Below are 57,671 nucleotides of genomic sequence, written 5' to 3'. Positions count from 1 at the left end.
GCCTTTTTTCTTTATAGGGTTTCTGCTAGATTCCGCGGCAAATGAAACTCGTCATACTTCAGGTTGCATGTGCGTTGACTTCCTGCAACTCGAATTATTTAGAGTATATACTGACTAAAACAGCCAAAGACGAATCACTATGAAATCAACTTCTACACCACGCGGTAAAGGTCCCGCAAAAGCGCGTCGTAAAACACGCGAAGAGCTGAATCAGGAAGCGCGCGACCGTAAGCGTCAGAAAAAACACCGTGGTCATGCGGCGGGGAGCCGTGCGACAGGTGACAACGCGGCTTCAGGCGGTAAAAACCAGAACAAGCAGAAAGATCCACGAATTGGCAGTAAAACCCCCATTCCCCTGGGTGTGACTGAAAAAGTCACCAAACAGCACAAACCGAAGAGTGAGAAACCTATGCTTTCACCGCAGGCTGAGTTGGATTTACTGGAAACGGATGAGCGCCTGGATGCGCTGCTGGAACGTCTGGAAGCAGGCGAAACCCTGAGTGCGGAAGACCAAACCTGGGTAGATGCCAAACTGGATCGTATTGATGAGCTGATGCAGAAGTTGGGCCTCTCTTATGATGACGACGAAGAAGAGGAAGAGGACGAAAAGCAGGAAGATATGATGCGCCTGCTCCGGGGCGGCAACTAACGGGTTTACACCGTGGGCCTTCCCGTCCTGCTTATAACCCTTCCGGTTGTATGTTATCTGGTGTGGTTATTCGTTAAACTACAGCGGTTGTCGCGGCGACAGAAGTGGCTGCGCAACCGGTTTATTACCCGTAGTGGGGTAAAGCCGGTACGCCGTACCCGCCAGCGACGCCATCGGAAGGAGTGAGCATGTCTGAACAGTTGATAGACTGGGATCTGGCCCTGATCCAGAAATATAACTATTCCGGGCCACGATATACCTCGTATCCCACAGCGCTGGAGTTTTCGGAAGACTACGGCGAAGAGGCATTTCAGCACGCTGTGGCGCGTTACCCTGAACGTCCGCTGTCTCTGTACGTTCATATCCCGTTTTGCCATAAATTGTGCTACTTCTGTGGTTGCAACAAGATTGTGACCCGCCAGCAGCATAAGGCCGACCAATATCTCGATGCGCTTGAACAAGAAATTATTCATCGCGCGCCGCTGTTTGCCGGACGTCGCGTTAGTCAACTGCACTGGGGCGGCGGAACGCCAACGTACCTGAATAAAGCGCAAATCAGTCGGTTAATGACGCTTCTGCGTGGAAACTTTCATTTTAACGACGACGTCGAAATCTCGATCGAAGTCGATCCCCGTGAAATTGAGCTGGATGTGCTCGATCATTTACGCGCGCAAGGGTTTAACCGCCTGAGTATGGGGGTGCAGGACTTCAATAAAGACGTTCAGCGTCTGGTTAACCGCGAGCAGGATGAAGAGTTTATCTTCTCGCTGCTCAATCATGCGCGCGAGATAGGCTTCACCTCGACGAATATCGATCTGATTTACGGGCTGCCAAAGCAAACGCCGGAAAGCTTCGCCTTTACGCTCAGACGCGTGGCAGAGCTGAGCCCCGATCGCCTGAGTGTCTTTAACTACGCTCATTTGCCCACGTTATTCGCCGCTCAGCGCAAAATCAAAGAGGCCGACCTGCCCAGCGCGCAGCAAAAACTCGATATCCTGCAAGAGACCATCTCGTCGCTGACGGAGACGGGCTATCAGTTCATCGGGATGGATCACTTTGCCCGCCCGGATGACGAGCTGGCCGTTGCCCAGCGTGAAGGTGTTCTGCATCGTAACTTCCAGGGCTATACCACTCAGGGCGATACGGACCTGCTGGGGATGGGCGTTTCCGCCATCAGTATGATTGGCGACAGCTACGCGCAGAACCAGAAAGAGCTGAAGCGCTACTATCAGCAGGTGGATGAGCTGGGGAATGCGTTATGGCGCGGCATTGTGCTGACCCGCGATGACTGCATTCGTCGGGATATTATTAAGTCGCTGATCTGCAACTTCCGTCTCGATTACGCAGCGGTTGAACAGCAGTGGGATCTCAACTTCGCGGCGTACTTTGCGGAAGATTTAGCGCTGCTGGCGCCGCTGGCGAAAGATGGGCTTGTGGATGTGGATGATAAGGGGATTCAGGTTACGCCGAAAGGCCGTCTGCTGATCCGTAACATCTGTATGTGCTTTGATGCTTATCTGCGCCAGAAAGCGCGGATGCAGCAGTTCTCACGGGTGATTTAGTGGCGTTGCCCGGTGGCGCTACCGCTTACCGGGCCTACAAGTTAACATCAACCGTAGGTCGGATAAGCGTTAGCGCCATCCGGCACGCATTTAGCTAAACAGCCCAACCAGCGCTGCACACAGCACTGCGGCAACCGCAGTTTGTGGCGTGTGGCTGTCGACCGCTCCGCTCGATACCAGATTGATTAATGATTCCAGCATGATGATTCCCCCTGTTTGCCGGGCATGATCATACTCAACTCATCGGAACAGTAAAGCGCAAAATAACGGCAATTTGCGCTTAAATATTAATCTTTACACAACGACGAATCGTCACTCCATACCCAGCTCTTTTAGCTTGCGAGTCAGGGTGTTACGACCCCATCCCAGCAGCCGTGCCGCTTCCTGTTTGTGCCCCTGGGTATGACGCAGCGCGGTGGTTAACAGCGTACGCTCCAGCTCAGGCTGCGCTTCAGAAAGCAGGTTTTGATGACCGGAACGCAACGCGCGATCCGCCCACTGTGCCAGCAATGTGGCCCAACTGTCTGGCTGTATGTGCGACTGGCTGTCTGGCACCGTGGCTTCAAACAGCTCGCCGGGTAAGTCCTGAATCAGAACCTCCTGTCCGGCGGCCATCACCGTTAACCAACGGCAGGTATTCTCCAGTTGACGCACGTTGCCAGGCCAGGCCAGACGCGTCAGCGCCGCTTCGGTTTCCGGGTGGAGCAATTTGGCTTCGACGCCCAGCTCGCGGGCAGCCACTTGCAGGAAATGCCGCGCCAGGCGTGGAATATCTTCCCGGCGCTCGCGCAGCGGCGGTAAATGTACGCGAATCACGTTCAGGCGGTGGAACAGATCTTCACGGAACTTACCTTCCTGTACGCGTAATTCCAGGTTCTGATGGGTGGCGGCGATAATCCGCACATCAACCTTCACCGGCGCATAGCCACCAACGCGGTAAAACTGCCCATCGGCTAAGACGCGTAGCAAACGCGTCTGCACATCCAGCGGCATATCGCCGATCTCATCGAGAAACAGCGTGCCGCCGTCGGCCTGCTCAAAGCGCCCCTGACGAATGGTATTCGCCCCGGTGAACGCCCCTTTTTCATGACCAAACAGTTCGGACTCGATCAAATCCTTCGGAATAGCCGCCATATTCAGGGCGATAAAGGGAGCTTTTACGCGTGGGCTATGGCGATGCAGCGCATGGGCGACCAGCTCTTTACCGGTCCCGGACTCGCCGTTGATCAGCACGCTGATAGACGAGCGTGAGAGGCGGCCAATAATGCGAAAGACATCCTGCATCGCGGGCGCTTCGCCGATGATATCGGTTGTCGGGCCGTTGATCTGGACATTGCGCGGCTGTTGCTGCTCCTGATAATGGCTGATCGCGCGTTCAACCAGCGCGACCGCTTCGTCAATATCAAAAGGCTTTGGCAGATAATCAAACGCGCCTTGTTGATAAGCGCTGACGGCGGCATCGAGATCGGAATGCGCCGTCATTATGATGACCGGAAGCATGGGGTGACGCTGTTTGATCTGTTTTAACAGCGCCAGTCCGTCCATTCCCGGCATACGGATATCCGACAGCAGGACATCCGGCGTTTTACTCGCCAGCGCATCCAGCACTTCGTTGCCGCTTTCAAATGTGGTGCAATGTAATCCCGCCCCGGCGAGCGCACGTTCAAGCACCCAACGGATGGAACTATCGTCATCGACTACCCAGACTATCCCTCGTTGCATAAACGTCACCTTTATTTCCTGATAGGCAGGTAAACCGAGAACTCGGTATGACCCGGCCAACTGGTAAATTCAATTTTGCCGGAATGCTGATCAATCAAATTACGGGCAATGGATAAGCCCAGCCCGGTGCCGCCTTCGCGACCGCTGACCATCGGGTAAAACAGCGTGTCCTGTAAATGGGACGGAATACCCGGCCCGTTGTCCTCAACGTCGATGCGCGCCGCCAGGCGATAACGCACGCCATGCAGCGTCAGCTGGAATGCGGTACGGGTACGCAGAATGATTTCACCGCCTTCCGGCCCTAACGCCTGTAAAGCGTTACGCACGATGTTCAGCAGGACCTGTTCAATCTGGTCCGGGTCGTGAGGCAGTTCCGGCAGACTGGGGTCGTAATCACGAATCAGCGTGACGTTCTCCGGCAGCTCCATCGACACCAGTGCGACGACGCGTTCTGCGACTTTGTGGATACTCTCCGTGACGTGCATACCCGGCTGTTGCGGCCCCAGCAGTCGGTCAACCAGATTACGCAGCCTGTCGGCCTGCTCAATAATGACTTTGGTGTACTCCAGCAACGCCGGGTCAGGCAGGGCTTTACTGAGCAGCTGGGCCGCGCCGCGTAAACCACCAAGCGGGTTTTTGATCTCATGCGCCAGACCGCGCACCAGGTCGCGGGCGGCGATTTGCTGGGCATGCTGAAGCTGTTCCTGGCTCAGGCGACGCTGGTTATCCATCGGCGCCATTTCCAGCAGGATGAAGTTATCCGGCAGGCGCTGGGCGGTTAGCGAGAGAATATGAGAGCGTCCGTCGATCACCAGCGTGACTTCGTTGTCCGTAAATCCCTGACCCGCTTCCAGGCTTTCGCGCATCAGCCCAATATTTAATGAAAAATAGCTCAACAGCTCAGGCAGCGGAGTACCAAACAGCTTGCGGGCGCTTTGGGCGAGCAGCTGTTGTGCGGCCGGGTTGGCGTAATGCACCGCCAGCTCGTCGTCAACCAGTAAAATGCTGTTGATTAAAGAATTGAGGATCTGCCCAGCATCGGGCTGCGTGCCTGTTGCCATTTAGCAGTCTCCTGGAATAGTTTGCACCAATTTAGTGCATTATAGCTTTTTACGTGTAAAAAGCGCGTGGGATCAGAACGTTGGTGGAGAAAAAAGCCCATCGTGTGATGGGCTACAGATGAGTGGCAAACGTTGTGCCGGATGGCGGCTTTGCCTTATCCGGCCTACAAGGTGATGTTACCGGTAGGCCTGATAAGCTTGCGCCATCAGGCGTCTTATCATTCGCCATCAATCTCAAACCTGCCTGAACAGGCTAAAAGTTCCACGGCAACTCAACGATTAAACGCTGTAGTACAGCTCAAACTCTACCGGGTGCGGCGTCATGCGCACGCGGTCATTTTCTTCAATGCGCAGGGCGATGTACGCGTCGATCGCTTCATCAGTGAACACGCCGCCTGCTTTCAGGAATTCGCGGTCAATATCCAGCTCGTTGAGCGCTTCTTCCAGAGAGCCTGCAACCTGTGGGATCTCTTTCGCTTCTTCCGGCGGCAGGTCATACAGGTTTTTGTCCATCGCTTCGCCTGGGTGGATCTTGTTCTTAATACCGTCAAGACCCGCCATCAGCAGAGCGGCAAAGCACAGGTACGGGTTCGCAGCCGGGTCCGGGAAGCGCACTTCGATACGACGCGCTTTCGGAGAGGCAACAACCGGAATACGGATAGAGGCAGAACGGTTACGGGCGGAGTAGGCCAGCATGACCGGTGCTTCATAACCCGGAACCAGACGTTTGTAGGAGTTAGTGGTCGGGTTCGCCAGGGCGTTGATCGCTTTCGCGTGTTTGATTACGCCGCCGATGTAGTACAGCGCCTGCTCAGACAGACCCGCATATTTGTCGCCGGAGAACAGGTTAGTCCCGTTTTTGGACAGGGACATGTGGCAGTGCATACCGGAACCGTTATCGCCGAACATCGGTTTTGGCATAAAGGTCGCAGTTTTACCGAAACGGTGAGCGACGTTGTGCACAACGTATTTGTAGATCTGAATTTCGTCCGCTTTTTTGGTCATGGTGTTGAAGCGGGTTGCCACTTCGTTCTGACCTGCGGTTGCCACTTCGTGGTGGTGTGCTTCTACAACCAGACCCATTTGCTCCATAACGGAACACATTTCAGAACGGATGTCCTGAGAAGAGTCTACCGGCGGAACCGGGAAGTAACCGCCTTTTACTGCCGGACGGTGACCTTTGTTGCCACCTTCGTACTGGGTGGAGGAGTTCCATGCGCCTTCGATATCGTCGATAGCGACGTGGGAACCGGAGATAGAAGAACCGAAGCGGATATCGTCAAACAGGAAGAACTCTGGCTCTGGCCCGAACAGAACGGTGTCTGCGATGCCGGTAGAGCGCAGGTACTCTTCCGCGCGCTTGGCGATGGAACGCGGGTCGCGATCGTAACCTTGCAGGGTGCCTGGCTCCAGGATGTCGCAACGAATAATCAGCGTAGAATCAGCGTAGAACGGGTCAATGACCGCAGTGGATGCGTCCGGCATCAGAACCATGTCGGATTCGTTGATACCTTTCCAGCCACCGATCGAGGAGCCGTCAAACATTTTGCCTTCTTCAAAGAATTCGGCATTCACCTGATGAGCAGGAATCGTGACGTGCTGTTCTTTACCTTTGGTATCGGTGAAGCGCAAATCAACAAACTTCACTTCATGCTCATTCAGCATCGTCAAAACGTGTTCAGCGGACATACTTAACTCTCCCGGATTGGTCATTGTCGTCGTGGTAACGAAGTCTTCAATTCTGCAAAAATTGGCCGTGTCGCCGTAAAAAATACAAAGCGAAATCTGTGCCAACTTTTAAATTGCCCCTAAAAGGCGTTATCATGCGCACCATCGTGCAAAAGGGCCGCACCATAGTGGATATGTTGCACCAATATAGTGCTTTAATGTGAACATTAAGCACTATATTGGTGCAATGGACAGTGAGTGACCCTTTTAACGCTCCGTGAAAGCGATCACAAAGAAACTCTGCAATACTTGTTTGCGGAGGATCTCTGTGATCCTGTTTTGTAGTGCGATTAATCCGTGTACAATAACGCGCTATTTCTAATGCCTGAGGCAAAGTTGTGATCGAAAATTTGCGTAACATCGCCATCATCGCGCACGTTGACCACGGTAAAACTACCCTGGTCGATAAGCTGCTACAGCAATCCGGTACGTTTGATGCGCGTGCCGAAACTCAAGAGCGTGTGATGGACTCCAACGATTTGGAGAAAGAGCGTGGGATTACCATCCTCGCTAAAAACACTGCTATCAAATGGAATGATTACCGTATCAACATCGTTGATACCCCAGGACACGCCGACTTCGGTGGTGAAGTTGAACGTGTAATGTCCATGGTAGACTCCGTGCTGCTGGTGGTTGACGCATTTGACGGCCCGATGCCGCAGACGCGCTTCGTGACCAAAAAAGCCTTTGCTCATGGCCTGAAGCCGATTGTTGTTATCAACAAAGTTGACCGTCCTGGCGCGCGCCCTGACTGGGTTGTAGACCAGGTATTCGACCTGTTCGTTAACCTCGACGCGACCGACGAACAGCTGGACTTCCCGATCATCTACGCTTCGGCGCTGAACGGTATCGCAGGTCTGGATCACGAAGATATGGCGGAAGACATGACCCCGCTGTATCAGGCGATCGTTGACCACGTACCGGCACCGGACGTTGACCTGGACGGCCCGCTCCAGATGCAGATCTCTCAGCTGGACTACAACAACTATGTTGGCGTTATCGGCATTGGTCGTATCAAGCGCGGTAAAGTGAAGCCGAACCAGCAGATCACTATCATCGATAGCGAAGGCAAAACCCGTAACGGTAAAGTGGGCAAAGTGCTGACTCACCTGGGTCTGGAACGTATTGATAGCGACCTGGCGGAAGCGGGCGATATCATTGCAATCACCGGTCTGGGCGAGCTGAACATCTCCGACACCATCTGCGATCCGCAGAATGTTGAAGCGCTGCCAGCGCTGTCTGTTGATGAGCCGACCGTTTCTATGTTCTTCTGCGTAAACACTTCTCCGTTCTGCGGTAAAGAAGGTAAATACGTGACCTCTCGTCAGATCCTTGAGCGTCTGAACAAAGAACTGGTACACAACGTTGCGCTGCGCGTTGAAGAAACCGAAGATGCGGACGCGTTCCGTGTATCCGGTCGTGGTGAACTGCACCTGTCCGTTCTGATTGAAAACATGCGTCGTGAAGGTTTCGAGATGGCGGTTTCCCGTCCGAAAGTTATCTTCCGCGAAATCGACGGCCGTAAACAAGAGCCGTACGAAAACGTCACGCTGGACGTCGAAGAGCAGCACCAGGGTTCTGTGATGCAGGCGCTGGGCGAGCGTAAAGGCGACCTGAAAAACATGAATCCAGATGGCAAAGGCCGCGTACGTCTTGACTACGTGATCCCAAGCCGAGGTCTGATCGGTTTCCGTTCAGAGTTCATGACCATGACCTCCGGTACGGGTCTGCTGTACTCCACCTTCAGCCACTACGACGATATCCGTCCGGGCGAAGTGGGCCAGCGTCAGAACGGCGTACTGATCTCCAACGGTCAGGGTAAAGCGGTTGCGTTCGCACTGTTCGGTTTGCAGGATCGCGGTAAGCTGTTCCTGGGTCACGGCGCGGAAGTTTACGAAGGCCAGATCATCGGTATTCACAGCCGTTCTAACGACCTGACCGTAAACTGCCTGACCGGTAAGAAACTGACCAACATGCGTGCGTCTGGTACTGACGAAGCAACGGTTCTGGTTCCGCCGATCAAGATGACCCTGGAGCAGGCTCTGGAGTTCATCGATGACGACGAACTGGTAGAAGTGACTCCAACCTCTATCCGTATTCGTAAACGTCACCTGACGGAAAACGATCGTCGTCGTGCAATGCGCGGCGCGAAAGAAGAGTAATACGGGCTTACAAAATCGGCCTGATAACTCCGATTCGTAGGCCGGATAAGGCGTTAGCCGCCATCCGGCAACAAAAAGCCGCTGATTTCAGCGGCTTTTTTATTATCCTGTTCAGAAGAAATATTTTACCCCGACACGAATCTGGTTTTGCTCTCGATGGTAGGGCTCCACATTGCGATCCAACCAACGTAACTCTAAGTACGGCAGCCAGTTCTGGTTAATCCGGTATCTGAAAGTATTGGTAATTTCCCAGTGGTGTTTGGTTCCGTTGCTGCTGTTAAAATCATTCACATTATAAAAATAGTGTGGCTCAAAGGTATAAGAAAATTTATCAGTAATGATGAAATTCCAGTAGTTGCCGATTTCATAGCTATCGTTATTATCTAATTCACCATTTAAATCAGTAGAACTGTAGTTATTATGGTTGTAACGATTACGAACCGTCAGGTTAAACCACGGCGTGAATTTATAATTGACGTCCAGATAAACAGCGCCGCCAGAACCGATGCTTTTATCGTTTATCAGACCACCGGGTTGAATGGTTAACCGGTCCGTCGGTTTAAATAACGGATACCAACCCTCAATTTCATTATAGCCATGCTTTAATTCATCATCACGCTGTAGCGTATAGGTGTTGGTCAACATAATTCCAGCCCCCATATCGGAGTTGTAGCCAACGCGCAGCATGAATTCCATTTGATCGGATGCCAGATTATAGGCCTCGCGGTTTTCCACATAAGCGCCCGCAAAAACAGAAGTGGAGATAACAGAGGATAACAGCATTATTGTGTTCAACGTTTTCATAGTAAATCCATTTTTTAAGCGTAGGGAGCCGCTATCCATCGAAATGGATAGAGCGGCAATTATTTTATTTAATTAGAACAGAGGTTTTTTAATGGCTTACAACGCCGGTTTGTATCGATTGTTTCTTTCGTTGGCTAATTTCCTCAATAATAAAAGCAAAACGTTTTTCATTGAGCTTATAAAAAAAGCCCATTGTGAGTGCGGCGATAATCGCCAGGCCGCATGGCCAGAGAAATATCAACTGACGTAGGCCAAGTAACGTCTCCGCGCTTTGCGCTATGTTCGGCACGTAGCCAATTTGCGTCAGCATAATGCCGGGCAAGAAACCCGCCAGCGCCGCAGAAATTTTTCGTGAGAAGGTATAACCGGTATAGACCGACCCTTCCGCACGAATACCTGTTTTCCATTCGCCGTAATCGACCGTATCGGGAACCAGCGCCCAGTTCAGGCTGTTAACGAACGCGGTGCCGAAAAACGCCATGCAGGAGAAGATCACGAACAGGAAAGAGGTTCCACCCCAGAGAAAGTTCAGCACATCGCCGATAGCCCACAGCGTCAGGCCGCCGAGATAGACCTGCTTTTTCCCAAACCGTTTTACGGTTACGGGCACCAGCAGTACGCCGACCAGAATGCACCCCATACTGAAAAATCCCATCCATGACAGCAAATGGATGTCGTTCAGCACGTACTGGGTGTAATAGACCTGAATCGCCAGTTTGATGTTAAACGCGGCCAGCGTACATAAGTTGGCCACGCAGAGCACCAGCAGCGGCGGATTGCGGAAAATCGCACAGAAGGATTTAAGAATGCTGGGCTTATGGTGGGCCGGAACGATATCGATATACCGTTCTTTCACCCCACTGAAACACCACCACATACTGAACAGGCCGCAAACGGAGAAAATCAGCGCGGCTACCAGATAACCCAGAGAAGATGACTGGGTAAAGAGCGCCTGAATCGGCATAAAGCCAACGGTACACAGCAACAGACCGAGCGTTGCGCCGCCCTGACGCCATGCTGCGAGTTGGGCGCGCTCATGCGGGTTTCTGGTGATAGCGGGCACCATCGCCCCGTATGAGCAATTCATCAGGCTGTAAAACAGGCCAAACAGCATGAACAGTACGGTTGCCAGCGCTGTTTTGACCGTCAGTGTAAAATCGGTGGCGAGAAACTGCGCGCTGGCAACCAGCGCGACAGGAAATGATGCATACAGAATGAAAGGGCGAAACTTACCTTTAGCGCCAATATGACGACGGGAATCCAGCAGCACTCCCGTCAACATATCGGTGAACGCGGTAAAGAATTTCGCCACCAGAAAGATAATCCCACCGTAATATGCGGGCATTCCCAGTTCATCGGTATAAAACTTAAGCAGATACAGCGTACCGATACACAGCATCAAATTTGAGCCGAAGTCACCCATGCCATAGGCATATTTTTCCCGTAGGCTCAGTTTTAGCGTCAGCGGATCATGGTCAGACATAATCGCTCCTCAATAACGCCCCGAAGGGCGCCTTTATTATCGTTGTTAAGCCGTTTGTTTACGGGCTTCTATCTCTTCAACGATGCGGACATACATCTTCTCGTTGAGGTTGTAGAAACATCCCATTGCGATGATGGTTATCACCGCCAGCGCGCACGGATAAATAAAGATCAGCTGCCGCAAACCTTCGACAGTGCCTGCCGATTGCACCACATTGGGCACGTAGCCGATTTGGGTCAGCATCCAGCCGGGGAAGAAGCCCGCCAGCGCCTGAGACACCTTACGGAAGAAGGTAAAACCGGTGTATACCGTTCCTTCTGAACGCACGCCGGTGCGCCATTCACCGTATTCCACCGTGTCGGAGACCAGCGCCCAGTTCAGGCTGTTCACAAACGCTGAACCGAAAAACGCCAGGCAGGAAAACGCGACAAAACTGACCGAGCCGCCGCCAAAGAAGTAGTTGAGAAGATCGCCGATAACCCAAACCAGCAGGCCGCCGATGTAGACCTTTTTCTTGCCGAAGCGTCTTACCGCGCCGGGCATTAAAAAGACGCCGATGAAAATGCAGCCCATGCTGAAAAAGCCCATCCAGGAGAGGAGGATCGGGTCATTCAGTACGTACTGGGTGTAATACACCTGGATCGCCAGCTTAACGTTGAAAGCGCCCAGGGTGCAGAGATTCGCGATACATAAAATGAACAGCGGACGGTTCCCGGCAATGGCGCGAAACGACTGAAGCAGCCCCGGTTTTTCGGTCGCTTCAACCGGTTTTACCTCCACATAACGCTCTTTGACGCCTGCGTAGCAGAGCCACATAAACAGCAGGCCAAACAGTGAGAACAGCGTGGCGGCGAAAATATAGCTTAGCTGTGCGTTCCCTTCGATCAGATTCATCACCGGAACAAAACCGACGGTGCACAGCAGCAGGCCGAGCGTGGCACCGCCCTGACGCCAGGCGGCAAGCGAGGCGCGCTCATCCGGGTTTTTGGTAATGGCGGGCACCATCGCGCCATACGAACAGTTCATCATGCTGAAGAACAGGCCGTACAGCATAAACAGCACCGTCGCCATCACCGTCTTACCGGTGATTTCAAACGGCGTGCCAACAAAGTTGGCGATGGCCAGCAGGGTCACAGGAAACGCGGCATAGAGCACGAACGGACGGAACTTGCCTTTCGGGCCGATTTTACGCCGCGAGTCGAGCATAATCCCGGTGCCCATATCGGTGAAGGCGGTAAAGAATTTGGCGATCAGGAAAATAATACCGCCATACGTGCCCGGTAGACCCAGCACATCGGTATAAAACTTAAGTAAATAAAGCGTACCAATATCCAGCAGGATATTGGAGCCTAAATCACCCATCCCATAGGCAAGTTTTTCTTTAAACGGCAAGCGTAGGGTCGCCGGATTTGATGACGTTTGACTCATTATTTTTCTCCATATGCCCGTGAGTTTCCCCACGGGCGAGCCGTATTAGATAGTGCGTAAAGAGGCAAACAGAGATGCCCACTCGCTCTCTGCACGGTAAAAGACCGGAGGCTTGCCGAGCGGCGCGTCCACGGTAATCTCGCCGCCGCGAAGCGTTTCGCCCGTCCACGCGTTGATCCAGTTATCCTCAGGCAGATATAGCGTCCAGTCGCGGCGTCCTTGTTCGTGGACCGGCGCAACCAGCAGGTCGCGACCCAGCAGATACTGATACTTCAGGGTGTAGGTCTGCGCATCGTCCTCGTAGTGCAGGAACAGCGGGCGCATGACCGGCAGACCGGTTCTGGCGTTCTGCGCCACCGCCTGTTTGAGATACGGTTTCAGGGTGGTAAAGACGGTTGTCATACGGGCAAAGTGGGCGATAGTTTCCGCGTCGCCATCAAACTGCCAGTTATCGCCGGGGCGGTTCCCTTCGTGGGTACGCATCATCGGGGTGAAGGCGCTGAAGTCACACCAGCGCAGCAGCAGCTCTTTACTGCGCTTCATGTCGAACAGGGTGGTATAACCGCCAATATCGCTGTGATGCAGACCGTGACCCGTCATCGCCAGCGACAATGCGGCAGGCACCACGGAGGCGAGACCGTCGTCCAGACTCCAGTCGACGTTCTGATCGCCCGCCCACATCATGGTGGAATATTTCTGGCTGCCGGTATAACCCGCACGCATAAAGAACAGGATCTCGCCCAGCTTGCCGGTCTCTTGTAGCGCTTCGTAGTTACATTTCGCCCACAGCGCCGGCCAGGCGTTATGCATAATTTCCGCGCTGACGCCGTTATGCAGGTAAGTGTCGGTTGGCAGGTATTCCCCGAAATCCGCCATCCAGCCGCCGCAACCCAGCTCAATCATGTTTTTCTTGATGACATTCTTGAACCAGTCATAGGCTTCAGGATTGGTCAAATCCACGACGCCGCCATAAAACTCGCCGAACTCAACCAGATAGTCATCGCCCGCAGCGTCTTTTGCCAGATAACCGTGTCTGGCCGCTTCGGCACAAAGATCTTTATCGCTGGCGACGTAAGGATTGATGTAGGAGAGGAACTGCACGCCTTCTTCTTGCCATTGTTTGATACGGGTATCCAGCTGCGGATAGTTGTCGCTGTTCCACTTCCAGTTCCACATCACGCGTTTGCCGAAAGAGGTCATGCGGATGCCGGACCAGTCCTGCGCCCAGATGCCATTCACCTTCACGCCTGCGTTGCGCATGGTGTCCAGCTTCTGCTGGCAGACGTCGGTGCCGCCCTGAATGCCGAGCGTCACGCCGTCGTAAACCCAGTCCGGCAACACCGGCTGGCGGCCTAACAGCGCCGTCAATTTTTCCAGCAGGGCGATGTAGCTGTCGGCGCATTCAAAACGCAGGGTGGCGTTGTCTTCCCATAGCGCCAGCTCATGGTATTCCGGCGCGCTAAAGTCGAAATTCATGTAGCAGCTGTTATCGACGTGGCAGTAGTACTTTTGCGTGCTGACAAAAGTGGGCTGTGGGAAAAAGGTCCAGTAGTAATCCCCGCCCGCGTTTTCTTTGCAGTCCGCCTGCCAGGTGACATAGCTGTTTTTGTTACGCCCGACGCCTTGTTCGCTGGTCCAGAGCGGGAAAGGCTTGCCGCGCAAATCGAAATAAGAGAACTGTTCGCCGCAGCCATAGATGTGATCTTCTGGCTGGGCGGCCAGGCGTAACCAGATGCGGTTATGGGTAAGAGCGCTGTTTTGCAGTTTCAGCGTCAAGCGGCCCGCCTCATCGGTGGCGATGTGTAACGCCGCGCTGATGGCATCGCCGCGATTGAAATGGATCAACCAGCCATCCGGGGACTGGCTTATCGTTGCGTCAGTCAGAGCGATTTTCTCATTCAGCTTATCTTTTATGCTGAAATTACCGCGAAACATGTCGATATCGGCGACGCCGGCGCCGATCCACAGGCAGGGATTTTCTGCGCTGTGGGATAGCAGCAGACAATCTTGCCAGCTCAGGGTGAAGCCGTCATCGGTTGTTGTCAGGGTGATATTGTGTAGGGTATGCATAAGTTTTCTATCCTCAATGTTGCCGGACGGCAGCGCTCTTGCCTACGGTTAGCACGGCGCTCGTCGGCCGGATAAGACGCCTTAACGTCGCCATCCGGCATGTCATATTGTTATTTCGCGTTGCTATCCAGCAGGCCCGCAGCAACGGCGGGTGCCAGCCCCGGCGCCAGCGGCAGGCGCGGGATCACCAGGCAGTGCAGCAGGTGGTAAATATCCTGCTTGCCGTCCCACACTTTGGTGGTCACCTGGTTATTGGTATCCAGCTCCTGCCACCACGAACCGTTCTCGTAGTCCATCAGATAAGTGATGCAGTAATCCCACCACTTCTGATACCAGGCTTCGTATTGGCTATCGCCGGTGAGGGTATACAGGGCGTAAGCGGTGCCCATTGCTTCCACAATCGGCCAGCGTACTCTTTCTCGTACAATCGGTTTGCCGTCCCAGTCCACGGAGTAGACGAAGCCGTCTGCGCCATCGGGCGCCCAGGCGTCGCGAAGGGTGGCGTGGAATAACCCTTTGGCATCTTCCAGCAGCCAGGCGGGCGGAGTTTCAAAACGCGCTTCCAGGGCCGCATGCAGGTGCAGCATCAGGCGACCCCACTCGATCCAATGCCCCGGCGTGCCGCCGTAAGCGCGGAAACGGTGGGCAGGGTTATCTTTGTTGTAATCGCGGATGGGGTTCCACTGCGCATCGAAGTGCTCGTTGACGCGGTAGTCGCCGTTGCGGGCCACATCGTGAATAATGACGGAGGCGATGCGCAGCGCGCGGTCGAGCCATTTACGATCGTGGGTCACGTCGTACACGATCAAAAAAGCCTCTACGGCATGCATGTTGGCGTTGCCGCCACGGTAATCTTCGGTCTGGCTGAAGGCTTCGTCCCAGGACTCCAGGCACATTTGCTCCTCTTCGCTCCAGAAGTATTTTTCGATGACCTCGATCGCGTCATCCAGCAGTTTTCTGGCCTGTGGATGGCCCGTGGTGACGGCGCTTGCCGCCCCTAACAGGACGAAGAAATGCTGATATCCCTGTTTGGAGGCGTCCATCACGCCTTCATCGTTTACACAGGCATACCAGCCGCCGTAGCGCCGATCGCGTAACGCGCCGTTCAGCGCGTTAATACCATGGTCGACTAACTGATATGCGCCCGGACGGCCCATCGATGCGGCAACGGAATAAACGTGCAGCATACGGGCGGTAATCCACAGGTGCGTACCCATCTCCGCTCTGATCTGTCCCTGGTTTCCCAGCCAGCCGAAACCGGTAGGTACTGCGGATTTTTTCCCAAAGTCAAAAATGCGATCGGTTTCTTGCTCCAGCCAGCGGTTGTGGCTCAACGTGTTAAACCATTTCATGCTTTCATCCTCACATTAACGACGGCGGGCCATCATTTCGTCGACGATCTCACCCAAACGCTGCAACTTAGGCACAGAAATATCACGCAGCATCAGTTCGGTATCCGGCAGGCCAATCACCGATGACCAGACGGCGCGACCCGCCAGAAAACCGGATGCGCCCGCGGTCATTGCGACTCTGACCGCCCGAGGGAACAATTTTTCATCAATACCGGAGGAGAGGATGACCCACGGCATATTGATATGCTCGTTCAGGCGCTGTGACGCGGCGAGAAGGTCGTGCTGCGCGCCTTTGCCGTACAGCGGCATTTCAACTTTGTAGAGATCCGCGCCGCTGTCGCCCAACTCTTTCGCGGCATCAATGATGGCCTGTTCACGGTCGAACTTATCGCCACGGCGAGGTGGGCGCACAACCGGTTCGATAATGCTCACCAGACCATTGCTGTGGCACATCTCATTAAATTCTTTGACCATATCAAGACGCTGTTGGGCATCTTCATCGCTGCGCCAGAGCACCAGCAGTTTTAGCGCTTTACCGCCGTCTTGCTTTATCGCTTGTGGATTGATCTTTTTATCAATGACGACGCTATCGACAGGAATGCCATTGCCGGGAATGAACGCATCGGCGGCGACGATCATGGCGCAGTTTTTTGCAATCGCGTTTTGCTCCACCACCTGGCGGTAACAGAACTGTTGGTCAATCAGAATGGCGGAGGCATAAGGAGACAGCGCTTTTGCGGCATTCACTTTGAAATCCGTCAGTACGCTGTCGGCAACAGGAGACTTCGCACCAGCAGCTGCAAACATTAAGCGCATCGCTTCACGCTGATCGACCGCCAGCATGGCAAAGCCGCCGGATGCGCGCGTAATGTCTTTGATGGTGTAGTTGTTCATTCAGTTTTCCTTTATTCAGTCGTTACATTTTGAATTTGTTCGGTAACCCGGCGCTGTTACGCACCTGTTCGAGAATGGCTGTCCAGTCTTCCCGGCCACGACCGGCGGCGCGAGCCTGGTTATAAACTTCACGGGATGCGGCGCCGAGCGGCATCGGCACATGCAGTTGGTTGGCAACATCCAGCGCAATCCCCAGGTCTTTGTGCGCCAGATCGATCATGAAGGAGGGAGAAAGGTCGCCTTTCAGCACTTTGTTGGGCCAGGAGGTGGTGAAGTGGCCTTTGCCTGCCGGGGTTCCGCTCATCACTTTTAACGCGACGTCGAAGGAGAGGCCCAGCGCTTCGCATAACGCGGCGGCTTCGGCAGAAAGCGCATTCAGCGCGATGCTCATATAGTTATTGATAAGCTTTACGCGAATCCCCATGCCGGGGCCGCCAGCGTTAATCAATTCATTGCCCATCGCCATCAGTACCGGCGTTGCGCGCTCCACCTGTTCTGCGCTGCCGCCTGCCAGTAATAGCAACGTCCCCGCAATGGCGTGATCGGACGTTCGACCGACCGGGACATCCATCATGCTGAACCCTCTGGCGCGCATATCTGCGATAAGTTTGTCCGTCTGTAGCGGATGGATGGTGGACATATCGATCACCAGCGCGTCCTGCGACAAGTCTTCGCAAACGCCTTGATCGCCGAATAACACGCTGCGAACGAGATCGCCATTAGGCAGCATTGTGATGACAAACTCGGCCTCTTTCGCCGCCTGCGCCGGGCTGCTGGCAGGACGAGCGCCTTTTTCCACCAGGGTCTGTATGGCGTCGGGGTTCACATCAAAGACGCTGAGCTGATGGCCCTGCTTGAGCAAATTACTCGCCATGGGCGAACCCATCTGGCCTAATCCGACAAATGCAATCACTGCCATATCGTTCTCCTGAAACGTGAATGTCATTTTTTGTCACTTGCGTGACGCTGATTTTGTCTGTTTTTGATCGTATTTGTAATTTATGGTCAAAAAATTGACAGCCGTCACTTTTTAAACATTTTGCGAAATTAAAATAATCGCATCCCGAAATGCTTAAGGAATGACCATGATTCGTGTTGCTTGTGTGGGTATCACCGTGATGGATCGCATCTATTACGTTGAAGGTTTACCGACTGAAGGGGGTAAATATGTGGCGAAACGTTATACGGAAGTGGGAGGCGGGCCTGCTGCAACTGCCGCAGTGGCTGCGGCGAAACTGGGGGCGCAGGTGGACTTTATTGGGCGTGTGGGAGATGACGACACCGGAAACAGCCTGCTGGCGGAGCTGGAATCCCTGGGGGTAAATACCCGCTATACCCGGCGTTACGCGGGGGCGAAGTCCTCACAGTCTGCGGTCATCGTCGATGCGAAAGGGGAGCGGATTATCGTCAATTATCCCAGCCCGGATTTATTGCATGACGCTGACTGGCTTAATGAGATCGACTTTTCTCAATGGGATGTGGTGCTGGCGGATGTTCGCTGGCATGAAGGGGCGAAACGGGCGTTCACGCTGGCGCGCCGGGCCGGAGTCATGACGGTTCTGGATGGCGATGTGACGCCACAGGACATCAGCGAGCTGGTGGCGTTAAGCGATCATGCCGCCTTCTCTGAACCGGGTCTGGCGCGCCTGACGGGAATACAGGATACCGTAAGCGCGTTAAAAAAATCACAAATGCTCACAAATGGACATGTCTATGTCACGCGCGGCGGTGAAGGATGCGACTGGTTAGACGATAATGTCTTCCGGCATCAACCCGGATTCCTGGTAGAGGTGGTCGACACCACCGGCGCGGGGGATGTTTTTCACGGTGCGCTCGCCTTTAGCCTGGCGGGCGGAACGCCAATCGAAGAGGCCGTCAGGTTTGCCAGCGGCGTGGCCGCACTGAAATGCACCCGACCAGGCGGGCGTGCCGGAATCCCTGACTGTGATCAAACCCGATCTTTTCTGTCACTTTTTGTATAAAATGTAAGGCAATGGTTTTTCGAGGAATTTGCATGAGTCTTACTGAACTGACCGGTAACCCACGGCATGATCAGTTGCTGGCGCTGATTGGCGAGCGCGGTTACATGAATATTGACGAACTGGCTGGCCTGCTGGATGTGTCCACGCAGACCGTGCGTCGCGATATCCGCAAACTGAGCGATCAGGGATTGATTACGCGTCATCACGGTGGCGCGGGACGGGCTTCCAGCGTTGTGAATACCGCCTTTGAGCAGCGAGAAGTCTCCTGGACGGAAGAGAAAAAAGCCATCGCGGAAGCGGTGGCGGACTATATTCCAGACGGCTCCACGGTCTTTATCACCATTGGTACGACCGTTGAACAGGTAGCACGGGCGCTGTTAAACCACAATCATCTGCGAATTATCACTAACAGCCTGCGTGTGGCGCATATTCTGTACAATAATCCGCGTTTTGAAGTGATGGTGCCCGGCGGAACGCTTCGCCCGCATAACAGCGGCATTATCGGCCCTTCTGCGACGGCGTTTGTGGCGGGGTTTCGTGCGGACTATCTTGTCACCAGCGTCGGCGCGATAGAAAGCGATGGCGCGTTGCTGGAGTTTGACGTCAATGAAGCCAGTGTGGTGAAAACCATGATGGCTCACTCCCGGCATATTCTCCTTGCTGCCGATCATACGAAATACCATGCTTCCGCAGCGGTAGAGATTGGCAACGTGTCGCAGGTAACGGCGCTGTTTACTGATGAGTATCCTGGCCCGGCATTGCATAACCTGCTTCAGTCACAGCAGGTTGAGATCGTTCAGGTTAGCCCAGGCCTGGATGACGCAACGTCAGTCTGAAGGGGTTATAAACAGAACCGTCTTTTTAGACGGTTCTTTTTCACCTTTTTGCTAAATATATAATCATCCTGGTGGTGATATAAAAATCTTAAAATAAAAGCCACCTGCTTATTGTTACCCTGATAGCTGTTGTTTTATAAGGCGTTTATTCTCCTGCCGGAGATGCTTTTATTTTATAAAAATAGTTATTAAGAATAATGCAAATAAATAAGGTGCATTTTATTTACTGTTATCTCATGAGCCCCTGCCGTACATTGACAGATTAAATGAATACTTGTATTTATTCTGCTAAGGTGACAATTCATTACGCCTTTGAACTCTGACTCTTTAATTATTTAAAGATGAGCGGATGGATTTCGCCTTTTATAAATATCTTATGCACGCGTCTTTGATGCTTTTATCCGAATAAAAAAGCCTTACGGAAAAGGTGGCTCTCATGAAATCTTCTCGTCTTATTCAAAAAACGCCGATCCCGGCAAAGCTTGCGCTCTGTATTGCCAGTGCGCTGGCGTTGAGCGGGCAGGCTGTAGCAGGATGTAGTTACACGTCTACCGCACAACTATTTTGTGACAATACAACTATATATCACTATGGTAATCCGCTCGGAGGAGCTGCAAGGGATTACAGTGGATTTGATGAAGTCCGTATTGATACTACCTCAGAAGGAACTACTTCAGGATTAACTGGCTGGGGTGTCTATATTGATAACATTGGCTATAAATTTAAAAATCTGGTTATCAATACAACAGGCACCGCAGCAGATGGAATACACTCTAAAAATGCAGGCGGTAAACTGGTCGCAGATAATATCTATATTACCGCAACAGGAAGTAGTGCTGATGGAATAAATATTGGTCGCGAATTACAGGCTGATTATTCAATTGTTGAAGTCAATGGTGATGTAACGGTTGATGCTGAAAATGGAATGGGGCTACGCGCCAACGCGTCTGCGAATAAAGACAACGCCCAGTCATCAATAATTATCCATGGTGATACTGATATTGTTACCCGTGGTCCTGGTGGCGCGAATACGGGATACGGGATCTATGCAGGTAGAGATCCCGCGCAATTTACAGGTACAGCAAAAGGCGATGCGAGTATTACGGTTAATGGCACCGCATCAGTCGCGACGTCAGGGCGTAGTGCTCATGCGGTATATGTGGCCCGTAAGGGGTTAATAAACCTTAATAATGTGGATTTGAAAACCTCCGGCGTGAGCGCACATGGCGTTTATGCGTATTCATCTACTGATTCTGCAACGGTGAACCTTAGCGGTGATAGTAAAATTCAGGTTACTGATAGCGGCGCTTATGCCATTTACGCCTATGGTTCACAGGCGTTGGTTCGCTCGTGGGATTATGCTACCGATAGTGCTGGCTCTGGCGTATACGACATTGAAGGAAATTTACGCGCATATTACGGCGGTACGATGGATCTGCGGATGGAAGAGGGGAGCCGTTTTGTGGGGCAAGCGGATTCTTCACAACAAAATAGTAACGCGAACTACCATGGTACGCTGGATCTGGATATAAACGGTGCAAACAGCGAATGGACGATGACCGGTAACTCTGTGGTCTCTACTCTGACGCTGAACCAGGCCGCATTGCGTTATAGCGCAGATGGCGTGTCCCGCGATGACGAAAGTACCTTTAAAACCCTGACCGTGAGGGGCAACTACACCGGCACAGATGCGTTACTGGTGTTGAACACCGTGCTTGAAGGCGATGACTCTTTTACCGATAAACTGATCGTCAAAGGGGATACCTCCGGCAATACCAACGTAGGCATCAATAACATCGGCGGTGTGGGCGATCTGACCCTTAACGGCATTGAGATTGTGGACGTTGAGGGCGTTTCCGACGGAACGTTCACCAAAGCCGGACGTATTGTGGCGGGCGGCTATGACTATGACGTGGTGAAAAATGCCAGTAACTGGTATCTCACCAGCCAGCTAAGCCCGGTGGAGCCAGAACCAGAACCTGAGCCGGAGCCGGAACCAGAAAACCCGGACCCGGTCGATCCACCAACACCGCCGGGACCGGTTGACCCGGTGGACCCGCCGGCACCACCAGGGCCGGTTGATCCCGTGGAACCACCAACGCCGCCAGGGCCGGTCGATCCTGTTGATCCCCCTGCGCCACCAGAGCCACCGCTGCCGCCAGCGCCTGAACCTGGTGAACATCAATACCGCCCTGAATTTGGTAGCTATCTGGCGAACAACTATGCCGCTAATACGCTGTTTATCACCCGTCTGCACGATCGCCTGGGTGAAACCCAGTACACCGACATATTAACGGGTGAGCAGAAAGTGACCAGCATGTGGATGCGTAACGTAGGTGGTCATATGCGCTTTACTGATGGCAGCAAGCAGCTGAAAACGCAGGCTAATCGCTATGTATTGCAGATTGGCGGCGACCTGGCGCAGTGGAGCAGCGATGGTCTCGACCGCTGGCATCTGGGGGTGATGGCGGGTTACGCCAATCAGAAAAGTAAAACGCATAACACCCATAATGGCTACGCTTCACGCGGTCATGTGAACGGCTACAGCGCGGGGGTGTATGCGACGTGGTATGCGAATGAAGCGGATAAAACCGGGACGTATCTGGATAGCTGGGTGCTCTATAACTGGTTTGATAACACCGTGCAGGGTGACCATCTTGCCAGTGAAAAATACAAATCTGACGGTATCACGGCATCCATCGAAGGGGGATACACCTTCCTGATAGGCGAAAGCGAGCGTACGAGTTACTGGCTCCAGCCAAAAGCCCAGGTGATCTGGATGGACGTGCAGGCTGACTCGCACCGTGAAAGCAACGGCACTCAGGTGAAAGACAAAACTGACGGCAACCTGATGACCCGACTCGGTGTGCGTGCATACCTGAAAGGCCATAACGCCATTGATGACGGCAAAGACCGCGAGTTTCAGCCGTTTGTTGAAGCAAACTGGCTCCACAATACCCATAACCAGAGCGTCCAGATGGGGGCGATCCGGGATGAAATCAGCGGCACCAAAAATATTGGTGAGCTAAAAGTTGGTGTGGAAGGGCAAATTAACCCGCGTTTGCAGGTGTGGGGGAATGTAGCTCAGCAGGTAGGCGACAACAGTTACAGCGATACCGCAGCGATGTTGGGGGTGAAATACAGCTTCTGAACCATAATGGTGGATAGCTTACCGGGCCTACGGACTATTTTGTAGGCCGGATAAGGCAAAGCCGCCATCCGGCAGGTCGCCCGGTGGCGCTACCGCTTACCGGGCCTACGGACTATTTTGTAGGCCGGATAAGGCACAGCCGCCATCCGGCAGGTGCCCGGTGGCGCTACCGCTTACCGGGCCTACGGGCTGTTTTGTAGGCCGGATAAGGCACAGCCGCCATCCGGCAGGCGCCCGGTGGCGCTACCGCTTACCGGGCCTACGGACTATTTTGTAGGCCGGATAAGGCAAAGCCGCCATCCGGCGAAAAGTGTTAAGGCGATGCATTGCATCGCCTTTTTTCCGTTTGCGTTAGTCGATTTTTTCCCTGTCCGGCGCATAGTCAAACTCCTGCTTTCCCGCTACAGTTATTCATCCACGGCTTGCAAGGAGAGGATCATGCTCTATATCTTTGATTTAGGTAATGTGATTGTCGATATCGACTTCAACCGCGTGTTAGGTGCATGGAGTGACCTGAGCCGTGTCCCGCTGGCTTCGTTGAAGCAAAGTTTTACGATGGGAGAGGCGTTTCATCAGCATGAGCGGGGGGAGATCACTGATGAAGCCTTCGCAGAAGCGCTGTGCCATGAGATGGCGTTGCCGCTGAGCTATGAGCAATTTTCCCACGGCTGGCAGGCGGTATTTGTCGCATTACGGCCCGAGGTTATCGACATCATGCATAAGCTTCGCGAGCAGGGGCATCGTGTCGTCGTATTGTCTAATACCAACCGTCTGCATACGACCTTCTGGCCGGATGAATACCCTGAAGTTCGCCAGGCTGCCGATCATATTTATCTGTCTCAGGAATTGGGCATGCGTAAACCTGAGGTGCGGATTTACCAGCATGTTTTGCAGACAGAAGGTTTTTCCGCCGCCGATACGGTCTTTTTTGACGACAACGCCGATAATATAGAAGGGGCTAACCAGTTGGGGATCACCAGTATTCTGGTGACGGATAAAACGACCATCCCGGATTATTTCGCGAAGTTGTTATGCTAAAAAACGTGCATCAAAAAGCCAGGCATCATACGCGTCCAGTCAGGGCCTGGCTTAAACTGTTGTGGCAGCGCATTGACGAGGACAATATGACCACCCTGGCGGGGAACCTGGCCTATGTCTCGTTGCTCTCGTTAGTGCCGTTGATCGCCGTCGTTTTTGCGCTTTTCGCCGCCTTTCCCATGTTTTCCGACGTCAGTCTCCAGTTACGTCATTTTATTTTTGCTAACTTCATCCCGGCGACGGGAGATGTTATTCAGCGTTATATTGAGCAGTTCGTCGCAAATTCCAACAAAATGACGGCGGTAGGCGCTTGTGGACTGATCGTCACGGCGCTGTTGCTGATGTATGCCATCGACAGCGCCCTGAACACCATCTGGCGTAGCAAACGCACGCGTCCAAAAGTGTATTCTTTCGCCGTTTACTGGATGATTCTGACCCTGGGGCCACTGCTGGCGGGCGCCAGCCTGGCGATCAGCTCCTATCTGCTTTCTCTGCGCTGGGCCAGCGAGCTCAACACGGTTATCGATAACGTCCTGAGGGTATTCCCTCTGATTCTCTCCTGGATTTCGTTCTGGCTGCTGTACAGCATTGTGCCGACCACGCGCGTACCAAACCGCGATGCCGTCGTCGGCGCTTTTGTCGCAGCGGTACTGTTCGAAGCAGGAAAGAAAGGATTCGCGCTTTATATCACCATGTTCCCGTCATATCAGTTGATTTACGGCGTGCTGGCGGTTATCCCCATTTTGTTTGTCTGGGTGTACTGGACATGGTGTATCGTCTTGCTTGGTGCCGAAATAACTGTCACTCTCGGGGAATACCGCAAACTCAAACAAGCCGCAGAACAAGAAGAAGCAGACCAATCATGATTGCATTAATTCAGCGCGTAACCCGTGCCAGCGTCACCGTGGAGGGCGAGGTGACGGGTGAAATCGGCCAGGGACTTTTAGTGTTATTAGGTGTCGAAAGGGATGATGACGAACAGAAAGCGAATCGCCTGTGCGAGCGCGTGCTCGGTTATCGAATTTTTAGCGATGCCGAAGGCAAAATGAATCTCAACGTGCAACAGGCGGGGGGAAGCGTGCTGGTGGTGTCGCAATTTACGCTGGCCGCCGATACTGAACGCGGTATGCGACCGGGCTTCTCAAGAGGCGCCGCGCCGGATCGCGCTGAAGCGCTGTATGAATACTTTGTTGAGCGCTGCCGCCAACAGGAAATGAACACGCAAACCGGACGTTTCGCTGCCGATATGCAGGTCTCGCTGGTCAATGATGGCCCCGTAACGTTCTGGCTACAGGTATGAGCCAGCTTCCGGCGTGGCCGCGGGTAACAAGAGAGAGTACAGCTATGTATCACCTTCGAGTACCGCAAACAGAAGAAGAATTAGCGCGTTACTACCAGTTTCGCTGGGAAATGCTGCGCAAACCGCTCCACCAGCCGAAAGGCTCCGAACGCGATGCCTGGGATGCGATGGCGCATCATCAAATGGTGGTGGATGAAGAGGGGAACCTGGTTGCGGTAGGGCGTTTGTATATCAATGCGGATAACGAAGCCTCTATTCGTTTCATGGCCGTTGAACCGTCTGTTCAGGATAAAGGGCTGGGAACGTTGATGGCGATGACCCTGGAGTCCGTGGCGCGCCAGGAAGGGGTAAAACGCGTCACCTGTAGCGCCCGTGAAGATGCGGTAGCGTTCTTCGCCAAACTTGGCTTTGTGAATCAAGGGGAAATCACGACCCCGCAAACCACGCCGGTTCGCCATTTTCTGATGATTAAACCGGTCGCGACGCTGGATGACATTCTGCACCGTGGCGACTGGTGTGGGCAGCTTCAGCAGGCCTGGTATGAGCACATCCCGTTAAGTGAAAAAATGGGGGTGCGCATTCAGCAGTACACTGGTCAGAAATTTATTACGACCATGCCTGAAACGGGCAATCAGAATCCGCACCACACGTTGTTTGCCGGGAGTTTGTTTTCACTGGCAACGCTTACCGGCTGGGGGCTGATCTGGCTCATGCTGCGCGAGCGTCATCTGGGCGGTACGATTATTCTCGCCGATGCGCATATTCGCTACAGCAGACCCATCAGCGGCAAACCCAGCGCAATCGCCGATCTGGGGTCGTTGAGCGGCGATCTGGACAGGCTGGCGCGAGGCCGTAAAGCACGCGTGCAACTGCAAGTGGAGTTGTTTGGCGACGAGACGTCAGGCGCAGTTTTTGAAGGTATTTATATCGTATTGCCGGCAAAACCGTTTGGCCCTTATGAAGAGGGCGGCAACGAGGAAGAGTAGGATAAAGGGGGTCATCCCCCTTTATTCGATATTTTGCGCCCGTGAAGAGGGGCGACCCGCAGCGATAAACGCCTCAACCAGCTGTGCAATACCGCTTTCCAGTGCCATTTTTACTCCCTTAATCTGTATGGATATACAGCGTTATAACCTGGTTTTTAGCGAAAAGAAACGGGGAGTGCTGACGAGGTTGCAATTCTGGAAAGCGGCTCGTAAAAGCAAAAATCGCGCTCATAGAGTCTTTTTTCTGGTCTTTCATCGGTGTATGTTGTTTGAAAATTAATCGCCAATGATATACTGGAGGTATATATGAGTATGATGGCTGGGATGGAAATGGGCAGAATATTACTTGATTTATCAGATGAAGTTATCAAGCGGCTTGATGACCTCAAACAACAGCGTAATCTTCCGCGAGCAGAGCTATTACGCGAAGCAGTTGAACAATACCTGGAAAGGCAGGGACAAGCCGAAACCACTATTTCCGATGCGCTGGGGCTCTGGCAAGGTTGCGAAGAAGATGGCGTTGAATACGAAAGGAAGCTCCGCGAGGAGTGGCAATGATTAAAGGTCCGGTGTTGTTTGACACCAATATTCTCATTGATTTATTTAGCGGGCGTGATGAAGCGAAGAAGGCTCTCGAAGCTTACTCACCCCAGAATGCCATTAGTCTCATTACCTGGATGGAAGTGATGGTAGGGGCAAAAAAGTACCATCAGGAATCCCGCACACGTATAGCATTGAGCGCTTTTAACGTTATTGGCGTTTCACAGGATATTGCCGAAAGAAGTGTCAGTCTCAGGCAGGAATATGGGATGAAGTTGCCGGATGCGGTTATTCTGGCTACAGCGCACATTCATCGTTTTGCGCTCGTGACGCGCAATACAAAGGACTTCGCGGGGATTCCGGGAGTCATTACGCCTTATCATTTATAAGCCGGGCGGCACGCGCCACCCGACCTGACGTCAGAATTACTCCCCTTCGCCCGGGAACAGGAACGGGTTGATGGAGCTGCGGGCAAAGCCCTCTTGCTCCATGCGCGCGTCCAGCACCAGTGAGGCGAGATCGTCGGCGACGGCTTCCACTTTCGGGTCTTTTTCCTGATACAGAATCTTCAGGTAAGTACCGCAGTCACCACAGCTTTCTGCTTTAATCGACGCCTGTTCGTTATCCAGCGACCAGTAGTGCAGATCGCGACTCTGCTCGCAGTTGCTGCATTTAACGCGCACCACATGCCACTCGGTTTCGCACAGGTTGCAGTGCAGGTAACGCAGACCCTGCGTGGTGCCGATTTGCACCATGCTGGAAACCGGCATTGAGCCGCACACCGGGCAATACTGACGCTGTTCGCCGTACTCCGCACGGGCTTTACCGGGGATCAGGCTGGCCATTTGCGCCCAATAGAGCGACAGCGCCGCCCAGATAAACGGGGCCTTATCACTGCTGACGGAGGCAAAATCGGATTCAAACAGCGCGCTCGCCATTTGCTCCAGTTCCTGTTCCGAAGCCTTCTCCAGATTTTCGATTACCGCCAGCGCGGGGCCGCTCATCTCCGGTTTCAGCTCAGCAATCAGCGAATGCAGCAGTTTCTGCCAGTGCTTATCGCGCGGTAAAACGTGAATGTCCAGCGGCGGTTTGCCCTGCGCGTTCGCTTCTTTGATGCGCGCGGTCAGATCCATCTCCAGCGGATGGTCGTACAGCACCACTTCCTGGGCATGTGCGATCAGCGCGGCAAAGCGCAGATAATCGCCCAGCGGGTTGTTTTCGGCCAGCTCGCGCAGACGCTCGGCGCGGCGGTTATACAAATTTTTGAGCCGGGGGAACAATAACGGCGGAATCATATCCGCCGTACGTTTCTCGCTCTTCGCCAGCTCATCTTGCGGGATTATGCGAATACTCATTCAGATGACTTTTCCTGTTTCTGGCGGACTTCACGGTACCAGCGCGGGTGATGTTTCTTCGCCCATGACCGGGTTACCCATCCCTCCACCATCGCGGTAATGGTGCCTTTCACCCAGAGGGCGGCGTAAATGTGCACCATGATAACCACAATTAACGCTACTGCGGCAAATGAATGCAGCATTAACGCGAATCGGATCACCGGGATTGAGAAAGCAGGCGCAAAATACGGACGCCAGATGATCACTCCACTGACCAGCAACAGGACCAGGAAAATAATCGCCGCCCAGAATACGCATTTCTGGCCGAAGTTATAACGTCCGGTGTCGCCGACTTCCTCGTTGACGACGATCTTACGAATATTCTTCGCCCAAAAGATATCATCCCGATTGATTAGATTGTGGTGCCAGTAACGGAAAAACATGATGATGAATGAGGCGAACATGATCACGCCCACGAACGGGTGCACAATGCGCGCCAGCTGTGGGGTGCCCATAATATGCATCAGCCAGTTGAAGGACGGGAACAAAAAGCCCAGTCCGCTCACCGCCGCCAGTACGAAACAGAAGGCGGTTACCCAGTGGTTGATGCGTTCCGGCGCCGTATAGCGCACGATGGTGTCACGTCGTTTCATTTGCGCACCTCGTCTTTCTCTTCATGCAGATTGTCTTCTTCCTCATCTGCACGGTTCGGGCCGACACCGACATAGTGGAAGATGCTGGCCGCAAAGGTCGCAGCAAAGCCGACCGCTGCGAGAGGTTTCCAGATGCCTTTCCAGAATTTCACCGTCGCGCTGATTTCCGGGTTTTCCGGCAGACCGTGGTACAGATTCGGTTTGTCGGCATGGTGCAGCACGTACATGACGTGAGTACCGCCGACGCCCGCCGGATCGTACAGACCTGCATTGTCGTAACCACGGGTTTTCAGCTCAGCCACACGTTCGCCTGCCAGCGTTTTCATCGCCTCTTTGGAACCAAAGTGGATAGCGCCAGTCGGGCAGGTCTTCACGCAGGCCGGTTCTTGCCCCACCACCACGCGGTCAACGCACAGCGTACATTTATAAACGCGGTTGTCGTCCGGGTTGAGGCGCGGCACATCGAACGGACAACCGGCGATGCAGTAGCCGCAGCCGATGCACTGTTCAGACTGGAAGTCGACAATGCCGTTGGCATACTGAATGATAGCCCCTTCTGCCGGACATGCCTTCAGGCAGCCCGGATCGGCGCAGTGCATACAGCCATCCTTACGGATAAGCCATTCCAGTTTGTCGTCTTGCTCCACTTCCGAGAAGCGCATCACCGTCCAGGATTTTGCGGTCAGATCAGCCGGGTTGTCGTACACCCCGATGTTGCTGCCCACTTCATCACGGATGTCGTTCCATTCCGAACAGGCCACCTGACAGGCTTTACAGCCAATACAGGTGGTGACGTCGATAAGCTTCGCCACCTCTTGCTGGTGATCCCGCGCCTGTGGCGCGGGAGTGAAACCGTTAGTCGCGGAACGACGAATGATGTCTTGCGATTGATAAGCCATAGGTCGTCTCCGTTACACCTTTTCCACATTCACCAGGAAGGACTTGAACTCCGGCGTCTGCGTATTCGCATCACCGACGAATGGCGTGAGCGTATTGGCGATAAAGCCTTTTTTCGCCACCCCTTCGTAGCCCCAATGAATAGGAATACCGATGGTATCGATATCCTTGCCGTCTGCTTTCAGCGTGCGAATGCGCTTGGTCACTACCGCCTTGGCTTTGATATAGCCACGGTTGGAGGAGACTTTTACGGTATCGCCATGCGCGATGCCGAGCTTGTTCGCCAGCTTCTCGCCGATCTCCACAAACTGTTCCGGCTGCGCGATAGCGTTAAGCAGCGCGTGTTTGGTCCAGTAGTGGAAGTGCTCGGTCAGACGGTAAGTTGTTCCGACGTAAGGGAACTTATCGGCTTTACCCAACGCCTCTGCGTCGCCTTTAAAGATACGGGCGGCAGGGTTGGAGATAACGTTCGGGTGCAGCGGGTTCGTCCCCAGCGGCGTTTCAAACGGCTCGTAGTGTTCCGGGAACGGCCCTTCCGCCATCTTGTCGAGCGCGAACAGGCGACCCATCCCTTCCGGCTGCATGATGAACGGCCCGACGTTGCTACCCGGCGCAGCGGCGCTGTAGTCAGGGATATCCATCCCGCCCCATTTCGCGCCGTCCCATTTCAGGATTTGGCGCTTCGGATCCCACGGGTTGCCCTGTGGGTCTGCGGAGGCGCGGTTATACAGAATGCGGCGGTTCAGCGGCCATGCCCATGCCCACCCCAGCGTATTGCCGAGGCCTGACGGATCGGAGTTATCGCGGCGCGCCATCTGATTGCCTTCCGGCGTCCAGCTACCGGCGAAAATCCAGCATCCGCTGGAGGTGGTGCCATCGTCACGCAGCTGGGCGAACGAGCTGAGCTGTTGGCCTTTCTTCACGATCACCGCCCCCGTTGCCGGGTCGATAAGATCGGCCAGCGCCTTACCGTTACTTTCCATCGCCACTTCTTCCGAAGACGGTTCATGCGGCGTGGAGTAGTTCCAGGTCATATTCAGTACCTGTTCCGGGTTTGCGCCGCCTTGCTCGGCGTACATCTTACGCAGGCGTAAGAAGATACCGGCCAGGATCTCGCCGTCGGTTACGGCGTCGCCGGGGGCGTCCGCGCCTTTCCAGTGCCATTGCAGCCAGCGGCCGGAGTTGACGATAGAACCGTTCTCTTCGGCGAAGCAGGTTGACGGCAGACGGAACACTTCAGTCTGGATTTTCGACGGATCAACATCGTTCGACTCACCGTGGTTTTGCCAGAAGGTGGACGTTTCGGTATTGAGCGGGTCGATAGTCACCAGGAACTTCAGTTTAGAGAGTGACGCAACCACTTTGTTTTTGTTCGGGAATGAGGCGACCGGGTTAAAGCCCTGGCAGAGATAGCCATTGACCTTGCCTTCGTTCATCATCTCGAAGTATTGCAGGACGTCGTACCCTTTGTCCCACTTCGGCAACCAGTCGAAGCCCCAGTCATTGTCCTTCGTCGCGTTATCGCCAAAGAAGGCTTTCATCATAGAAACGAAGAATTTCGGGTAGTTGCTCCAGTAGTTGACCTGACCTTCCAGCAGCGGTTTTGGCGTGTTGGCGGCAAGGTAGGTTTGCAGGTCGGTCTGTTTTTCGCTGGGCAGCGTCATGTAACCCGTCAGGCTTTGCGACAGCAACCCTAAGTCAGTCAGCCCCTGAATGTTGGAGTGACCGCGCAGCGCGTTGACGCCGCCGCCAGCCATCCCCATGTTGCCGAGCAACAGTTGGATCATCGCCATCGTGCGGATGTTTTGCGCGCCGATGGAGTGCTGCGTCCAGCCGAGGGCATACAGGAACGACGCGGTTTTATCTTTGACGCTGGTTTCCGCAATGTATTCGCATACTTTCAGGAAATCGGCTTTCGGCGTGCCGCAGATATTTTCCACCACATCCGGCGTATAGCGGGAAACGTGCTGCTTGAGCAGGTTCCACACGCAGCGAGGATGTTGCAGCGTGGTGTCGCGTTTAGCGAAGCCATTTTCATCCAGTTCGTAGGCCCAACTGGTTTTGTCGTACTTGCGTTTATCCGCGTCATAGCCCGTAAACAGGCCATCTTCGAAGCCAAAATCTTCACGCACGATCAGGCTGGCGTTGGTATAGGCTTCGGTGTATTCGCGGTTGTATTTTTCGTTGTTCAGCAGGTACAGCAGTACGCCTGACAGGAAGGCAATGTCAGTACCGGAACGGATAGGGGCATAGAAATCGGCCACCGACGCCGTACGCGTGAAGCGAGGATCAATCACAATCAGCTTCGCGCCGTTGTGAATTTTAGCTTCCATCGCCCAACGGAACCCTACCGGGTGGGCTTCAGCGGCGTTACCGCCCATCACCACGATGAGGTTGGCGTTCTTCATGTCGACCCAGTGGTTGGTCATCGCACCGCGACCAAATGTTGGAGCAAGACTTGCTACCGTTGGTCCGTGTCAGACACGCGCCTGGTTGTCGACCGCGAGCATACCGAGCGCGCGGGAGAATTTTTGCGTTAAATAGCCGGTTTCGTTACTGGATGCGGAAGCGCACAGCATCCCGGTGGAGAGCCAGCGGTTAACGGTCACGCCTTCGGCGTTCTGTGCAACGTAGTTGGCGTCGCGGTCCTCTTTCATCAGTTTAGCGATGCGGTCGAATGCCTCATCCCAACTGATTTGCTGCCATTTATCTGAACCTGGCGCGCGGTATTCCGGGTATTTCAGGCGGCTTTCGGAGTGAATGAAGTCCACCAGACCGGCCCCTTTCGGGCAAAGCGCGCCACGGCTGACCGGATGATCCGGATCGCCCTCGATGTGGAAGATAGATGCTTTGGCGTTTTTTGCACCGTCGCCGAGGCTGTACATTAACAGCCCACAACCAACGGAACAGTAAGTGCAGGTGTTACGGGTTTCGCGGGTGCGCAGCAATTTATATTGCCGTGTTTCCGCTAGCGCTACGCTGGGTGCGAAACCCAGTGCCGCCGCCGTGGTGCCTGCCATACCGCCAGCGCAGATCTTAAAGAACTGCCTTCTGCTGACCTGCATGGTTTGCTCCTTGTTTCGACATTGCTATGTAGTTTTACTTTGCGGACCACCATGAAACCGGCCGCAAAGGGAAGAATTTGCGCATTCCCTCAGTTCCGGGAGGGATATAACTCAGGATACCATAATGTTGGTAGGTGTGTTCTGTTGCGGTTAAATAAAAGTGAATGAGTTTTCATGATGGCAACATGAAAATGTGATGCTTATCACATTGAGGCATAATGAATGACGAGCTTTGCAACCGAAAAAGCAGGAGCTAATACTTTAGAGTTAATAAATTTCGCTGCGTAATCATCACTATGTTAAATAATTGTGTTGTTGTTCGAAAAGAGATGAGGTATCAGCATTCTTTATCGGTAGTTCTGGATGGATCGACTTTTCTGGCGGTAGATAATATTTATTATTTATACAATAACGGGATTTAATCTTTTATATGAATCATTGTATATGTCTGGTGAATATATATAAGGATTTCCTTTGAGGATTTTCCTGGAATAAATTCTTAAAAATAATCTTTCGATTGTATGGTTTTTTGACAAATGATAAATTTCGCCAACCAATATTTTATGTTGGTGTCATGTCAATTTTTTGAAATATGCAGAGGTCATCATTATATAAAGTGGCTTCTTTTATAAGGAAATAAAAATGAATGTTTTTTTTAAAAAAAGCCTGATGGCGTCTGTGCTGGCGCTGACGGCTTCCTCCGTTATGGCGGCACCGAGCGTTGATATTAAAGTATCAGGGAAAATTGTTCCTGCTTCCTGTATTCCGTCATTCCCAAGCGGCGGCGGTATCGCTGATTTTGGCACCATCAAAGTGGCGTCATTAAATTCAACTGCGCCAACCGCGCTGCCTGACATTAAAACCGTGCCAGTCGCCATTACCTGTGAAGAAGATACGCGTGTCGGCGTTTCTTTTACTGATATGCATAGCGCTTCTGCACCGACCACCGGTTATGCCATTAATTTCGCATCGACTGATTTTATTTCTTCTGCTAATTATCTTTTTGGCCTGGGGCTGTACGGTAGCCAGAAAATTGGGGCATATGCGCTGGGTATTCAGATTGATTCAGGAACGCTGACTAACGGCAATGGCGATAACCTGATTGCCTATTTCTCAACAAATGACGGCACTACCTGGGGAACAAAAGCAGGCAACAGCTATATGCAGATTGTAAGTAATAACAGCGAGGTTTACAGCTTTGGTAAAAGCTCGGCTGATGCGCCAGAACCGCAAACAAAAGTCAACTTTAACGTCGGTGTGTCTGCGATTATCAACCCGACAGACGATCTGCAAATTACCGATGAAGCGACGCTTGACGGCTTAACCACCGTAGAGCTGGTATATCTGTAATTACACTGCACGTATCGTAGATGCTCCCCATATTACTATGGGGAGCAGTTATGAATATTAATGGACTAATATTATGCTTTCCTTCAAGAAAACATTAATCTGCGCCTGTTTATTGGCGTCATTTAACTGTCTGGCTGCCGGGATGGTGCCCGACACGTCGCTGCTGCTGATTAATGAAGAAGAGCAAGGCGGCAGTATGGATGTCAAAAACACCGATGCTGATGCCCAGCTCTTGTATACCAAAATCGTCAATCTTCCAGACGATCCTCAGCCTGGCCTGATTGTCACGCAACCCGTTACGCGTGTTGATGCCGGTAAGACGCAACGTGTGCGATTCGTTCTTAAAAATAGCGCGGAGCCGTTAAAAGTTGAGCATTTGAAGCGCGTTATTTTTACGACCATCCCGCAACGGGATAAAAACAAAGTTAAAGTGGTCTTTAGCCAAAACCTTCCCGTCATTATTCATCCTTCGGGTTTAGATGTGAATATGGAGCCGTGGAAAGATCTCCAGTGGCATATGCGCGGCGGAAAACTCAGCGTAGAAAATAAAACGCCTTATGTTATCCGTCTGGAACAGAAAGTAAAATTATTGCCATCAGGCGCGCACGCTGATTTACCAAAGGCTTATATTCTGCCGGGTGAAACAATAAGTGCCCATGCCTCGACCACATTATCCGCACTGGATAAAAATATCGAAATGTATCCTGCTACGCGCTATGGCTATAAGGCGAAGAGTTTTGTCGCAGAAATAAAATAATTAATCTCAGTTTATTGTAAAACACATGGAGTGGTTATGATTCGCGGTTCCGCTAAAAAAGGAATTATTGTGTTTTGTCTGACGGCAATCGCTTTCAGTATACGGGCGGAAATAATGCCGACCTCTACTGGAACGATGGAGTTGGCGAGAGCGGTATTTGATACTGATGCATTAGAATCTAATGGTCTCGATCCTGTGATTGCTGATTATTATTCCTTAGCGTCCCGGTTCACTCCTGGTGTCCATAATGTGACCGTTATTATTAATGGCAAGAAACACAGTGTCATGTCGGTTAAGTTTAATGAGGAAGGGCAGCCCTGTATTGATAAAGCATTTCTGGAAAGCGCAGGACTCATCACGAAAATAAAAAGAGAAACCTGCCCGCTGATCCATCAATACTGGTCTACGGCAACCGTTAGCGCTACGCCTGAAACAGAAGAAATGTCGCTGGTTGTTCCGCAGGAAGCGATTGATCCAGATAATAACCGACAGGTCGCGGACGTTCGCGGTGGTCATGCCGCAATGCTGAATTACTCCATGTTTGGCACGCATTATAAATATGACGGCGATAATTCAGACCGCTTTCAGTCAACGTTTGAACTTGGTTTTAATGCGGGTGACTGGATTGTGCGCAGCACACAATTCGTCAGCGACGGCAGCGACCAGAAATTAGAAACCGACTCGTATTATACCTACGCGCAACGCACTTTCGCCGACTATGGCGTGATGGTGCAGGGCGGGCAAATCAACATTGCCAACAGCCGCTTTAGTATTCCATCGGTCTACGGTGTGCAAGTCATGCCGGATAATACCCTGCTGCCGAACGAGGGGAGCGGCGTCGAGGTGACGGGGATCGCCAGATATTCTCAGGCGCGCGTGGATATTCGCCAGGGCGGGCAGATCATCTATTCAACGCTTGTTCCCGCTGGCCCCTTTACCTTAACCGATGTGCCCATTGCTAACCTCAACACCGACCTGAATGTCACGGTGACGGAGACCGATGGAAGCGAAAGCCATTTTACCGTATCGGCGAGCACGTTTCGTAGCAACCATGTCGGCAGGGCGCCGGGCTTTTCTCTGGCCGTGGGGCGTGCGGAAGATATGGACACGAATTTTGAGCAGCCCTGGATTGTGTCGGCGTCTGATGGCTGGTCAGTGAATAATCGTATGAATCTCATGGCCGGAATGGTGATGGCGGATAACCACTATTACGGTTTCTCTGCCAATGTGGATACCGTTCCCGTACAGAATTTATATGCCTCGCTCGGGTTTCTTGGGTCGATCGATAACCGTAGCCAGACTGATGGGCACAAAACCACGCTGGATCTTGGGTATTCCTTGCCCTGGGGGATGGGGATTTCGCTGGGCGGCAGCTACGGCACGGCGGACTATCGCGAAATGCAGGAACTGTATAGCGACGACGATGATTACTCCCCAACGAAATACGATACGAACGTCGCGGTCAGTTGGTCGGATACGCTTCTGGGACGTTTTTCACTCGGCTACTACCGTAATGAGGCCTGGGACAGCGACTATAATAGCCGCCGCATTATCTCTTCCTGGTCGCAAACCTATAAATATTTCAGCGTCAGCGTGAACTGGGAATCGGATATCAGTCGTGGGGATGAGAGCGATCGCGATATGTTCTACGTGAACGTTTCTGTTCCGTTAGGCCGTACCGGTGTTTCAACGAACTCGTGGTATCGCGAGAGTGAAGGAAGAAGCTCTTATGGCACGCGGGCGATGGGGTCGCTGAATGACGACAACCAATACACGGTCGGCGTGTCTCGCGATCAGGACGAAAGTGTTACCGACTGGGATAGCTCGCTCAACAGCAATCTTCACTATACCACGCTGTCCGTGGCGGCTGGCGGCGATAACGACAGCAATACGAACTACTCTGCCGCATTGAGTGGCGGCATTGTGGCGCATGACGATGGCGTGACCTTCTCACCGTATCCGGTCGCGGACACGTATGCCATTACCCAACTGGACAAGCCTGTTGCCGGTATCGAAATCGTGACGTCGCGCGGGCCCGTCTGGACCGATAAATGGGGCCAGGCCGTCGTCCCGTCATTGACGCCGTTCCATGAAAGTACGCTGGAACTCAATACCCAAAGTCTTCCGGGCAATCTTGACGTCAATAATGGCCGGACGGCGATTAAAGCGTCGCACGGGGCGGTCGCGAAATGGCAATTCACCACGCTGAGTCAGCGGCGCGTGCTGCTTTCTGTCATGCGCGCAGACGGTACTCCGTTGCCAAAAGGCGTCTCCATTGTCAACGACGCCGGGGAATACATCACTTCCGCGCCAGAGGACGGTTTGATCTTCCTGAATGATATCTCAGCAAGCCATCAGCTGTATGCGAAGGTGGACGGTGGACGATGCAAACTGAACTACACCCTGCCGGAAGCCGATCCGCAGAAATTCTACGAGGAGATAAAAGGGAAATGTCTCTAATGAAACAGGGAGCTGGCTCCATGAAACATCTTAGCGTTTTTATGCCTGTATTACTGGCGGGTTTCTTGTGTGGGAATGCGCCATCCGCGCTGGCGGAAGAAGGCGACTGTCAGATTTTATCTTCGACAAAACAGGTCGACTATGGGCGGTTCCGCAGGGAGGATATGAGGGAGGGGAGCACCGAATACGCCGGGAATATGTATCACGGTTATGCCTCCGTCACCCGGGAGTTACAGGTCTCCGTCATCTGTACTGATGAACATAAAATTCGGCTCTTTGTGGATGGCCCCGCCCGGCAGGGGCAGGCCTGGCAGTTTTCTGACAACGGCGCGATGTCGATTAAAATGAAAAATGCCAGAGTCGATAACGCTCCCGTTCAGTTGGCTTCGGTTCCCCGGGGCGCGGCGCAGGTATCGGGCGGCGCTGCGGAAATGACGCTGTTGCCGGATATGTCCGCTGCTGCGGTAAACGGCCAGGAAGTGGCAGGAAAACAGTGGGTTGCAACACTGATGATCACCACTTATCTTGCCGATAAAGCTTTCCAGACCAGCAATACGCAGGATCTGGAAGAAACCTACACCGTGTCGTTTGACGCTCTCGCGGCTAACTAGCGTTCTCATCCTGCCGACCGGGGCGATTTTGCCCCGGTTTTGACCTCACAAAAATAATGGAGGACAATAACCGCAGTTAAATGCGCAAAGGCGCTCTCATCCTGCCTGAACGCAATCTCTCTTATCGTGAGTCCATACCAGGAAGCTGCTTTGTCTGACCATCAAAATTCATCCCCGGAGGGCGCTGTTTCTCATGCCGTCTGGACGCGCGGGTGCCTGACGCAATCAAAACCGGATATGCTGGCGACGGAAGTTCCTGTCGCGCTGGTCTATAACGGCATTTCCCATGTAGTGATGATGACTACGCCGAAAGATCTGGAACAATTCGCGATCGGTTTTTCACTGTCGGAAGGCATTATTGAATGTTCGCAGGATATTTATGGCATGGACGTCGTTCCTTCCTGCAACGGCCTTGAAGTGCAGATTGAGCTTTCCAGCCGCCGTTTTATGGGGCTGAAAGAACGTCGTCGCGCCCTGGCCGGGCGTACCGGCTGCGGCGTTTGCGGCGTGGAGCAGCTGAATGACATCGGCAAACCCATTACGCCGCTCCCGTTTACCCAAACCTTTAACCTGGCGAATCTTGATCGCGCGTTGAAGCATCTGTCTGATTTTCAACCGGTCGGTCAGCTTACCGGCTGTACTCACGCGGCGGCGTGGGCGATGCCGTCCGGTGAATTAGCCGGCGGGCATGAAGATGTCGGTCGCCATGTCGCGCTGGATAAACTGCTGGGGCGCCGGGCGACGGAAGGCGAAAGCTGGCAGCAGGGCGCGGTGCTGGTCTCCAGTCGCGCCAGCTATGAAATGGTGCAGAAATCGGCGATGTGCGGCGTTGAAATCCTGTTTGCCGTCTCCGCTGCCACCACGTTAGCGGTTGACGTGGCTGAGCGCTGTAATCTGACGCTGGTGGGCTTTTGCAAGCCGGGCAAGGCGACAATTTATACGCATCCACGGCGTTTGATGACAGGTTGAGTTTTATTCAGTAAATTTGAAAAAGAATAGCAAATCCTTCCGCTTTTAGTTGTTCGAATACCGGCCTATTATTTATCACATCAAGGCACGGTGCCTTACTCAAACAACTAAGTTAAAGGGTTTATATCATGAAAAGCATCAAAACTTTTGTCGCAGTTATCGCTCTCGCTACTTCTTTCGGTTCTTTCGCCGCTCAGTCTGTTACCGCGACGGGCTCTACTCTGGAAAGCGCAGAAGCAAAAATCGCCGCTCAGGCTCAGCAGGCTGGCGCCAGTGATTACAAAATCACTTCCGCATACTCCGGTAACCGCGTGCATATGACCGCTGAACTGCTGAAATAAGTGATCCAAAACTGTCGAAAGAGCGCCTTCAGGGCGCTTTTTTCGTTTCTGCGTTTACTGTTTTACTATTCCGATAAATGCCTCATATTTAGTGCATACCCGCCAGCCTTAGCAGCGCTGTCACCACCGCCGCAGCGATAATCACCACAATCAGCGGCATTTTGCGCCATGCCAGGAAAACAGCGAACGCGACGCCCAGTACCCTCGCCATTCCGGCAAAATGTTCGCCTTCATAAAACGTGGTTGCCAGCGCCACTGAAAACAGCAATACCGTTGCCGCATCCGACAATAGCGCCTGAGAACGTTCGGAGAGCGCCAGCCGGTTGCCGAGCTTTGCTCCGCCAAGACGCATCAGATAGGTGCCTGCCGATAACACAGCAATACCGACGATAAACAGCGTCATGTTGCCCATTATTTTTTCCTCGTCAGTAAGCCAAGCAGAGAGAGCAGTACCGGCAACCCGACCGGTGCGAAGGGGACGGCGGCAAGCGACAGCCCGGCGCCGCTACAGGCGCGGATCAGCGTGGTGCGATTCCTGAACGCCGGGATCACTAACGCCAATAAAATGGCGGGAAATACCGCGTCCAGACCGATGGTTTCCGGTGCCGGGAGCAGTTTGCCGACCATCGCGCCAAGCAGTGCGCCCAGTGGCCAAAAAATTGCGACGCCCGCGCCGCACAGCCAGTAGGCGGCTTTGCGCTGTTGCCGTGTTTTTTGCGACAGACCAAAGACGACGCTTTCATCATTCATGATATGGCAGCCCAGAAAGCTGGCGGCGCGGGTGCCTACCAGTTCACGTACCGTTACGCCGAATGGAATATGGCGGGCATTCACCAGCAAACCGGCAGCGGCGGCGGCCAGTGGGTTCCCGCCGCTGGCGACAATGCCGATAAACATAAATTCGGACGCCCCCGCCAGGACAAAAATGGAGAGTACAAACGGCACCCAAATCGGGAAGCCGTAGGCCATCGCCAGCGATCCGTAGGACATCCCGACGACGCCAACGGCCAGACACACTAAAAATATCGCTTTTATCGTGTCTCCGCTGAGACATGAGAGGTGATGTTTCATACTATTTTAGCCATATCGAACGAATTTCCATTATAATGAACGTAACAGAATTGATTTACAAGTCGAACGATTCGTTCGATATAAAGAACGCGGAGTCGTGAATGACACAGCCCATTAGCGTGATCGCGAAAAGCCTGGTGCGCGAACGTCAGCGTACCGGCCTGTCGCTGGCGGAAATCGCCCGGCGTGCGGGGATTGCGAAATCTACCCTGTCGCAACTGGAAGCGGGCAATGGAAATCCTAGCCTGGAAACGCTCTGGGCGCTTTGTGTGGCCCTGGATATTCCCTTTGCACGTCTGCTGGAGCCGCAGGCGCAAAAAACGCAGGTGATTCGTCGCGGAGAAGGGACAAAAGTGGTGGCGGAACAGGCCCACTATCAGGCTATTTTACTGGCTGCCTGTCCGCCAGGGGCGCGGCGCGATATCTACCTGCTGCTGACGCAGCCGGGGGCGGATCGTATTTCACATCCACATCCGCCGGGATCGGTGGAGCATATTATTGTGACGCAGGGGAAAGCGCTTGTCGGGCTGACAGAGGCGCCGGAAGAGTTAGGCGAGGGCGATTATATTTGTTATCCCGCCGATCAGGAGCACATTTTTAAAGCGCTGGAAGCGGATACGCAGGCGATCCTGGTGGCCGAGCAAAATTAATTCCGCGCGATGAGGTTTATGATGCCGGATGGCGCTGACGCTTATCCGGCCTACAATTTCGTGCCGTTTGCTACCTGTAGGCCGGATAAGACGCGTTAGCGTCGCCATCCGGCGTTGAGCCATCCGACTTCAGACCGCCTACGCCAGGTAAAACACTTCTTTCAGCTCTGCGCTCACCGGGCTGTTATCCGGGTTGGCAGGCATCACGTCGCGCATATGCTTCCACCAACGCTGGCACACGTCGGTACTGGCGATGGCATTCCAGCGCTCTTCCGATTCGATCTCGACGGTCGCGAACAACAGGTTGCGTTCTTTATCGAGGTAAATCGCATAGTGATGCGCGCCATGCGCTTTCAATACGCTTTCCAGCTCCGGCCAGATGGGATTATGGCGACGCTGATACTCCTCGTGTGCGTCGGCATTCACCTGCATCACAAACGCTTTGCGGATCATAGCGCCTCCAGATACAACTCGCGGACGTCATCGCGGCTGGCGGTGCGTGGATTGCATGGCGCACACGGATCTGCCAGTGCTTTGTCCAGCCAGCCTTCAATATCGTCTTTCGTGACGCCCAGTGTGCTGAAACCTTCAGGAATGCCGACGCGTTTGCTCAATGCGCGGATTGCATTGATCGCTTCCATACTCGCCGCCTCAATGCTCATACCTTGAGTATCGACGCCCATCGCCTGGGCGACGCGGGCAAAACGCGCGACCGCGTTCGGGCGGTTAAAGTTCTCAATGATCGGCAGCAGGATGGCGTTACAGACGCCGTGCGGCAGGTTGTGCGTGGCGCCTGGCTGATGCGCCAGCGCGTGTACCAGACCAAGACCAGCGCTGTTGAACGCCATACCTGCCAGATACTGGCCAAACGCCATCTGCTCACGCGCTTCGAGGTTGTGGCCGTCATCAACCGCTTTCGGCAGCCACAGATTAATCAGCCGAATGGCTTCCAGCGCGTTGGCGTCGGTAAGCGGATGCGCGCCAACCGAGACATAGGCCTCAATGGCGTGGGTCAGCGCATCCATGCCGGTGGCGGCAGTGACGGATGGCGGGATGTCCAGCATAACGCTGGCGTCGTCCACCGCGATATCAGGGATGATATTCGGGTCGATGATGACCTCTTTGACCTGGCGCGCGGAGTCGATAATGACGGCATTGCTGGTCATTTCCGCTGCCGTACCGGCGGTGGTATTAATCGCTACCAGTGGAACGCCCGCGTTTTTGACTTTGCCGACGCCTGAATAGGCGGTAGAGGGGCCAGGATTCGCCGTCAGAATTTTGACCGCTTTGGCGGTATCGATCGGGCTGCCGCCGCCGAAGGCGATGATGTAATCACACTGCGCGTCCTGATATGCCGCATACCCTTTTTGCACCAGTTCTTCAGTGGGGTTCGGGAAAACCTCGTCGAAAAGGTGGTACGACATCTGATGCGCGTCAAGCGCGGCAAACAGGCTGTCCAGCAGGCCCAGTTTTACCAGTTGCCCGTCAGTGACGACCAGCGCTTTACCCCATTGCTTGTTCGCGACGAGGTTAACCATATCGCCGATTGCGCCTGCGCCATGCAGGCTAATTTTGGGAAGTGCCAACATGAAGCTCATGAATATTCTCCTTAAGATTGACGCGTTACCCTATTGCCCGATGACGTTGCGCTTATCGGGCCTACGGCATAGGCCGGATAAGGCGAAGCCGCCATCCGGCATTGGATTGCGGGAAGAATCAGTACAACGCTAATGCACTGGCAAGCGGAGTCACGCCAAAGCGTTTGCCAAGCGCTACCAGTTCTTCACGCGTGATGGTTTGCTTCATACCGCCCATTGAATAGATTTTGACCAGCACCTCCGCAGACTTCTCGGCGGTATCGATCAGGCCGAATGTTTCATCCAGCGTCGGGCCGCTGCCGAACACGCCGTGGAAGGGCCACAGCACCAGCGAATGCTTCTGCATTTCCTGCGCGGTGGCCTGACCGATCTCATCAGTGCCCGGCACCATCCACGGCAGAATGCCGACGCCGTCCGGGAACACCACCAGGCACTCGGTGCTGCCTTCCCACAGTTTGCGGGTGAAAAGCGGCGTGTTGTTTTCCAGCACGTAGGTCAGCGCGATCAGGTTGGTGGCGTGGCAATGCATAATCACGCGGTCTTTGCCGTCGGTGGCGTTAATGCGCTCGCAGTGGGAGAGGAAGTGGGCCGGCAGCTCGGAGGTTGGAACCGCCTCATGATTCAGCCCCCACAGAATGTGGTAGCCCGCGCCGTCGCTGTCCACTTTCACCACGCCTAAATTCGCTGCCGGATCGAGCTGTACGTTGCGGAAGAATTTGCCGGAGCCGGTGACGATAAACGGCGTGTTCGCCAGCAGCGGCATTGGCTGACTCAGCGCGATATAGCGCGGCTCCTGGTGGAAATCGTCGGTAAACGGCGCGATATCCGCCTCATCCAGACGCAGCGTCAGGTTGCCGCCGTTACGTTCGTCCCAGCCCTTCAGCCAGGCGTCGGAGGTGGCTTTGATCATTCCCTGGACAAACCAGGAGTGGGTAATGTTCTGCATGTTCGGTGTTCCCATTTATTGCCCGAACGTTATCGGGTCTTACGTAGGCCGGATAAGCGCAGCGCCATCCGGCAATCGTGTTTCATTTATTGCCGGATGGCGACGCGGAACGTCTTATCCGGCCTACAAGTCAGGCGTCGCGGTTAGCTACGTTTGCTCAGAATCTCTTTTTCATAGGCACGGACGCTTTCCAGCCACTGGCTGCCGGCTGGCGTGTCGTGACGCTGGCAATACATTTCCCAGACGGCTTGCCACGGCAGGGATTTCTGCTCTTCCAGCAGCGCCAGGCGGGCGGTGTAATCGCCGCTGGCTTCTAACTGACGCAGTTGCCCGGTTGGTTCCAGCAGCGCGCGCAGCAGCGCTTTCTTCATATTGCGCGTGCCGATAACCCACGCGGCGATACGGTTGATGGAGGCATCGAAGAAATCGAGGCCGATATGCACGCGGTCAAACAGGTTGTGACGCACGATTTCGCTGGCAATTGCCTGGGTTTCATCATCCAGCAGCACGACGTGGTCGCTGTCCCAGCGCACCGGGCGGCTGACGTGCAGCAGCAGGCGCGGCACATACAGCATGGCGGCGGAAATCTTGTCGGAAATCACTTCGGTCGGATGGAAGTGGCCCGCGTCGAGGCACAGCGCGGTCTGGCGGCTGGTGGCGTAGCCCATGTAGAACTCGTTGGAGCCGACGGTATAGCTTTCCGCGCCAATACCGAACAGTTTGCTTTCCACGGCGTCGATGTGATGCGCTGGGTTCAGTTTTTCGCTGATCACCTCGTCCAGCGCCTCCAGCAGGCGTTGGCGCGGCGCTAAGCGGTCAACGGTGATGTCTTTCATGCCATCCGGGATCCAGATGTTCATCACCGACGGAGTGCCCAGTTGCTCACCGAAGTACGCGGATACGCGGCGGCTGGCCTTGCAGTGGTCAATCCAGAACTGGCGAATGTTGTCGTCCGCGTGCGCCAGGGTGAAGCCGTCAGCGCTCAGCGGGTGAGAAAAGCAGGAGGGGTTGAAGTCCAGCCCTAACTGGTTCGCTTTTGCCCATTCCACCCAGTTTTTGAAGTGCTCCGGTTTGATCTGGTCGCGGGACACCGGCGTGTCAGACTCCAGATAGATTGCGTGTAAGTTCAGGCGTTTTGGCCCCGGGATCAGGCTTAGCGCCTGTTCCAGGTCGGCGCGCAGCTCGCTGGCGCTGCGCGCTTTACCGGGATAGTTACCGGTGGCCTGAATACCGCCGGTGAGCGATCCTTCCGGGTTTTCGAATCCGGCGACGTCGTCGCCCTGCCAGCAGTGCATCGATACCGGCAGACGATCGAGCTGGCGTAACGCCTCCTCGACATCAATACCTACCGCAGCAAAACGTTGTTTCGCCAGTTCCCAGGCTTGTTCAAGTTGAGTGGTCATGCGCAAAGCTCCTTTGTCTGTCGTTTTGATTGAAACTGCGCAACGTGGCGGGCAATTTCACTGTCAGGATTTGGGGTAAAGGTCGTCAGGTCGTAGTTGGTTCTCACCACCTGACGGAAGTCGTCAACGTTGTTCAGTTCGTCCAGCGTCATGAGCTGGATGCCGATATTGCCGAGGGTGGAAGCCTCAATCGGCCCGGCCATCACGCGAATGCCGCAGGCATCGGCGCACAGCTGGTTCAGCAGGGCGTTCTGGCAACCTCCTCCAACGATGTGCAGCTGGCTAAAGGCTTCACCACGCAGGTTCGCCAGCTCCTGCAACACATCGGCATACAGCAGCGCCAGACTGTCGAAAATGCAGCGTGCCAGTTCGGCGTTACGGGTGGGTTCCGGCTGGCCGGATTCACGGCAGGCCGCCTGAATCTCCGCGCTCATATCGGCGGGGTTGATAAAGCGATCGTCATTCGGGTTTATCAGGAAACGGCAGGCCGGAAGCGACTGGGTCTCGGCGATCAGCGCGGGCAGGTCGGTAATCTGGCGCTCTTTCAGTACGCGCTGAAGCAGCCAGAGCCCCATGATGTTTTTCAGCACCCGGTAGCGGCCTTCTGCGCCGCCTTCATTGGTGATGTTCGCCGCCAGCGCCGCGTCATCGGTGTAAGGCGTTCTGCTCTCGAAGCCCATCAACGACCAGGTGCCGGAAGAGAGATAAGCGCTGTTTTTATCGGCCAGTGGAGAGGCGATCACCGCGCTGGCGGTGTCGTGACTGGCGACGGCGACCACCGGAATCTGATTTTTCTGTGGGCAGATCCAGTAGCCGATCACGTTGCCCGGATGGGTAGGTCTGCCAAACCAGGCTTTGTTGGCGCCGGTCCAGTCCAGCAGGGTATCGTCCCAGTCATCGCTGTTGATATTGACGAGCTGCGTGGTGGTGGCGTTAGTGTATTCCCAGTTCATTTCGCCCGTCAGGCGGAAACTGAAATAGTCGGGGATCAGCAGGGCATGCGCCACCTGCGGGATAAGTTCAGGCTGTTGTTCAACCAGCGCGCGGAGCTGATACAGCGTATTGAACGGCAGAAACTGAATGCCGCTGCGGCGATAGATATCATGCTTGCCGAGCTGCGCCAGCGCCTGCTGCATCACCCCCGTGGTACGGTTGTCGCGATAAGATACGGGCAGACCGACGCGCTGGCCGTGCTTGTCGAGCAGCACATAGTCCACGCCCCAGGTATCAATGCCGATGCTGTCAATACGGATACCTTCATCGCAGACTTTCTCCAGTCCAAGGCGAATTTCATTTTCCAGGCTGTCGATATCCCAGGCGTCGAACCCGTCTGTTTTTTGCAAACAGTTCGCGAAACGGTGGATTTCACGCAGCGTCAGGGCGTGTTGTTCACTGTCGTAACGCGCCAGCATTACGCGCCCGCTGGATGCCCCGAGATCGACAGCGACACAATGGCGAAAAGTCATGGTGAAGTCCTTCTGAGTTTCATTGCACTCAGTCTAAGAACCCCCAGGAAGGCGTACCTTCCTGTTACTGACAGGTTAAATTGGCCGCTGGCAAGGAGGCAAAGGTGAACGTGATAGCGTTCACAATTTCCGTTTATCAGCGTGAATTGGCCGGATGTGACGGCGTCCGCATTTCCTGATCTTTCCCGTCCTTTCTTGAAAAAACGACCGGGTTTGCGCGCTTTGGCGTTAAAAATTTAAGGTGAGGGTAGTAACCCTTAATTACTATTTCTGACATGTTTCTCATATCAGGAAGCCATCATGACCGTACTGCATAGCGTGGATTTTTTTCCGTCAGGTAAAGCGCCCGTGGCCATTGAACCCCGGCTTCCTCAGTCCGCTTTTCCTGAACATCATCATGATTTTCATGAGATTGTGATTGTTGAACATGGCACTGGCATTCATGTGTTCAATGGGCAGCCCTACACCATTAGCGGCGGTACGGTCTGCTTTGTTCGCGATCATGACAGACATCTGTATGAACACACCGACAACCTGTGTCTGACGAATGTGCTCTATCGCTCGCCGGACGCGTTTCAGTTTCTGGCAGGGCTGAACCAGCTCTTGCCGCAGGAACAGGATGGGCAGTACCCGTCACACTGGCGCGTGAATCAGAGCGCGTTACAGCAGGTGCGGCAACTGGTGGCGCAGATGGAAAACGCCGGAGACGAGATGGACACACCTGCGGTCGCCAACCGTGAAATTCTGTTTATGCAGTTGCTGGTGCTGCTGCGTAAAAGCAGCCTGATGGAAGGGGCGGCCAATAACGATGCGCGGCTGAATCAGTTGCTGGCCTGGCTGGAGGATCATTTTGCTGAAGAGGTGTGCTGGGAATCGATAGCCGACAAGTTTTCGCTCTCGCTGCGCACGCTGCACCGTCAGCTCAAACAACAGACCGGCCTGACGCCGCAGCGCTATCTTAACCGTCTGCGGCTTATCAAGGCTCGCCATCTGCTGCGTCACAGTGATGAAAGCGTCACAGATATCGCGTATCGCTGCGGTTTTGGCGACAGTAACCATTTTTCGACGCTGTTTCGCCGGGAATTTGACTGGTCGCCCAGGGATATTCGCCAGGGGCGGGACGCATTGCTACAGTAACGCGAAAGCTATCACCGTTTTTTGTCGCCAATTTGCTGATAATCGTCCCCTTCAATGCTGGATGGCGGCTTCACCTTATCCGGCCTACGGCGGCGATCTGTAGGCCAGATAAGCGTAGCGCCATCCGGCAAGCATTCAACGTGAGGTGCTGCGGTGGCAAATCAGTTAGTCCTTCTGAAAAAAGACTTTTTTGCGAATGACGGCCAGGCTGTCGCGGTTGCCGATCGCTATCCGCAAAATGTGTTCGCGGAACATACACACGAGTTTTGTGAACTGGTGTTGGTCTGGCGCGGCAACGGTTTGCATGTGCTCAACGATCGCCCTTACCGCATCACGCGTGGCGATCTGTTTTATATTCGCGCCGAGGACAGACACTCCTACACCTCCGTTAACGATTTGGTTTTGCAGAATATTATTTACTGCCCGGAGCGGTTGACCCTGAATCTTGGCTGGGAAAGCGCCATTCCGGGCTTTAACGGCAGTGAACGGCGCCCGCACTGGCGGCTGGGCAGCGTGGGGATGAATCAGGCGCGGCAGGTTATCAGCCAGCTTGAACATGAGAGCAATCAGGGCGATCCGCTGGCGAATGAGATGGCGGAGCTGCTATTTGGTCAGCTGGTGATGACGCTAAAAAGACACCGCTATGCTACCGATGATCTCCCGACCAGAGCGAGCGAAACGTTGCTGGATAAATTGATTACCGCGCTGGCCGGCAGCCTGGAGCGCCCCTTTGCGTTGGATGCGTTTTGCGACCAGGAGCAGTGCAGCGAGCGGGTGCTGCGACAGCAGTTTCGCTCACAGACCGGGATGACCATCAACCAGTATCTTCGCCAGATCCGCATCTGCCATGCGCAGTATTTGCTTCAGCACAGCCGCCTGATGATCAGTGAGATTTCAATGCAGTGCGGCTTTGAGGACAGTAACTACTTTTCGGTGGTGTTTACGCGGGAAACCGGGATGACGCCCAGCCAGTGGCGTCATCACAGTACGCAAAACGATTAGCTTGCCATTCCCATGCCGACGATGTTGGCGGCAATAATAATGACCACACAACCCAGACTGAGAACGCTGACAGGACGACGACCCGCGTTTTTCCACTCTTTTAGCACCAGACCCACAATCCCACCGCACAGCACGTAGAAGCTCATGTGCAGCATCCAACTGATGTAGTCATACTGCGGCGGAATGCGAGCGTGGCCCCAGGCGTAGAAAAAGAACTGCAAATACCACATCAGGCCACCCAGCGCGGACAGCAGGATATTGGTGATGATCATCGATTTTGCCAGCGAGAAGTCGGCTTTTATCGACAAGTTTTTCACTTTTGCCAGACGAATGAAACAGAAGCCCAGGTTGATCAGCGCGCCGCCGCCCATGATGACCACGTAGCTTGGCAGAGCGACATACAGCGGATCGACGCCGAGCGCGGCGGCGGCTTCATGCATCGGTTTGGCGGCGTTCATCGCAAAGGACATCCCGGCGGAGAAAATACCGCACATCACCGCCAGCAGCAGACCTTTTTTCAGGTTGAACTCCTCGGCGGTGATCCCCATTTTGCGCTCTTTTAACTGCCCGGCGCGGGTGACGATGCCAACGCCGATCAGCGCCACCAGGACGCCCAGCAGCGTCATTCGTCCGCCTTCGGTATTGATCAGCACATCAAAGTTTCCATTGATGATGGGGGTCATCAGGGTGCCGACGATCAGCGTAATACCAATCGCGATGCCGATCCCCATCGACATGCCGAGATAGCGCATGGTCAGGCCGTAGTTAATATTACCGATGCCCCACATTGCGCCGAACAGAAATACGGGCAACAGGGTGGATAGGTTGAAGGAACTGTAATAGGCCCAGAAATCCGGGAGCAGCAGGGCGCTGATGGTCCAGGGCAGGATAAGCCAGGAGACAATCCCACCGATTGACCACATGGTTTCCCAGGACCATTGTTTAACTTGTTTGAACGGGGCATAAAAACAGGCTGCACTGGCCGCACCTATCAAATGCCAAAAGATACCCATCGTAATCGCGTTACTCATGACTTAATCCTCATCGTTTTTATTGCCGGTGTGACCCTCCCGACCTGATGAGTGTAAAAATTGCGCAGTTGATTAACCTTTTGAGGATTGCCGACATTTCTTCCTTCCTGGCAACCAGCACGTTATACGGGTGATTTGGCTCACATATTCAAGAACATAATGAAAAGTTATATCCTTATTAAAACTACGGCATTGATAAGCATTTTCAATATCATTTAATTAACTATAATGAACCAACTGCTTACGCGGCATTAACACTTCAGCCGCTCGACAATAATGGAGATGATTATGAGTTATACACTGCCATCCCTGCCGTACGCTTATGATGCGCTGGAACCGCACTTCGATAAGCAGACGATGGAAATCCACCATACCAAACACCATCAAACTTATGTCAACAACGCTAACGCGGCGCTGGAAAACCTGCCTGAATTCGCGAACCTGCCGGTTGAAGAACTGATCACCAAACTGGATCAGCTTCCGGCGGACAAAAAAACCGTACTGCGCAACAACGCGGGCGGCCACGCTAACCACAGCCTGTTCTGGAAAGGCCTGAAAAAAGGCACCGCTTTGCAGGGCGACCTGAAAGCGGCTATCGAACGTGATTTCGGTTCCGTTGATAACTTCAAAGCGGAGTTTGAAAAAGCGGCGGCAACGCGTTTCGGTTCCGGTTGGGCCTGGCTGGTGTTGCAGGGCGACAAACTGGCGGTTGTCTCTACCGCTAACCAGGACTCCCCGCTGATGGGCGAGGCCATTTCCGGCGTTTCCGGTTTCCCAATCCTGGGTCTGGACGTATGGGAACACGCTTACTACCTGAAATTCCAGAACCGTCGCCCGGACTACATCAAAGAGTTCTGGAACGTGGTGAACTGGGACGAAGCTGCTGCGCGTTTCGCGGCGAAAAAATAAGTCTTTTTGCCTGATGGCGCTGCGCTTATCAGGCCTACGAAGAGGATTTGTCAATTTGTAGGCCGGATAAGGCGTTAGCCGCCATCCGGCACAGAGTTACAATTTGTAGGCCGGATAAGGCATTAGCCGCCATCCGGCATTGAATTCAGCCCCCGCAGGCACAACCTGCGGGGGCTTTCTTTTAGGCGCTTTTGAGCTTGTCTGGTGTGACTTACGTCAAATTAAAAACATCAATCCATAAAAAATGAAACATAGTTTTGTTATGTGGTTGGGATCACTTTTATTGTTCGAATGAATGTCTATCGTTTCTTCATCAACGCGGGTGTGCCTCAAAGTAAGGCGCATTCGCCCATAAAAATTGCCCGTTTTTATGTCTACAGGTGAAGGAAATGCAGATTAAACGCACGATAGAAAAAGTCCCGGGTGGCATGATGCTCGTTCCGTTGTTCCTCGGCGCGCTATGCCACACCTTCGCGCCAGGCGCAGGGAAATACTTCGGCTCATTCACAAACGGTATGATCACCGGTACGGTGCCGATTCTGGCGGTCTGGTTCTTTTGTATGGGCGCGTCGATCAAACTGAGCGCCACAGGCACCGTGCTGCGTAAATCCGGGACGCTGGTGGTGACCAAAATTGCGGTTGCCTGGGTGGTGGCCGCTATTGCGTCACGCGTTATCCCGGAACATGGGGTGGAAGCGGGCTTCTTCGCCGGGCTGTCTACGTTGGCGCTGGTGGCCTCTATGGACATGACTAACGGCGGGCTGTATGCCTCCATCATGCAGCAGTACGGCACCAAAGAAGAGGCCGGGGCATTTGTCCTGATGTCGCTGGAGTCAGGGCCGCTGATGACGATGGTTATTCTGGGAACCGCCGGGATTGCCTCGTTTGAACCGCATGTATTTGTGGGGGCGGTATTGCCGTTCCTGATTGGTTTCGCGCTGGGGAATCTCGACCCGGAACTGCGGGAATTCTTCAGCAAAGCGGTACAGACGCTGATCCCGTTCTTCGCCTTCGCGCTGGGCAACACCATTGATTTGAGCGTGATTGCACAGACGGGCGTACTGGGGATTCTGCTGGGTGTGGCGGTCATTATTATCACCGGCATCCCGTTAATCATCGCTGACAAGTTTATCGGCGGCGGTGACGGTACGGCAGGTATTGCCGCCTCAAGTTCTGCTGGCGCCGCAGTAGCCACACCCGTGCTGATCGCAGAGATGGTTCCGGCGTTTAAACCGATGGCGCCCGCCGCGACCTCGCTGGTTGCCACATCGGTTATCGTGACTTCGATTCTGGTGCCGATCATTACCTCAGTCTGGTCGCGGAAGGTGAAGGCCAGAGCGGCGGAAATCGATATTCGCGGTACGGTGAAATAAACCTGTTTTGCCGGATGACGGCTTATGCCTCATCCGGCGCTTCCGGTCAGAATTAACGGCCAAACACCTCATCAATTGTGCGACGCTCGTGCTCGTTCAGTTCTCCTCCCGCATTACGCGACACGCCGGTACAATAGCCGAACTTACGCGATACCACGGTTTTAATCGTGGTTACAAAATCCTCGCCAATCGCGTAAATGGACATAAACGTGCCGATTTTCTCCTGGATATCGCGCAACGTTTGCAAATCACCCTGCTTAAACGCCTCCCGCGCGCTGACAAACAGCTCCGGCATCACGTTGTTTAAGCCGGAAATAATGCCTGCGCCGCCCGCCAGCAGGTTGGGAATGTAATACTCGTCATAGCCGGAGAGCACGGCAAAATCGTCGCGTACCGCGCGGGTGGTCTGAATCATGCTGCGGGTATGGGACTGGCAGTCGACGGTATCTTTAATCCCGGCAAAATTCGGGAATTCGGCGGCAAGGGTCGCCACCAGATCCGGCGTTAAATCGCAGCCGGTGCGTGCCGGGAAATTGTAGGCGAACCATTTGCCGCTCAGGGCGTTGCCAAGCTGGTGGAAGTAGCTCAGAAGCTGCTTCGACGTCTGCCCGTAGTAATACGGCGGCAGAATCATCACCGCATCGTACCCGACGCGGTACGCTTCCTGCGCCATAAGCAGGATGTCGCCGGTGCAGGTGGAGGAGACATTGGCAACCATCTTCAGCGAACTCATCGCGCGGGCCTCGCGGATCAGCATCAGCCGCTCTTCCAGCGTGAAAGACGCAAATTCGCCAATGCTGCCCATCAGCAAAATAACATCAATGTTGGCCTCGGTAAGGCGTTTGAGATGCTGGCTCAGGCCGTTGAGATCGACTTTTCCGTCATTGTCCATCGGCGTAATGGAAGGACACCAGACGCCAGCAAACTGCGATTGTACTGTCACGTTGTTGACTCCTTATTATGAAATGGCGTTTCAAAATCACTTTAATTGATAGCACGTCTGCTGGCGCATCATGTGAACCCGGCTCTCATTTTGAGCGGCTGAGACAAAATAAATATGCTCTAATGAGGATTATTTGTCGGGAGAGGGAAGCTGATGCGATATCCGGTCGAGGTGTTTACGGGCAAAATTCGGGACTATGCGGGAAGTCGTCCCAGCGCCATTGCGAAAATCCAGGTTGATGGCGAGCTGATGCTTAACGATCTGGGCCTTGCCGGTGATGAGCAGGCAGAGACAAAAATTCACGGTGGGCCCGATCGCGCGCTGTGCCATTATCCCCGTGAACACTATCTGCACTGGGCGCGTCAATTCCCGGCGCAGGCGGATCTGTTTGTCGCGCCCGCGTTTGGTGAAAACCTTTCGACCGACGGTCTGACCGAGCAAAATGTTTTTATCGGCGATATTTTTCAGTGGGGAGAGGCGCTGATTCAGGTGACTCAGCCACGTTCGCCGTGCTTTAAGCTCAACTTCCATTTCGGCATTAGCGATATGGCGACGCAGATGCAGAACGCCGGGAAAACCGGCTGGCTGTACAGCGTTATCGCGCCGGGGCAGGTATCGGCGGATGCGCCGCTGATTCTGGCGTCGCGCGTCAGCGATGTGAGCGTACAGGAGGCGATTGCGATAGCCTGGCATATGCCGTTTGACGACGGCCAGTATCATCGTTTGCTGTCGGCGGCGGGGTTATCGAAAAGCTGGACCAGAACGATGCAGAAGCGCCGTTTGAGCGGCAAAATTGAAGATCAGTCACGACGTTTACGTGGATGATGTAATGCCCGATGGCGCTGCGCTTATCGGGCCTACAGCGTGCGGTTTAAGGCGTTTACGCCGCCATCCGGCGTAATGCCCGATGGCGCTGCGCTTATCGGGCCTACAACGTGCGGTTTTTCGTAGGCCGAATAAGGCGTTCACGCCGCCATCCGGCACCACAGCGAGACTTAAGAACGCTTATACAACGGCAGCCAGATCACCAGCCGTAAGCCGCCCAGCGGGCTGTCTTCGGCTTTCACCCAACCGCGATGCTGCTGGATCGCGGTCTCAACGATGGCCAGCCCCAACCCTGTTCCGCCGGACTCCCGATCGCGCGCTTCATCGGTACGATAAAACGGGCGGAAGATCTGTTCGCGGTCTTCAGGGCTAACGCCCGGGCCATCGTCATCAACCGTTATCGTAATGCCGTCTTTATCCACCGCGAAGCCGACTTCAATCTTCGTGTGCGAATAGCGCAGGGCGTTACGGACAATGTTCTCCAGCGCGCTTTCCAGGGTGTTAGGGTTGCCGTATAACGGCCACGGCCCCGGCGGGAAGTTCACCGTTAACGATTTACCCATCTGCTCGGCTTCGAAGGCGGCGTTATCCAGCACGTCTCCCCACAGATGATTGGCTTTCATCGTTTCGCTGACCAGCGCGTTTTTCTGTTGATTACGCGACATCACCAGCAGGTCGTTGATCATGCTGTCCAGCCGCTGCGCTTCGGTCTCGATGCGCTCCAGCTCTTTACTCTCGCCGCTACGGCGACGCAGCAGCGCGGTGCCCAGTTGCAGACGCGTAAGCGGAGTACGTAGCTCGTGCGAGATATCCGACAGCAGACGCTGCTGCGTGGTCATCATACGTTCCAGTGCTGTCACCATCTGGTTAAAGCTGGCGCCAGCCGCAAGAAATTCCTGCGGGCCTGCTTCCAGTTCTGGATGTTGTCGCAGATTACCCTGAGCCACTTCGTCCGCCGCGTTTTTCAACTTACGCGCCGGTTTCGCCAGGCTCCAGGCCAGCCAAAGCAACAGAGGCGAACTGACCAGCATGGTGACGATCAGCAACAAGAGCGGGCGGTCAAACAGCAGATTAATAAAATCGGATTGGGAACTGCTGGCCGGTCGAATCAGATAAAGCTGGTAGTTATCTTCCCCGTCTCTGACAGAGAACGGGCCTACCATCTCAACGCGGCCATATTTCTTCTTCTGCGGATGATCGGCGTTATCCGCCTGACCAATAAAGTTACGAATGATCTGCATTTCGCTGCGTTCTGCGCCGATCACGCGTCCTTCAGTGGTCACAAGCAATAACCGCTGTCCTGGCGGCGCCCACTTGTCGATCGCACGGAACAGGCGACGCCACCACATTAAATCGTTGGGTGGATCGTTCGCGAGTTCAGCTTCTACATGTTGCTCAATCATCAACCCCTGGCGCTGTTCGCTGTCCAGTAGCTCGGTCATCTGGCGTGAGTCGAGCTTGGGTAACATCAATACCAACATCAGCACCAGCGCCAGCGTCAACCAGAAGATGGCAAAGATGCGCGCGGTTAAACTGCCTATCATGAAGCGGAAACCATCAAATAACCGCGACCACGCAGGGTTTTAAACCACGGGTGCCCGTCTTTACGCTCCGGCAGCTTACGACGCAGGTTGGAGATATGCATGTCGATTGCGCGGTCGAACGGCGTCAGGCGTTTACCCAGCACTTCCTGGCTCAAATGTTCACGCGAAACCACCTGGCCGAGATGCTGCGCCAGCAAATAGAGCAGGGTAAATTCGGTGCCGGTTAACTCCAGGGTTTGACCATCGAAGCTGGCCTCCTGGCGACCCGGATTGAGGCTTAACGCATCCACTTCCAGCGTCGGCGAGCCGTTGTCGTTGTTCTGCTGCTGTTCGCTCCAGTGCGAGCGGCGCAGAATCGCACGGATACGCGCGACCAGTTCGCGGTCGTTAAACGGTTTAGGTAAATAATCATCCGCGCCCAGCTCAAGGCCGAGTACGCGATCCAGTTCGCTGCCGCGCGCGGTCAGCATAATGACAGGGGTCTGGTGTGTCTGGCGAAGCGCTTTCAACGTATCAATACCGTTTTTCTTCGGCATCATGACATCGAGCAAAAGTAAATCAATGCTGTCGTCCAGAAGCTCAAGCGCCTGCTCCCCGTCATGGGCAACCAGCACATTGAAGCCTTCCATTTCGAGCAGCTCCTTTAACAGGGAAGTTAGCTCTCGGTCATCATCAACTAACAGGATTTTATTCATTGTTTAAGTACCTCCGAGGCAGAAATTACGTCATCAGGCGTCGCTAATCCATGACTTTACGTTGTTTTACACCCCCTGACGCATGTTTGCAGCCCGAATCGTAAACTGTCTCTCGTTGAATCGCGACAGAAAAGATTTTGGGAGCAAGTGATGCGCAAAGTTACCGCTGCCGTCATGGCCTCAACGCTGGCACTCAGTCCTTTAAGCCACGCTGCTGAAGTCGTTACAGGCGATAACTGGCATCAAGGTGAAGGACTTACGCAGCGCAGTACGCAGAGCCATATGTTCGACGGCATAAGTTTAACCGAACATCAGCGTCAACAGATGCGAGATCTGATGCAGCAGGCAAGACACGAACAGCCTCCTGTTAATGTTAGCGAAATGGAGACAATGCATCGCCTTGTCATCGCAGAAAAATTTGATGAAAACGCTGTGCGCGCTCAGGCAGAAAAAATGGCGCAAGAACAGGTTGCCCGCCAGGTCGAAATGGCCAGGGTTCGCAACCAGATGTATCGCCTGTTAACGCCGGAGCAGCAAGCGGTTTTAAATGAGAAGCATCAACAACGAATGGAGCAACTGCGCGATGTGGCGCAATGGCAAAACGGCTCCTCGTTGAAGTTATTGAGTAGTAGCAACTCACGTTCCCAGTAACAAACCCTGTTTTCCTTGCCATAGACACCATCCCTGTCTTCCCCTCCATGATGGAGGGGTTTTTTTTGTCCAAAATTTGTCATCCGGTTATTGCCTTACTGTTTTACTCCATCCGTTATACTACCGGCATGGAAAGGCAGGAGTGTTTATGAATCAAACCTATGGGCGACTGGTCAGCCGGGCGGCAATTGCCGCGACAGTGATGGCGTCACTGTTACTTTTGATCAAAATTTTTGCGTGGTGGTACACCGGGTCGGTGAGTATTCTGGCTGCGTTGGTTGACTCGCTGGTGGATATTGCCGCGTCGCTGACTAACCTGTTAGTGGTGCGCTATTCGCTGCAACCGGCGGATGATGAACACACCTTTGGACACGGCAAAGCAGAGTCGCTGGCGGCGCTGGCGCAGAGCATGTTTATTTCCGGCTCGGCGCTGTTTCTGTTTTTGACCGGTATTCAGCATCTGATTACCCCTACGCCAATGAACGAACCGGGCGTCGGGATCGTGGTGACGCTTATCGCCCTGGTTTGTACGATCATTCTGGTCACGTTTCAGCGTTGGGTTGTGCGCAAGACGCAAAGTCAGGCTGTACGGGCAGATATGCTTCATTATCAGTCTGATGTTATGATGAACGGAGCGATTCTCGTTGCGCTTGGGCTGGCCTGGTATGGCTGGCATCGCGCGGACGCCTTGTTTGCGTTGGGAATCGGCATCTATATTCTATACAGCGCACTACGTATGGGATATGAGGCAGTGCAGTCGTTACTGGATCGCGCGCTGCCCGATGAGGAACGTCAGGAAATTATTGATATCGTGACATCGTGGCCGGGCGTCAACGGTGCTCACGATCTTCGCACGCGGCAGTCAGGGCCGACCCGCTTTATTCAGATTCATTTGGAAATGGAAGATAATCTGCCGCTCGTTCAGGCGCATCTGGTGGCTGAACAGGTAGAGCAGGCGATTTTGCGGCGTTTTCCGGGTTCGGATGTCATTATCCACCAGGACCCCTGTTCAGTCGTACCCAGGGAAGGCAAGAGGTTTGAGCTTTCGTAATTCGTTGTAAAAAAGTGAGCAAGGCCAGCATTTTGTGTATAAATTACCGCCGTTTGGCCTGACCTGAATCAATTCAGCAGGAAGCGGTTGTTATACTATCTGCATATTCGTTGGATCGTCCCGATGTGCAGTAACAGTATCGGCTTCCGGCAACAGATTTCATTTTGCATTCCAAAGTTCAGAGGTAGTCA

The 57,671-nt window shown here is 53.8% G+C and carries 53 protein-coding genes (1 of these 53 only partly in view); 27 read left to right on the top strand and 26 right to left on the bottom strand.

Features of this window, described 5'->3' with window-relative positions; genetic code table 11:
• Positions 1 to 139: 139 nt before the first annotated feature.
• The gene (gene yihI, locus OGY62_RS00515; protein ID WP_012133944.1) at positions 140 to 649 is read left to right on the top strand and encodes a Der GTPase-activating protein YihI; all 510 of its coding nucleotides are present in this window, start codon (positions 140 to 142) and stop codon (positions 647 to 649) included.
• 188 nt (positions 650 to 837) lie between these two features.
• A complete protein-coding gene (gene hemN, locus OGY62_RS00510) occupies positions 838 to 2,211 on the top strand; it encodes an oxygen-independent coproporphyrinogen III oxidase (protein ID WP_071259434.1) in 1,374 nt (457 codons plus the stop codon).
• 90 nt (positions 2,212 to 2,301) lie between these two features.
• Here the strand turns inward: hemN and OGY62_RS00505 are convergent, their stop codons facing one another.
• The 4 genes from OGY62_RS00505 to glnA form a co-directional block, all read right to left on the bottom strand.
• Complete coding sequence (locus OGY62_RS00505) at positions 2,302 to 2,412, bottom strand: YshB family small membrane protein (protein WP_096753919.1); 111 nt, start codon at positions 2,410 to 2,412, stop codon at positions 2,302 to 2,304.
• A gap of 111 nt (positions 2,413 to 2,523) precedes the next feature.
• Positions 2,524 to 3,933: a nitrogen regulation protein NR(I) gene (gene glnG, locus OGY62_RS00500; RefSeq protein WP_286458845.1), complete on the bottom strand. Its 1,410-nt coding sequence runs from the start codon at positions 3,931 to 3,933 to the stop codon at positions 2,524 to 2,526.
• 11 nt (positions 3,934 to 3,944) lie between these two features.
• Positions 3,945 to 4,994, bottom strand: a complete 1,050-nt coding sequence (glnL, locus tag OGY62_RS00495; protein ID WP_047459914.1) for a nitrogen regulation protein NR(II) — start codon at positions 4,992 to 4,994, stop codon at positions 3,945 to 3,947.
• 279 nt (positions 4,995 to 5,273) lie between these two features.
• Positions 5,274 to 6,683 (bottom strand): glutamate--ammonia ligase, encoded by a 1,410-nt coding sequence (gene glnA, locus OGY62_RS00490; RefSeq protein WP_024130676.1) that lies wholly within the window; start codon positions 6,681 to 6,683, stop codon positions 5,274 to 5,276.
• Between the two features lie 377 nt (positions 6,684 to 7,060).
• Here glnA and typA point away from each other — a divergent pair, with 377 nt between their 5' ends.
• On the top strand, positions 7,061 to 8,884 hold the full coding sequence (typA, locus tag OGY62_RS00485) for a ribosome-dependent GTPase TypA (protein WP_012133937.1): 1,824 nt from the start codon (positions 7,061 to 7,063) through the stop codon (positions 8,882 to 8,884).
• Positions 8,885 to 8,995: 111 nt separating this feature from the next.
• Here the strand turns inward: typA and ompL are convergent, their stop codons facing one another.
• From ompL to yihU, 7 genes are all read right to left on the bottom strand, one after another.
• A complete protein-coding gene (ompL, locus tag OGY62_RS00480) occupies positions 8,996 to 9,688 on the bottom strand; it encodes a porin OmpL (RefSeq protein ID WP_024130675.1) in 693 nt (230 codons plus the stop codon).
• 88 nt (positions 9,689 to 9,776) lie between these two features.
• Positions 9,777 to 11,171, bottom strand: a complete 1,395-nt coding sequence (locus tag OGY62_RS00475; RefSeq protein WP_012133935.1) for an MFS transporter — start codon at positions 11,169 to 11,171, stop codon at positions 9,777 to 9,779.
• Positions 11,172 to 11,216: 45 nt separating this feature from the next.
• On the bottom strand, positions 11,217 to 12,599 hold the full coding sequence (locus OGY62_RS00470; protein WP_012133934.1) for an MFS transporter: 1,383 nt from the start codon (positions 12,597 to 12,599) through the stop codon (positions 11,217 to 11,219).
• Positions 12,600 to 12,644: 45 nt separating this feature from the next.
• Positions 12,645 to 14,669, bottom strand: coding sequence for an alpha-glucosidase (locus tag OGY62_RS00465; protein ID WP_286458844.1), 2,025 nt, complete (start codon positions 14,667 to 14,669; stop codon positions 12,645 to 12,647).
• A 110-nt stretch (positions 14,670 to 14,779) separates the two neighbouring features.
• Positions 14,780 to 16,021 (bottom strand): sulfoquinovose isomerase, encoded by a 1,242-nt coding sequence (gene yihS, locus OGY62_RS00460; protein ID WP_047459905.1) that lies wholly within the window; start codon positions 16,019 to 16,021, stop codon positions 14,780 to 14,782.
• A gap of 15 nt (positions 16,022 to 16,036) precedes the next feature.
• Positions 16,037 to 16,915, bottom strand: coding sequence for a sulfofructosephosphate aldolase (gene yihT / locus OGY62_RS00455; protein WP_047459903.1), 879 nt, complete (start codon positions 16,913 to 16,915; stop codon positions 16,037 to 16,039).
• Between the two features lie 22 nt (positions 16,916 to 16,937).
• Positions 16,938 to 17,834, bottom strand: a complete 897-nt coding sequence (gene yihU, locus OGY62_RS00450) for a sulfolactaldehyde 3-reductase (protein ID WP_230012458.1) — start codon at positions 17,832 to 17,834, stop codon at positions 16,938 to 16,940.
• 166 nt (positions 17,835 to 18,000) lie between these two features.
• Here yihU and OGY62_RS00445 point away from each other — a divergent pair, with 166 nt between their 5' ends.
• The 9 genes from OGY62_RS00445 (at position 18,001) to OGY62_RS00405 (ending at position 27,137) form a co-directional block, all read left to right on the top strand.
• On the top strand, positions 18,001 to 18,897 hold the full coding sequence (locus OGY62_RS00445) for a sugar kinase (RefSeq protein WP_049009345.1): 897 nt from the start codon (positions 18,001 to 18,003) through the stop codon (positions 18,895 to 18,897).
• A gap of 32 nt (positions 18,898 to 18,929) precedes the next feature.
• The gene (locus OGY62_RS00440; RefSeq protein WP_058668368.1) at positions 18,930 to 19,733 is read left to right on the top strand and encodes a DeoR/GlpR family DNA-binding transcription regulator; all 804 of its coding nucleotides are present in this window, start codon (positions 18,930 to 18,932) and stop codon (positions 19,731 to 19,733) included.
• 436 nt (positions 19,734 to 20,169) lie between these two features.
• Positions 20,170 to 22,884, top strand: a complete 2,715-nt coding sequence (locus OGY62_RS00435) for an autotransporter outer membrane beta-barrel domain-containing protein (RefSeq protein ID WP_286458843.1) — start codon at positions 20,170 to 20,172, stop codon at positions 22,882 to 22,884.
• Positions 22,885 to 23,322: 438 nt separating this feature from the next.
• Positions 23,323 to 23,922, top strand: coding sequence for a glucose-1-phosphatase (gene yihX, locus OGY62_RS00430; RefSeq protein WP_047459890.1), 600 nt, complete (start codon positions 23,323 to 23,325; stop codon positions 23,920 to 23,922).
• Positions 23,916 to 24,788: a virulence factor BrkB family protein gene (locus tag OGY62_RS00425; protein ID WP_012133924.1), complete on the top strand. Its 873-nt coding sequence runs from the start codon at positions 23,916 to 23,918 to the stop codon at positions 24,786 to 24,788. The genes yihX and OGY62_RS00425 overlap by 7 nt, the downstream gene beginning before the upstream one ends.
• Positions 24,785 to 25,222, top strand: a complete 438-nt coding sequence (dtd, locus tag OGY62_RS00420; protein WP_047459887.1) for a D-aminoacyl-tRNA deacylase — start codon at positions 24,785 to 24,787, stop codon at positions 25,220 to 25,222. The genes OGY62_RS00425 and dtd overlap by 4 nt, the downstream gene beginning before the upstream one ends.
• Positions 25,223 to 25,266: 44 nt before the next feature.
• Entirely contained in the window at positions 25,267 to 26,208 is a 942-nt protein-coding gene (gene fabY / locus OGY62_RS00415) for a fatty acid biosynthesis protein FabY (protein ID WP_024130670.1), read from the top strand.
• Between the two features lie 312 nt (positions 26,209 to 26,520).
• Entirely contained in the window at positions 26,521 to 26,766 is a 246-nt protein-coding gene (locus OGY62_RS00410; protein WP_162790489.1) for a ribbon-helix-helix domain-containing protein, read from the top strand.
• Entirely contained in the window at positions 26,763 to 27,137 is a 375-nt protein-coding gene (locus tag OGY62_RS00405; protein ID WP_047459878.1) for a type II toxin-antitoxin system VapC family toxin, read from the top strand. The genes OGY62_RS00410 and OGY62_RS00405 overlap by 4 nt, the downstream gene beginning before the upstream one ends.
• Positions 27,138 to 27,173: 36 nt before the next feature.
• On the opposite strand, the gene fdhE is transcribed toward OGY62_RS00405, so the two are convergent.
• Genes fdhE through fdnG form a run of 4 tightly spaced genes read right to left on the bottom strand, consistent with a single transcriptional unit; the run spans position 27,174 to position 32,697 of the window.
• The gene (gene fdhE, locus OGY62_RS00400; protein WP_286458842.1) at positions 27,174 to 28,103 is read right to left on the bottom strand and encodes a formate dehydrogenase accessory protein FdhE; all 930 of its coding nucleotides are present in this window, start codon (positions 28,101 to 28,103) and stop codon (positions 27,174 to 27,176) included.
• Complete coding sequence (fdoI, locus tag OGY62_RS00395; RefSeq protein WP_049011887.1) at positions 28,100 to 28,735, bottom strand: formate dehydrogenase cytochrome b556 subunit; 636 nt, start codon at positions 28,733 to 28,735, stop codon at positions 28,100 to 28,102. The genes fdhE and fdoI overlap by 4 nt, the downstream gene beginning before the upstream one ends.
• Positions 28,732 to 29,634, bottom strand: a complete 903-nt coding sequence (fdoH, locus tag OGY62_RS00390; protein WP_012133916.1) for a formate dehydrogenase O subunit beta — start codon at positions 29,632 to 29,634, stop codon at positions 28,732 to 28,734. The genes fdoI and fdoH overlap by 4 nt, the downstream gene beginning before the upstream one ends.
• 12 nt (positions 29,635 to 29,646) lie before the next feature.
• On the bottom strand, positions 29,647 to 32,697 hold the full coding sequence (fdnG, locus tag OGY62_RS00385; RefSeq protein ID WP_115626173.1) for a formate dehydrogenase-N subunit alpha: 3,051 nt from the start codon (positions 32,695 to 32,697) through the stop codon (positions 29,647 to 29,649).
• Between the two features lie 642 nt (positions 32,698 to 33,339).
• Here fdnG and OGY62_RS00380 point away from each other — a divergent pair.
• The 6 genes from OGY62_RS00380 (at position 33,340) to OGY62_RS00355 (ending at position 39,185) form a co-directional block, all read left to right on the top strand.
• A complete protein-coding gene (locus tag OGY62_RS00380) occupies positions 33,340 to 34,047 on the top strand; it encodes a DUF1120 domain-containing protein (protein ID WP_112001479.1) in 708 nt (235 codons plus the stop codon).
• 73 nt (positions 34,048 to 34,120) lie between these two features.
• On the top strand, positions 34,121 to 34,804 hold the full coding sequence (locus OGY62_RS00375) for a fimbria/pilus chaperone family protein (RefSeq protein ID WP_012133912.1): 684 nt from the start codon (positions 34,121 to 34,123) through the stop codon (positions 34,802 to 34,804).
• 36 nt (positions 34,805 to 34,840) lie between these two features.
• Positions 34,841 to 37,264 (top strand): fimbrial biogenesis outer membrane usher protein, encoded by a 2,424-nt coding sequence (locus tag OGY62_RS00370; protein WP_286458840.1) that lies wholly within the window; start codon positions 34,841 to 34,843, stop codon positions 37,262 to 37,264.
• Positions 37,265 to 37,284: 20 nt separating this feature from the next.
• Entirely contained in the window at positions 37,285 to 37,875 is a 591-nt protein-coding gene (locus OGY62_RS00365; RefSeq protein ID WP_058669137.1) for a DUF1120 domain-containing protein, read from the top strand.
• A 216-nt stretch (positions 37,876 to 38,091) separates the two neighbouring features.
• On the top strand, positions 38,092 to 38,844 hold the full coding sequence (gene fdhD / locus OGY62_RS00360) for a formate dehydrogenase accessory sulfurtransferase FdhD (RefSeq protein WP_353654532.1): 753 nt from the start codon (positions 38,092 to 38,094) through the stop codon (positions 38,842 to 38,844).
• Positions 38,845 to 38,972: 128 nt separating this feature from the next.
• The gene (locus OGY62_RS00355; protein WP_012133908.1) at positions 38,973 to 39,185 is read left to right on the top strand and encodes a YdgH/BhsA/McbA-like domain containing protein; all 213 of its coding nucleotides are present in this window, start codon (positions 38,973 to 38,975) and stop codon (positions 39,183 to 39,185) included.
• Between the two features lie 88 nt (positions 39,186 to 39,273).
• Here OGY62_RS00355 and OGY62_RS00350 read toward each other — a convergent pair whose 3' ends face one another.
• Positions 39,274 to 39,597, bottom strand: a complete 324-nt coding sequence (locus tag OGY62_RS00350; protein ID WP_012133907.1) for an AzlD domain-containing protein — start codon at positions 39,595 to 39,597, stop codon at positions 39,274 to 39,276.
• Positions 39,597 to 40,256, bottom strand: coding sequence for an AzlC family ABC transporter permease (locus OGY62_RS00345; protein ID WP_047459858.1), 660 nt, complete (start codon positions 40,254 to 40,256; stop codon positions 39,597 to 39,599). Before OGY62_RS00345 ends, OGY62_RS00350 begins: the two co-directional genes overlap by 1 nt.
• Before the next feature lie 101 nt (positions 40,257 to 40,357).
• Here OGY62_RS00345 and OGY62_RS00340 point away from each other — a divergent pair, with 101 nt between their 5' ends.
• Positions 40,358 to 40,906 (top strand): helix-turn-helix domain-containing protein, encoded by a 549-nt coding sequence (locus OGY62_RS00340; protein WP_012133905.1) that lies wholly within the window; start codon positions 40,358 to 40,360, stop codon positions 40,904 to 40,906.
• A 138-nt stretch (positions 40,907 to 41,044) separates the two neighbouring features.
• Here OGY62_RS00340 and rhaM read toward each other — a convergent pair whose 3' ends face one another.
• From rhaM to rhaB, 5 genes are all read right to left on the bottom strand, one after another.
• Positions 41,045 to 41,359 carry an L-rhamnose mutarotase gene (gene rhaM, locus OGY62_RS00335; RefSeq protein WP_012133904.1) on the bottom strand — a complete coding sequence of 105 codons (315 nt, stop codon included), beginning with the start codon at positions 41,357 to 41,359 and terminating at the stop codon, positions 41,045 to 41,047.
• A complete protein-coding gene (gene fucO, locus OGY62_RS00330; protein ID WP_058668376.1) occupies positions 41,356 to 42,504 on the bottom strand; it encodes a lactaldehyde reductase in 1,149 nt (382 codons plus the stop codon). Before fucO ends, rhaM begins: the two co-directional genes overlap by 4 nt.
• A 118-nt stretch (positions 42,505 to 42,622) precedes the next feature.
• Entirely contained in the window at positions 42,623 to 43,450 is an 828-nt protein-coding gene (gene rhaD / locus OGY62_RS00325) for a rhamnulose-1-phosphate aldolase (protein WP_012133901.1), read from the bottom strand.
• A gap of 143 nt (positions 43,451 to 43,593) precedes the next feature.
• Positions 43,594 to 44,853: an L-rhamnose isomerase gene (gene rhaA, locus OGY62_RS00320; RefSeq protein WP_049009558.1), complete on the bottom strand. Its 1,260-nt coding sequence runs from the start codon at positions 44,851 to 44,853 to the stop codon at positions 43,594 to 43,596.
• Positions 44,850 to 46,319: a rhamnulokinase gene (gene rhaB, locus OGY62_RS00315; protein ID WP_104867941.1), complete on the bottom strand. Its 1,470-nt coding sequence runs from the start codon at positions 46,317 to 46,319 to the stop codon at positions 44,850 to 44,852. Before rhaB ends, rhaA begins: the two co-directional genes overlap by 4 nt.
• Before the next feature lie 300 nt (positions 46,320 to 46,619).
• Here rhaB and rhaS point away from each other — a divergent pair, with 300 nt between their 5' ends.
• A complete protein-coding gene (rhaS, locus tag OGY62_RS00310; RefSeq protein ID WP_012133897.1) occupies positions 46,620 to 47,456 on the top strand; it encodes an HTH-type transcriptional activator RhaS in 837 nt (278 codons plus the stop codon).
• 153 nt (positions 47,457 to 47,609) lie between these two features.
• Positions 47,610 to 48,458, top strand: coding sequence for an HTH-type transcriptional activator RhaR (gene rhaR / locus OGY62_RS00305; RefSeq protein WP_047459845.1), 849 nt, complete (start codon positions 47,610 to 47,612; stop codon positions 48,456 to 48,458).
• Here rhaR and rhaT read toward each other — a convergent pair.
• Positions 48,455 to 49,489, bottom strand: a complete 1,035-nt coding sequence (rhaT, locus tag OGY62_RS00300) for an L-rhamnose/proton symporter RhaT (protein WP_049009553.1) — start codon at positions 49,487 to 49,489, stop codon at positions 48,455 to 48,457. The genes rhaR and rhaT overlap by 4 nt on opposite strands.
• Before the next feature lie 288 nt (positions 49,490 to 49,777).
• Here rhaT and sodA point away from each other — a divergent pair, with 288 nt between their 5' ends.
• On the top strand, positions 49,778 to 50,398 hold the full coding sequence (sodA, locus tag OGY62_RS00295) for a superoxide dismutase [Mn] (protein WP_024130664.1): 621 nt from the start codon (positions 49,778 to 49,780) through the stop codon (positions 50,396 to 50,398).
• 389 nt (positions 50,399 to 50,787) lie between these two features.
• Entirely contained in the window at positions 50,788 to 51,771 is a 984-nt protein-coding gene (kdgT, locus tag OGY62_RS00290; RefSeq protein ID WP_012133890.1) for a 2-keto-3-deoxygluconate transporter, read from the top strand.
• Positions 51,772 to 51,823: 52 nt separating this feature from the next.
• On the opposite strand, the gene OGY62_RS00285 is transcribed toward kdgT, so the two are convergent.
• Entirely contained in the window at positions 51,824 to 52,714 is an 891-nt protein-coding gene (locus OGY62_RS00285; RefSeq protein ID WP_286458838.1) for a dihydrodipicolinate synthase family protein, read from the bottom strand.
• Positions 52,715 to 52,867: 153 nt separating this feature from the next.
• Here OGY62_RS00285 and yiiM point away from each other — a divergent pair, with 153 nt between their 5' ends.
• Entirely contained in the window at positions 52,868 to 53,539 is a 672-nt protein-coding gene (gene yiiM, locus OGY62_RS00280) for a 6-hydroxyaminopurine reductase (protein WP_049009552.1), read from the top strand.
• Between the two features lie 170 nt (positions 53,540 to 53,709).
• Here the strand turns inward: yiiM and cpxA are convergent, their stop codons facing one another.
• On the bottom strand, positions 53,710 to 55,083 hold the full coding sequence (cpxA, locus tag OGY62_RS00275; RefSeq protein ID WP_110494833.1) for an envelope stress sensor histidine kinase CpxA: 1,374 nt from the start codon (positions 55,081 to 55,083) through the stop codon (positions 53,710 to 53,712).
• Complete coding sequence (gene cpxR, locus OGY62_RS00270; protein WP_012133886.1) at positions 55,080 to 55,778, bottom strand: envelope stress response regulator transcription factor CpxR; 699 nt, start codon at positions 55,776 to 55,778, stop codon at positions 55,080 to 55,082. Before cpxR ends, cpxA begins: the two co-directional genes overlap by 4 nt.
• Positions 55,779 to 55,928: 150 nt before the next feature.
• Between cpxR and cpxP the strand changes: the two genes are divergently transcribed.
• From cpxP to pfkA, 3 genes are all read left to right on the top strand, one after another.
• Positions 55,929 to 56,429, top strand: a complete 501-nt coding sequence (gene cpxP, locus OGY62_RS00265) for a cell-envelope stress modulator CpxP (RefSeq protein WP_012133885.1) — start codon at positions 55,929 to 55,931, stop codon at positions 56,427 to 56,429.
• Positions 56,430 to 56,577: 148 nt separating this feature from the next.
• Positions 56,578 to 57,480, top strand: a complete 903-nt coding sequence (gene fieF, locus OGY62_RS00260) for a CDF family cation-efflux transporter FieF (protein WP_012133884.1) — start codon at positions 56,578 to 56,580, stop codon at positions 57,478 to 57,480.
• Positions 57,481 to 57,670: 190 nt separating this feature from the next.
• On the top strand, position 57,671 holds a 1-nt sliver of the coding sequence (pfkA, locus tag OGY62_RS00255; protein WP_012133883.1) for a 6-phosphofructokinase. Its footprint extends 962 nt past the window's final position; only 1 of the gene's 963 nt is visible here; the start codon is cut by the window's right edge — 1 of its three bases falls inside, at position 57,671; its stop codon lies off the right edge, out of view.

The sequence above is a fragment of the Citrobacter sp. CK198 genome (assembly GCF_030333295.1).
Classification (GTDB): domain Bacteria; phylum Pseudomonadota; class Gammaproteobacteria; order Enterobacterales; family Enterobacteriaceae; genus Citrobacter_B; species Citrobacter_B koseri.
The sequence above is the reverse complement of the archived record's forward strand: the minus strand, read 5'-3'. Positions and strand labels throughout refer to the sequence as shown.

Coding starts and splice junctions, on each gene's coding strand:
- OGY62_RS00425 (WP_012133924.1), top strand. CDS start 23,916: ATGCTAAAAAACGTGCATCAAAAAGCCAGGCATCATACGCGTCCAGTC.
- OGY62_RS00340 (WP_012133905.1), top strand. CDS start 40,358: ATGACACAGCCCATTAGCGTGATCGCGAAAAGCCTGGTGCGCGAACGT.
- fdoH (WP_012133916.1), bottom strand. CDS start 29,634: ATGGCTTATCAATCGCAAGACATCATTCGTCGTTCCGCGACTAACGGT.
- fdhE (WP_286458842.1), bottom strand. CDS start 28,103: ATGAGTATTCGCATAATCCCGCAAGATGAGCTGGCGAAGAGCGAGAAA.
- yihS (WP_047459905.1), bottom strand. CDS start 16,021: ATGAAATGGTTTAACACGTTGAGCCACAACCGCTGGCTGGAGCAAGAA.
- yihT (WP_047459903.1), bottom strand. CDS start 16,915: ATGAACAACTACACCATCAAAGACATTACGCGCGCATCCGGCGGCTTT.
- dtd (WP_047459887.1), top strand. CDS start 24,785: ATGATTGCATTAATTCAGCGCGTAACCCGTGCCAGCGTCACCGTGGAG.
- fucO (WP_058668376.1), bottom strand. CDS start 42,504: ATGAGCTTCATGTTGGCACTTCCCAAAATTAGCCTGCATGGCGCAGGC.
- cpxP (WP_012133885.1), top strand. CDS start 55,929: ATGCGCAAAGTTACCGCTGCCGTCATGGCCTCAACGCTGGCACTCAGT.
- cpxR (WP_012133886.1), bottom strand. CDS start 55,778: ATGAATAAAATCCTGTTAGTTGATGATGACCGAGAGCTAACTTCCCTG.
- OGY62_RS00410 (WP_162790489.1), top strand. CDS start 26,521: ATGATGGCTGGGATGGAAATGGGCAGAATATTACTTGATTTATCAGAT.
- rhaA (WP_049009558.1), bottom strand. CDS start 44,853: ATGACCACTCAACTTGAACAAGCCTGGGAACTGGCGAAACAACGTTTT.
- OGY62_RS00345 (WP_047459858.1), bottom strand. CDS start 40,256: ATGAAACATCACCTCTCATGTCTCAGCGGAGACACGATAAAAGCGATA.
- kdgT (WP_012133890.1), top strand. CDS start 50,788: ATGCAGATTAAACGCACGATAGAAAAAGTCCCGGGTGGCATGATGCTC.
- fdoI (WP_049011887.1), bottom strand. CDS start 28,735: ATGAAACGACGTGACACCATCGTGCGCTATACGGCGCCGGAACGCATC.
- OGY62_RS00440 (WP_058668368.1), top strand. CDS start 18,930: ATGAGTCTTACTGAACTGACCGGTAACCCACGGCATGATCAGTTGCTG.
- yihU (WP_230012458.1), bottom strand. CDS start 17,834: ATGGCAGTGATTGCATTTGTCGGATTAGGCCAGATGGGTTCGCCCATG.
- rhaD (WP_012133901.1), bottom strand. CDS start 43,450: ATGCAGAACATTACCCACTCCTGGTTTGTCCAGGGAATGATCAAAGCC.
- hemN (WP_071259434.1), top strand. CDS start 838: ATGTCTGAACAGTTGATAGACTGGGATCTGGCCCTGATCCAGAAATAT.
- OGY62_RS00405 (WP_047459878.1), top strand. CDS start 26,763: ATGATTAAAGGTCCGGTGTTGTTTGACACCAATATTCTCATTGATTTA.
- yihX (WP_047459890.1), top strand. CDS start 23,323: ATGCTCTATATCTTTGATTTAGGTAATGTGATTGTCGATATCGACTTC.
- OGY62_RS00475 (WP_012133935.1), bottom strand. CDS start 11,171: ATGTCTGACCATGATCCGCTGACGCTAAAACTGAGCCTACGGGAAAAA.
- OGY62_RS00470 (WP_012133934.1), bottom strand. CDS start 12,599: ATGAGTCAAACGTCATCAAATCCGGCGACCCTACGCTTGCCGTTTAAA.
- glnA (WP_024130676.1), bottom strand. CDS start 6,683: ATGTCCGCTGAACACGTTTTGACGATGCTGAATGAGCATGAAGTGAAG.
- rhaT (WP_049009553.1), bottom strand. CDS start 49,489: ATGAGTAACGCGATTACGATGGGTATCTTTTGGCATTTGATAGGTGCG.
- yihI (WP_012133944.1), top strand. CDS start 140: ATGAAATCAACTTCTACACCACGCGGTAAAGGTCCCGCAAAAGCGCGT.
- OGY62_RS00375 (WP_012133912.1), top strand. CDS start 34,121: ATGCTTTCCTTCAAGAAAACATTAATCTGCGCCTGTTTATTGGCGTCA.
- OGY62_RS00355 (WP_012133908.1), top strand. CDS start 38,973: ATGAAAAGCATCAAAACTTTTGTCGCAGTTATCGCTCTCGCTACTTCT.
- glnL (WP_047459914.1), bottom strand. CDS start 4,994: ATGGCAACAGGCACGCAGCCCGATGCTGGGCAGATCCTCAATTCTTTA.
- rhaS (WP_012133897.1), top strand. CDS start 46,620: ATGACCGTACTGCATAGCGTGGATTTTTTTCCGTCAGGTAAAGCGCCC.
- OGY62_RS00445 (WP_049009345.1), top strand. CDS start 18,001: ATGATTCGTGTTGCTTGTGTGGGTATCACCGTGATGGATCGCATCTAT.
- sodA (WP_024130664.1), top strand. CDS start 49,778: ATGAGTTATACACTGCCATCCCTGCCGTACGCTTATGATGCGCTGGAA.
- OGY62_RS00350 (WP_012133907.1), bottom strand. CDS start 39,597: ATGGGCAACATGACGCTGTTTATCGTCGGTATTGCTGTGTTATCGGCA.
- OGY62_RS00465 (WP_286458844.1), bottom strand. CDS start 14,669: ATGCATACCCTACACAATATCACCCTGACAACAACCGATGACGGCTTC.
- OGY62_RS00505 (WP_096753919.1), bottom strand. CDS start 2,412: ATGCTGGAATCATTAATCAATCTGGTATCGAGCGGAGCGGTCGACAGC.
- yiiM (WP_049009552.1), top strand. CDS start 52,868: ATGCGATATCCGGTCGAGGTGTTTACGGGCAAAATTCGGGACTATGCG.
- fieF (WP_012133884.1), top strand. CDS start 56,578: ATGAATCAAACCTATGGGCGACTGGTCAGCCGGGCGGCAATTGCCGCG.
- OGY62_RS00370 (WP_286458840.1), top strand. CDS start 34,841: ATGATTCGCGGTTCCGCTAAAAAAGGAATTATTGTGTTTTGTCTGACG.
- cpxA (WP_110494833.1), bottom strand. CDS start 55,083: ATGATAGGCAGTTTAACCGCGCGCATCTTTGCCATCTTCTGGTTGACG.
- ompL (WP_024130675.1), bottom strand. CDS start 9,688: ATGAAAACGTTGAACACAATAATGCTGTTATCCTCTGTTATCTCCACT.
- rhaB (WP_104867941.1), bottom strand. CDS start 46,319: ATGACTTTTCGCCATTGTGTCGCTGTCGATCTCGGGGCATCCAGCGGG.
- OGY62_RS00380 (WP_112001479.1), top strand. CDS start 33,340: ATGAATGTTTTTTTTAAAAAAAGCCTGATGGCGTCTGTGCTGGCGCTG.
- fabY (WP_024130670.1), top strand. CDS start 25,267: ATGTATCACCTTCGAGTACCGCAAACAGAAGAAGAATTAGCGCGTTAC.
- glnG (WP_286458845.1), bottom strand. CDS start 3,933: ATGCAACGAGGGATAGTCTGGGTAGTCGATGACGATAGTTCCATCCGT.
- OGY62_RS00365 (WP_058669137.1), top strand. CDS start 37,285: ATGAAACATCTTAGCGTTTTTATGCCTGTATTACTGGCGGGTTTCTTG.
- rhaM (WP_012133904.1), bottom strand. CDS start 41,359: ATGATCCGCAAAGCGTTTGTGATGCAGGTGAATGCCGACGCACACGAG.
- OGY62_RS00435 (WP_286458843.1), top strand. CDS start 20,170: ATGAAATCTTCTCGTCTTATTCAAAAAACGCCGATCCCGGCAAAGCTT.